Annotated in this window: 56 protein-coding genes and 1 tRNA gene (2 of these 57 cut by a window edge); 20 read left to right on the forward strand and 37 right to left on the reverse strand. The window is 65.9% G+C overall.

Annotated elements, in window-relative coordinates; all coding sequences use genetic code 11:
• The 4 genes in view from BVC93_RS08375 to BVC93_RS08390 are tightly spaced (at most 14 nt apart) and all read right to left on the reverse strand, a layout consistent with a single transcriptional unit that may run on beyond the window.
• Positions 1 to 66, reverse strand: partial view of a glutathione peroxidase gene (locus BVC93_RS08375; protein WP_083736767.1) — the start only. It extends 423 nt beyond the left edge of the window; the window shows 66 of its 489 coding nt (coding positions 1-66); its start codon is at positions 64 to 66; the stop codon falls past the left edge of the window.
• Between the two features lie 14 nt (positions 67 to 80).
• A complete protein-coding gene (locus BVC93_RS08380; RefSeq protein ID WP_083740895.1) occupies positions 81 to 632 on the reverse strand; it encodes a TetR/AcrR family transcriptional regulator in 552 nt (183 codons plus the stop codon).
• Entirely contained in the window at positions 604 to 2,733 is a 2,130-nt protein-coding gene (locus tag BVC93_RS08385; protein WP_083736768.1) for a S9 family peptidase, read from the reverse strand. Before BVC93_RS08385 ends, BVC93_RS08380 begins: the two co-directional genes overlap by 29 nt.
• Positions 2,730 to 3,623: a phosphoribosylaminoimidazolesuccinocarboxamide synthase gene (locus BVC93_RS08390; protein WP_083736769.1), complete on the reverse strand. Its 894-nt coding sequence runs from the start codon at positions 3,621 to 3,623 to the stop codon at positions 2,730 to 2,732. The genes BVC93_RS08385 and BVC93_RS08390 overlap by 4 nt, the downstream gene beginning before the upstream one ends.
• Before the next feature lie 52 nt (positions 3,624 to 3,675).
• Here BVC93_RS08390 and BVC93_RS08395 point away from each other — a divergent pair, with 52 nt between their 5' ends.
• A complete protein-coding gene (locus BVC93_RS08395) occupies positions 3,676 to 4,299 on the forward strand; it encodes a hypothetical protein (RefSeq protein WP_083736770.1) in 624 nt (207 codons plus the stop codon).
• 91 nt (positions 4,300 to 4,390) lie between these two features.
• Positions 4,391 to 5,248, forward strand: coding sequence for a type IV toxin-antitoxin system AbiEi family antitoxin domain-containing protein (locus tag BVC93_RS08400; RefSeq protein ID WP_083736771.1), 858 nt, complete (start codon positions 4,391 to 4,393; stop codon positions 5,246 to 5,248).
• 10 nt (positions 5,249 to 5,258) lie between these two features.
• Here the strand turns inward: BVC93_RS08400 and BVC93_RS08405 are convergent, their stop codons facing one another.
• Together BVC93_RS08405 and purB are read right to left on the reverse strand one after the other, a co-directional pair.
• Complete coding sequence (locus BVC93_RS08405; protein ID WP_083736772.1) at positions 5,259 to 6,467, reverse strand: cytochrome P450; 1,209 nt, start codon at positions 6,465 to 6,467, stop codon at positions 5,259 to 5,261.
• Between the two features lie 5 nt (positions 6,468 to 6,472).
• Positions 6,473 to 7,891, reverse strand: coding sequence for an adenylosuccinate lyase (gene purB, locus BVC93_RS08410; protein ID WP_083740896.1), 1,419 nt, complete (start codon positions 7,889 to 7,891; stop codon positions 6,473 to 6,475).
• 40 nt (positions 7,892 to 7,931) lie between these two features.
• On the opposite strand from purB, the gene relZ reads away from it, so the two are divergent.
• The gene (relZ, locus tag BVC93_RS08415; RefSeq protein ID WP_157516823.1) at positions 7,932 to 9,629 is read left to right on the forward strand and encodes a bifunctional ribonuclease/(p)ppGpp synthase; all 1,698 of its coding nucleotides are present in this window, start codon (positions 7,932 to 7,934) and stop codon (positions 9,627 to 9,629) included.
• Here relZ and BVC93_RS08420 read toward each other — a convergent pair.
• The 3 genes from BVC93_RS08420 to BVC93_RS08430 all read right to left on the reverse strand — a co-directional run bounded on the left by BVC93_RS08420 (position 9,626) and on the right by BVC93_RS08430 (position 12,741).
• Complete coding sequence (locus BVC93_RS08420) at positions 9,626 to 11,047, reverse strand: APC family permease (RefSeq protein WP_083736774.1); 1,422 nt, start codon at positions 11,045 to 11,047, stop codon at positions 9,626 to 9,628. The genes relZ and BVC93_RS08420 overlap by 4 nt on opposite strands.
• Before the next feature lie 65 nt (positions 11,048 to 11,112).
• The gene (locus BVC93_RS08425; RefSeq protein ID WP_083736775.1) at positions 11,113 to 12,090 is read right to left on the reverse strand and encodes an SDR family NAD(P)-dependent oxidoreductase; all 978 of its coding nucleotides are present in this window, start codon (positions 12,088 to 12,090) and stop codon (positions 11,113 to 11,115) included.
• Between the two features lie 30 nt (positions 12,091 to 12,120).
• Complete coding sequence (locus BVC93_RS08430; protein WP_157517192.1) at positions 12,121 to 12,741, reverse strand: TetR/AcrR family transcriptional regulator; 621 nt, start codon at positions 12,739 to 12,741, stop codon at positions 12,121 to 12,123.
• 90 nt (positions 12,742 to 12,831) lie between these two features.
• Here BVC93_RS08430 and BVC93_RS08435 point away from each other — a divergent pair, with 90 nt between their 5' ends.
• From BVC93_RS08435 to BVC93_RS08445, 3 genes are all read left to right on the forward strand, one after another.
• Positions 12,832 to 13,644, forward strand: a complete 813-nt coding sequence (locus tag BVC93_RS08435) for an alpha/beta hydrolase (protein ID WP_192860228.1) — start codon at positions 12,832 to 12,834, stop codon at positions 13,642 to 13,644.
• Between the two features lie 143 nt (positions 13,645 to 13,787).
• Positions 13,788 to 14,555: an SDR family NAD(P)-dependent oxidoreductase gene (locus BVC93_RS08440; protein ID WP_083740898.1), complete on the forward strand. Its 768-nt coding sequence runs from the start codon at positions 13,788 to 13,790 to the stop codon at positions 14,553 to 14,555.
• Positions 14,556 to 14,564: 9 nt separating this feature from the next.
• On the forward strand, positions 14,565 to 14,855 hold the full coding sequence (locus tag BVC93_RS08445) for a Dabb family protein (protein ID WP_083736777.1): 291 nt from the start codon (positions 14,565 to 14,567) through the stop codon (positions 14,853 to 14,855).
• 1 nt (position 14,856) lies between these two features.
• On the opposite strand, the gene BVC93_RS08450 is transcribed toward BVC93_RS08445, so the two are convergent.
• The 22 genes from BVC93_RS08450 to BVC93_RS08555 all read right to left on the reverse strand — a co-directional run bounded on the left by BVC93_RS08450 (position 14,857) and on the right by BVC93_RS08555 (position 38,180).
• Positions 14,857 to 15,930 carry a TIGR03857 family LLM class F420-dependent oxidoreductase gene (locus tag BVC93_RS08450; RefSeq protein WP_157517193.1) on the reverse strand — a complete coding sequence of 358 codons (1,074 nt, stop codon included), beginning with the start codon at positions 15,928 to 15,930 and terminating at the stop codon, positions 14,857 to 14,859.
• 105 nt (positions 15,931 to 16,035) lie between these two features.
• The gene (locus BVC93_RS08455) at positions 16,036 to 17,196 is read right to left on the reverse strand and encodes a dihydrodipicolinate synthase family protein (protein WP_083736778.1); all 1,161 of its coding nucleotides are present in this window, start codon (positions 17,194 to 17,196) and stop codon (positions 16,036 to 16,038) included.
• On the reverse strand, positions 17,196 to 17,918 hold the full coding sequence (locus BVC93_RS08460; RefSeq protein WP_083736779.1) for an SDR family NAD(P)-dependent oxidoreductase: 723 nt from the start codon (positions 17,916 to 17,918) through the stop codon (positions 17,196 to 17,198). Before BVC93_RS08460 ends, BVC93_RS08455 begins: the two co-directional genes overlap by 1 nt.
• Entirely contained in the window at positions 17,915 to 18,649 is a 735-nt protein-coding gene (locus tag BVC93_RS08465) for an enoyl-CoA hydratase/isomerase family protein (protein WP_236950297.1), read from the reverse strand. Before BVC93_RS08465 ends, BVC93_RS08460 begins: the two co-directional genes overlap by 4 nt.
• A complete protein-coding gene (locus BVC93_RS08470; protein WP_083736781.1) occupies positions 18,646 to 20,088 on the reverse strand; it encodes an aldehyde dehydrogenase family protein in 1,443 nt (480 codons plus the stop codon). The genes BVC93_RS08465 and BVC93_RS08470 overlap by 4 nt, the downstream gene beginning before the upstream one ends.
• A 15-nt stretch (positions 20,089 to 20,103) precedes the next feature.
• Entirely contained in the window at positions 20,104 to 21,276 is a 1,173-nt protein-coding gene (locus BVC93_RS08475; RefSeq protein WP_236950298.1) for an acyl-CoA dehydrogenase family protein, read from the reverse strand.
• The gene (locus BVC93_RS08480) at positions 21,273 to 22,406 is read right to left on the reverse strand and encodes a Zn-dependent alcohol dehydrogenase (protein WP_083736782.1); all 1,134 of its coding nucleotides are present in this window, start codon (positions 22,404 to 22,406) and stop codon (positions 21,273 to 21,275) included. The genes BVC93_RS08475 and BVC93_RS08480 overlap by 4 nt, the downstream gene beginning before the upstream one ends.
• A 1-nt stretch (position 22,407) precedes the next feature.
• On the reverse strand, positions 22,408 to 23,988 hold the full coding sequence (locus BVC93_RS08485; RefSeq protein ID WP_083736783.1) for an acyl CoA:acetate/3-ketoacid CoA transferase: 1,581 nt from the start codon (positions 23,986 to 23,988) through the stop codon (positions 22,408 to 22,410).
• On the reverse strand, positions 23,985 to 24,695 hold the full coding sequence (locus BVC93_RS08490; RefSeq protein ID WP_083736784.1) for an SDR family NAD(P)-dependent oxidoreductase: 711 nt from the start codon (positions 24,693 to 24,695) through the stop codon (positions 23,985 to 23,987). The genes BVC93_RS08485 and BVC93_RS08490 overlap by 4 nt, the downstream gene beginning before the upstream one ends.
• Positions 24,688 to 26,208, reverse strand: a complete 1,521-nt coding sequence (locus BVC93_RS08495) for a sugar ABC transporter ATP-binding protein (RefSeq protein ID WP_083736785.1) — start codon at positions 26,206 to 26,208, stop codon at positions 24,688 to 24,690. Before BVC93_RS08495 ends, BVC93_RS08490 begins: the two co-directional genes overlap by 8 nt.
• Positions 26,205 to 27,224, reverse strand: coding sequence for an ABC transporter permease (locus BVC93_RS08500; protein WP_083736786.1), 1,020 nt, complete (start codon positions 27,222 to 27,224; stop codon positions 26,205 to 26,207). The genes BVC93_RS08495 and BVC93_RS08500 overlap by 4 nt, the downstream gene beginning before the upstream one ends.
• Before the next feature lie 27 nt (positions 27,225 to 27,251).
• Positions 27,252 to 28,370 (reverse strand): substrate-binding domain-containing protein, encoded by a 1,119-nt coding sequence (locus BVC93_RS08505; protein ID WP_083736787.1) that lies wholly within the window; start codon positions 28,368 to 28,370, stop codon positions 27,252 to 27,254.
• On the reverse strand, positions 28,367 to 28,801 hold the full coding sequence (locus tag BVC93_RS08510; RefSeq protein ID WP_157516824.1) for a MaoC/PaaZ C-terminal domain-containing protein: 435 nt from the start codon (positions 28,799 to 28,801) through the stop codon (positions 28,367 to 28,369). Before BVC93_RS08510 ends, BVC93_RS08505 begins: the two co-directional genes overlap by 4 nt.
• Positions 28,798 to 29,607: an IclR family transcriptional regulator gene (locus tag BVC93_RS08515; RefSeq protein ID WP_083736788.1), complete on the reverse strand. Its 810-nt coding sequence runs from the start codon at positions 29,605 to 29,607 to the stop codon at positions 28,798 to 28,800. The genes BVC93_RS08510 and BVC93_RS08515 overlap by 4 nt, the downstream gene beginning before the upstream one ends.
• Before the next feature lie 273 nt (positions 29,608 to 29,880).
• On the reverse strand, positions 29,881 to 31,074 hold the full coding sequence (locus tag BVC93_RS08520; RefSeq protein ID WP_083740902.1) for an acyl-CoA dehydrogenase family protein: 1,194 nt from the start codon (positions 31,072 to 31,074) through the stop codon (positions 29,881 to 29,883).
• A 79-nt stretch (positions 31,075 to 31,153) separates the two neighbouring features.
• Positions 31,154 to 31,888, reverse strand: a complete 735-nt coding sequence (fabG, locus tag BVC93_RS08525; RefSeq protein ID WP_083740903.1) for a 3-oxoacyl-ACP reductase FabG — start codon at positions 31,886 to 31,888, stop codon at positions 31,154 to 31,156.
• Entirely contained in the window at positions 31,888 to 33,072 is a 1,185-nt protein-coding gene (locus BVC93_RS08530) for an acyl-CoA dehydrogenase family protein (protein ID WP_083736789.1), read from the reverse strand. Before BVC93_RS08530 ends, fabG begins: the two co-directional genes overlap by 1 nt.
• 202 nt (positions 33,073 to 33,274) lie before the next feature.
• Positions 33,275 to 34,543, reverse strand: coding sequence for a phosphoribosylamine--glycine ligase (gene purD / locus BVC93_RS08535; RefSeq protein ID WP_083736790.1), 1,269 nt, complete (start codon positions 34,541 to 34,543; stop codon positions 33,275 to 33,277).
• Between the two features lie 32 nt (positions 34,544 to 34,575).
• Positions 34,576 to 35,019, reverse strand: a complete 444-nt coding sequence (locus tag BVC93_RS08540) for a carboxymuconolactone decarboxylase family protein (protein ID WP_083740904.1) — start codon at positions 35,017 to 35,019, stop codon at positions 34,576 to 34,578.
• A gap of 2 nt (positions 35,020 to 35,021) precedes the next feature.
• Entirely contained in the window at positions 35,022 to 35,861 is an 840-nt protein-coding gene (locus BVC93_RS08545) for an NAD(P)-dependent oxidoreductase (RefSeq protein WP_083736791.1), read from the reverse strand.
• Between the two features lie 73 nt (positions 35,862 to 35,934).
• Positions 35,935 to 36,699, reverse strand: coding sequence for an SDR family oxidoreductase (locus BVC93_RS08550; protein WP_083736792.1), 765 nt, complete (start codon positions 36,697 to 36,699; stop codon positions 35,935 to 35,937).
• 11 nt (positions 36,700 to 36,710) lie between these two features.
• Positions 36,711 to 38,180 (reverse strand): aldehyde dehydrogenase, encoded by a 1,470-nt coding sequence (locus BVC93_RS08555; RefSeq protein ID WP_083740905.1) that lies wholly within the window; start codon positions 38,178 to 38,180, stop codon positions 36,711 to 36,713.
• 198 nt (positions 38,181 to 38,378) lie between these two features.
• Here BVC93_RS08555 and BVC93_RS08560 point away from each other — a divergent pair, with 198 nt between their 5' ends.
• The 7 genes from BVC93_RS08560 to BVC93_RS08590 all read left to right on the forward strand — a co-directional run bounded on the left by BVC93_RS08560 (position 38,379) and on the right by BVC93_RS08590 (position 44,500).
• Entirely contained in the window at positions 38,379 to 38,990 is a 612-nt protein-coding gene (locus tag BVC93_RS08560; protein WP_083736793.1) for a TetR/AcrR family transcriptional regulator, read from the forward strand.
• On the forward strand, positions 38,987 to 40,201 hold the full coding sequence (locus tag BVC93_RS08565; protein ID WP_083736794.1) for a cytochrome P450: 1,215 nt from the start codon (positions 38,987 to 38,989) through the stop codon (positions 40,199 to 40,201). The genes BVC93_RS08560 and BVC93_RS08565 overlap by 4 nt, the downstream gene beginning before the upstream one ends.
• Complete coding sequence (locus tag BVC93_RS08570; RefSeq protein WP_083736795.1) at positions 40,201 to 41,028, forward strand: SDR family oxidoreductase; 828 nt, start codon at positions 40,201 to 40,203, stop codon at positions 41,026 to 41,028. The genes BVC93_RS08565 and BVC93_RS08570 overlap by 1 nt, the downstream gene beginning before the upstream one ends.
• Before the next feature lie 114 nt (positions 41,029 to 41,142).
• Positions 41,143 to 42,501 (forward strand): cytochrome P450, encoded by a 1,359-nt coding sequence (locus BVC93_RS08575; protein ID WP_083736796.1) that lies wholly within the window; start codon positions 41,143 to 41,145, stop codon positions 42,499 to 42,501.
• A 4-nt stretch (positions 42,502 to 42,505) separates the two neighbouring features.
• Complete coding sequence (locus tag BVC93_RS08580; protein ID WP_083736797.1) at positions 42,506 to 42,712, forward strand: ferredoxin; 207 nt, start codon at positions 42,506 to 42,508, stop codon at positions 42,710 to 42,712.
• A gap of 2 nt (positions 42,713 to 42,714) precedes the next feature.
• On the forward strand, positions 42,715 to 43,266 hold the full coding sequence (locus tag BVC93_RS08585) for a hypothetical protein (RefSeq protein WP_083736798.1): 552 nt from the start codon (positions 42,715 to 42,717) through the stop codon (positions 43,264 to 43,266).
• A 106-nt stretch (positions 43,267 to 43,372) separates the two neighbouring features.
• Entirely contained in the window at positions 43,373 to 44,500 is a 1,128-nt protein-coding gene (locus tag BVC93_RS08590; RefSeq protein WP_083736799.1) for an NDMA-dependent alcohol dehydrogenase, read from the forward strand.
• Here the strand turns inward: BVC93_RS08590 and gabT are convergent, their stop codons facing one another.
• Positions 44,501 to 45,829 carry a 4-aminobutyrate--2-oxoglutarate transaminase gene (gabT, locus tag BVC93_RS08595; protein WP_442929031.1) on the reverse strand — a complete coding sequence of 443 codons (1,329 nt, stop codon included), beginning with the start codon at positions 45,827 to 45,829 and terminating at the stop codon, positions 44,501 to 44,503.
• Positions 45,830 to 45,912: 83 nt separating this feature from the next.
• Here gabT and BVC93_RS08600 point away from each other — a divergent pair, with 83 nt between their 5' ends.
• A complete protein-coding gene (locus BVC93_RS08600; protein WP_083736800.1) occupies positions 45,913 to 46,797 on the forward strand; it encodes a LysR family transcriptional regulator in 885 nt (294 codons plus the stop codon).
• A 156-nt stretch (positions 46,798 to 46,953) separates the two neighbouring features.
• Positions 46,954 to 47,355: an HIT family protein gene (locus BVC93_RS08605; RefSeq protein ID WP_083736801.1), complete on the forward strand. Its 402-nt coding sequence runs from the start codon at positions 46,954 to 46,956 to the stop codon at positions 47,353 to 47,355.
• Position 47,356: 1 nt separating this feature from the next.
• On the opposite strand, the gene BVC93_RS08610 is transcribed toward BVC93_RS08605, so the two are convergent.
• Both BVC93_RS08610 and BVC93_RS08615 read right to left on the reverse strand, forming a co-directional pair.
• Entirely contained in the window at positions 47,357 to 48,814 is a 1,458-nt protein-coding gene (locus BVC93_RS08610; RefSeq protein WP_083736802.1) for a sensor histidine kinase, read from the reverse strand.
• Between the two features lie 17 nt (positions 48,815 to 48,831).
• Positions 48,832 to 49,557 carry a response regulator gene (locus BVC93_RS08615; protein WP_192860230.1) on the reverse strand — a complete coding sequence of 242 codons (726 nt, stop codon included), beginning with the start codon at positions 49,555 to 49,557 and terminating at the stop codon, positions 48,832 to 48,834.
• 115 nt (positions 49,558 to 49,672) lie between these two features.
• On the opposite strand from BVC93_RS08615, the gene BVC93_RS08620 reads away from it, so the two are divergent.
• A complete protein-coding gene (locus BVC93_RS08620; protein WP_083736804.1) occupies positions 49,673 to 50,407 on the forward strand; it encodes a hypothetical protein in 735 nt (244 codons plus the stop codon).
• A 116-nt stretch (positions 50,408 to 50,523) separates the two neighbouring features.
• A tRNA-Thr gene (locus BVC93_RS08625) sits at positions 50,524 to 50,598 on the forward strand.
• A gap of 270 nt (positions 50,599 to 50,868) precedes the next feature.
• On the opposite strand, the gene BVC93_RS08630 is transcribed toward BVC93_RS08625, so the two are convergent.
• Positions 50,869 to 51,633, reverse strand: a complete 765-nt coding sequence (locus BVC93_RS08630) for a class I SAM-dependent methyltransferase (RefSeq protein ID WP_192860231.1) — start codon at positions 51,631 to 51,633, stop codon at positions 50,869 to 50,871.
• Between the two features lie 78 nt (positions 51,634 to 51,711).
• Here BVC93_RS08630 and BVC93_RS08635 point away from each other — a divergent pair, with 78 nt between their 5' ends.
• From BVC93_RS08635 to BVC93_RS08645, 3 genes are read left to right on the forward strand one after another with little or no spacing between them, the layout of a single operon-like run.
• Positions 51,712 to 52,746 carry an ABC transporter substrate-binding protein gene (locus BVC93_RS08635; protein WP_083740907.1) on the forward strand — a complete coding sequence of 345 codons (1,035 nt, stop codon included), beginning with the start codon at positions 51,712 to 51,714 and terminating at the stop codon, positions 52,744 to 52,746.
• A gap of 22 nt (positions 52,747 to 52,768) precedes the next feature.
• On the forward strand, positions 52,769 to 53,860 hold the full coding sequence (locus tag BVC93_RS08640) for a FecCD family ABC transporter permease (RefSeq protein ID WP_335583124.1): 1,092 nt from the start codon (positions 52,769 to 52,771) through the stop codon (positions 53,858 to 53,860).
• A gap of 7 nt (positions 53,861 to 53,867) precedes the next feature.
• Positions 53,868 to 54,641 carry an ABC transporter ATP-binding protein gene (locus BVC93_RS08645; RefSeq protein ID WP_083736806.1) on the forward strand — a complete coding sequence of 258 codons (774 nt, stop codon included), beginning with the start codon at positions 53,868 to 53,870 and terminating at the stop codon, positions 54,639 to 54,641.
• Between the two features lie 153 nt (positions 54,642 to 54,794).
• On the opposite strand, the gene BVC93_RS08650 is transcribed toward BVC93_RS08645, so the two are convergent.
• Entirely contained in the window at positions 54,795 to 56,087 is a 1,293-nt protein-coding gene (locus tag BVC93_RS08650) for an MFS transporter (RefSeq protein ID WP_083736807.1), read from the reverse strand.
• A 59-nt stretch (positions 56,088 to 56,146) separates the two neighbouring features.
• Positions 56,147 to 56,192: the end of an ArsR/SmtB family transcription factor gene (locus tag BVC93_RS08655; protein ID WP_083736808.1), read on the reverse strand. It continues 311 nt past the right edge of the window; the window shows 46 of its 357 coding nt (coding positions 312-357); its start codon lies beyond the right edge, outside the window — the gene reads right to left on this strand; it ends in the stop codon at positions 56,147 to 56,149.

Raw genomic sequence — 56,192 nt, forward strand, 5'->3', positions numbered from 1 at the left:
GGCGTACTCGGCCAGCGAGGTGGGCTCGCCGCCCAGAGTGGTCAACGGGATGTCGGTGAGGCTCATGCTCTGACGCTAGCTCAACCCCGGAACAACATCTCGGTCAGTCTGCGTGCGGTCGCCACCGGGTCGTCGGCGGGCACCGCTTGGTTGAGCCACAGCATGGCGTAGCCGTGCACCATCGACCACGCGGCCAGCGCCGCACCTTCGGGATCGGCGGCGGCATGCGGGTCGGTCAGGGTGGCCACGCCCCGGCCGAGTTCATTGCGGGCGGCGATCTGCGCCGCCACCAGTTCCGGATCCTGGTCGTTCACCAGCGATTTGGCGAACATCACCGCAAACGGGCCCGGGTTCTCGACGGCGAACTGGACATAGGCCAACGCCGCTGCGGAGAAATCGGGCCGGCTGTCGGCCAAAGCCGTTGCCAGCTTCTGGAAGCCCTGTGTTGCCAGGGCGGTGAAAAGCCCTCGCCGGTCGGTGAAGTGGTGGGCGGGGGCGGCATGCGACACCCCGGCCTCGCGGGCCAACTCCCGCAACGACAGCTGCTCGGCGCCGCGTTCTGCGATCAGGCGCGCGGCCTCGGCGAGGATGACCGCGCGCAGGTCACCGTGGTGATACGTCGCCCGGCTCACTGCCATCCACCCCTGCTGTGGTCAGCAACCAAGCGTACTGGAATGCCACTTCCTTCCACCGCTCATACCGTCCGCTGATACCACCATGACCTGCGCTCATCTGTGTCTTCAGTAGCACCGGGTTGGCATCGGTCTTGGTATGCCGCAGTGCGGCAACCCATTTCGCCGGTTCCACGTAGTACACCCTGGTGTCATTGAGTGACGTCATCGCCAGGATGGCCGGGTATTCCTTGGCCCCGACGTTTTCGTACGGCGTGTAGGACTTCATGTACGCGTAGACCTCGGGGTCTTCGATGGGGTTACCCCACTCGTCCCACTCGGTGACCGTCAGGGGCAGCGACGGATCCAGAATCGTGGTCAGTGCGTCGACGAACGGCACCTGCGCCAGGATCCCGGCGAAGGCCTGCGGGGCCAGATTGGCCACCGCACCCATGAGCAGACCTCCCGCACTGCCCCCGAGTGCCACCAGATTCTGCGGCCGGGTGACGCCGGTGTTCGCCAGATGTTCTGCCGCGGCGATGAAGTCGGTGAAGGTGTTGCGCTTTTCCAGCAGCTTGCCGTGCTCGTACCACAGCCGGCCCATCTCACCGCCGCCACGGACATGGGCGATGGCGAACACCATGCCCCGGTCCAGCAGGGACAGCCTCGCGATGGAGAATCGGGGGTCCTCACACGACTCGTACGCGCCGTAGCCGTAGATCAGGGCAGGGGCCGGCAATGCGACGCCCACTCGGCTGATCACCGAGATCGGCACCCGGGCCCCGTCGGGGGCCACCGCCCAGTCCCGACGTTCGGTGTAGTCCTGCGGCCGGTAGTCCCCGAGCACGGGCTGCTCGCGCAGCAGGGTGCGTTCTCCGGTGATCAGGTCATGGTCGTACACCCGTACGGGGATCACGAACGAGGTGGCCGCGATGCGCAGCCGCGGCGCATCCCAGTTCGGGTTGCCGCCCAGCCCCGACGACATCAGTTCGGATTCGAACTCGAGCTCTTCGGGCTTGCCGTAGTTCCCGTTGATGATGGGCCACAACTGGATTCGCGGCAGCGCTTCGCGGCGGTAGCTCACCACCAAGTGCCCGGCGAAGGCGTCCACGCCCTCGAGGCGGACGTCGTCGCGGTGCGGGATCAGGGTCCGCATACTGGTGGGGTCGGCCACCGGCGCCTCGGCGAGGGTGAAGTTGACCGCGCCGTCGTTGTGCAGGATGAGAAAGCGATCCTCACCACCGACCACCGCGTGATCGATCGAGTACTCGACGCCAACCCGGCGCGGCAGGATGCTGGTGAACTCGGCGGTCGGGTCGGCGGCGTCGGCGTAGAACACCTCGGAGGTGATGGCCGAGCCCACGGCGATCAGCAGGTATTTGTTGCTGCGGGTGCGGCCCATGCCCACCCAGAACTTCTCGTCCGGTTCGTGGAACACCTTCTGCGCGGGCAGGCCGCTGCCCAGCCGGTGCCGCCAGACGGTGTCGGGGCGCCAGGCGTCGTCCACCGTGGTGTAGTACAGGGTCTCGCTGTCGGCAGACCAGGTGACACCGGCGGCGATCCCCACGATTTCGTCGGCGTACATCTCACCGGTGCGTAAGTCCTTGAACCGCAGCGTGTATCGCTCGTCACCGCGGACATCCACCGAGTACGCCAGGATGTTGCCGTCCAGGCTCACACTTGCAGCACCCAGGGAGAAGAACTCGTGCCCCTCGGCTTCGACATTCTCGTCGAGCAGCACCAACTCGCCGGGCACCTCGGTGTTCTCGTCGAGTTCAGGCGGGGTCCAGTCGTCGGGGTGACGGACTGGGCAGCGGCAGTGCACGCCGTACTGCTTGCCCGCAAAGCTGCGACCGTAGTACCAGTAGTCGCCGCGCCGAGTCGGCACCGACAGGTCGGTTTCCTTGGTCCTGGCTTTGATCTCGTCGAAGATCTTCTGCCGCAACGGTTCTTGGTCTGCGGTGATGCTGTCTGCGTAGGAGTTCTCCGCTTCGAGGTGACCGATCACCTCGGGGTCTTCCTTGGCGCGCATCCACTCGTAAGGGTCCAGGAACACGTCGCCGTGGAACTCGCGGCGCTTGTCGATACGCTTTGCTTTGGGGGGCTGCGGGTGACCGTTCACGAATTGGGTCCGATCCAGTCGGCGAAGCTCAGGCCTGAAATGCGTTCGTAGGCTTCGATATAACGGCTGCGGGTAGCTTCGACGATATCGTCCGGCAAGGGCGGTGGCGCGGCCGCTCCCAAGCGGTCCCAGCCGGAATCCGGTCCGGTGAGCCAGTTGCGGACGAACTGCTTGTCGAAGCTGGGTTGCACCACGCCCTGCTGGTAGGTGTCGGCGGGCCAGTACCGCGAGGAGTCGGGGGTGAACACCTCGTCGGCCAGGCACATGTCGCCGTTCGTGTCGACACCGAACTCGAACTTGGTGTCGGCGATGATGATCCCCTTGGCCAGGGCATGATCGGCGGCTTGGGTGTAGATCTGCAAGGTCTTGTCCCGCAGCTGGTTGGCCCGCACCTCGCCCACCTTGTCGATCACTTGGTCGAAGGTGATGTTCTCGTCGTGGTCACCCAGTTCGGCCTTGCTGGCCGGGGTGAAGATCGGTTCGGCGAACCGGCTGGCCTCACCGAGCCCCGGCGGCAGCGCGATCCCGCACACCGAACCCGTCGCCTGGTAGTCCAGCAGGCCAGAGCCGGTCAGGTAGCCGCGTGCCACACATTCGATCGGCATCATCTCCAGCTGCCGCACCACAAGTGCGCGGCCCAGCACCTCCTGCGGGATCCGGGGATCGTCTTGTCTGCCCGCAAGGTGATTGGGCGTGTCGATCAGGTCGAAGAAGAACACGCTCATCGCCGTGAGGATCCGGCCTTTGTCGGGGATCTCGCTGGCCAGGATGTAGTCGAACGCCGAGATGCGGTCCGAGGCGACGAACAGCAGGTGCTCGTCGTCGATGCGGTACAGCTCGCGGACCTTGCCGCTGGCAATGTGCTGGTAGTCGGACAGAGCAGGACGCATCGGGCCAGCCTAACGGCCGCGCGTCGGGCGGCGACGTGCTGGGATCAACCTCATGACCTCACGCACCCGGTTTCTGCCGTACGCCACGACACCGCGCCGGCTACTGCTTCAACTGGTCAGCGACGCGGTGATCCTGACCTGGACGGTGATCTGGGTGACGGTGGGTGTCGCCGTGCATTCCGCGATCGCCACCATCGCCGCGGTCGGCAGACAGGTGCAGAGCGGGGCCAACGGCATCGCCGACAATCTCGAGTCCGCGGGCAACAGCGTCAGTGGTGTGCCGTGGATCGGCGATGACCTGCGAGGTCCGCTGATGTCCGCGGGTGAGGCGGCCCTGGATCTGGCCGGTGCAGGAGGGGAACTGGATCAGACCGCGAGTTGGTTGGCCTGGGTGCTGGCGCTGGCGGTGGCGTCGCCGCCCATCCTGGCCCTGGCGATGCCGTGGCTGGTGCTGCGTATCCGGTTCTTCCGGCGCAAGTGGACGGCGCTGACGCTGGCGTCGACGCCGGCCGGTGAGCAGTTGTTGGCGATGCGTGCGCTGGCCAACCGTCCGTTGCGGAAGCTGACGTCGGTGAGCATGGATCCGGTGGGTGCGTGGCGCCGCGAGGACGCCGTCACCATCCGTGGCCTGGCCGCCCTCGAGCTCCGCGCCGCCGGCATCCGCATCAAAGAGTGATTTCGGCGTGATTCATGTCGCTACGCGACCGAATTCACGCCGAAACCGCTGACACGGGAACCGTTCGTCTCGATTCGTCGACCAACCAAGCATGATCGACGAACATCTACGCTGCCATGACGGCGTGATAACCCTCGCCCAAGCCATGGCTTGCGGCCTCAGCCCCAGCGCGGTGGCGCGGCGCGTCCGCTCCGGACACTGGAAGCGGTGCGGCCCGTCCGTGTTCTTCGCCGACGACCGGCCGTTCACCACTGCGGCGCGCATTCGGTCTCAGGTCTGGTCATACGGCCCTCGTGCCGTCGCTTTCGGGCTCACTGCGGCGTGGTGGCACGAGCTGACCGTGAGGCCGCCAGAACTCGTCGAGGTGACGGTTCCGCGGGGCAGCAATGGTAGGCGTCGGTCGGGCACCCGGCTGCGGCGACGCGACCTGAAACCCACCGACGTCGTCGAGCGCAACGGACTGCTGGTCACCTCGTTGGACCTGACCGCTCTCGAAGCGGCCGTCAGCCGCGGAGGGGGTCCGGTTGTGATGGACACTGCGCTGCAGCGCCACACCGAACTGCCGCAGTTGTGGGTCGCGCACCTGCGCAACAAGGGTCGCCACGGCTCGCCCCGCGCTCGGATCTACCTGCAGGCAGCCGGCGACAACACCCGGTCGAAGGCCGAGCGCCTCTTCGTCCGTCTGCTCACACAGCACCACATCGCCGGGTGGGTGGCCAATCACCCCGCCGGCGGTTACGTCATCGACTTCGCATTCATCACAAGCAAGGTCGCCGTCGAGATCGACGGGCTGGCTCATCACAGCGACGCCGTGACATTCGGCAAGGACCGCAAGCGGCAGAACGAGTTGATCCTGATGGGCTGGCGAGTGCTCCGCTTCACCTGGTGGGACCTGACCGAACGCCCTGACACCGTCCTCTCCCAGCTCAAAGCCGCGATTTCGGCGTGATTTCAGTCGGTCAGCGACCGGATTCACGCCCAAATCGCAGAAAAAGGTGACGGAGGCCTGTGTGACGGTTGCTGCGGGTCCACTCGACGGAGTCCACCGCCACCGAGGAAAAGCGCGCCAACAGCTCCTCGAACAACACCCGCAGCTCCAGCCGCGCCAGGTTGGCGCCCAAGCAGTAGTGCACACCGTGGCCAAAGCCCAGGTGCGGGTTGGGCTTTCGTGTCACGTCGAACACGTCGGGTTCGACGAAGACCGACGGGTCCCGGTTGGCCGACCCCTCCCACACCACCACCTTGTCCCCCGGCGACAGCTCGCAACCACCCAGGACCGTCGGCGCGGTGACGGTGCGCCGCTTCGACGGAGACGGCGACGTCCAGCGCACCATCTCCTCGATCGCGGTGGGCAACAGCGCCGGGTCGGCACGCAGCAAGGCCCACTGCGACGGGTACGTCGCCAACGCCAACAGCCCGCCGGCGACGGCATTGCGGGTGGTCTCGGCGCCGGCAGAGAACAGCAGACTGAAGAACAGGTAGAGCTCGAGATCGGAGAGCACCCCGGAGGCGGCCACCACCGACAGCATGTCATCGGCGGGCTCGGCGCGCTTCAGCGCGATCAGCTCCATCCCGTAGGTGTACATCCGCGACGCCGCATCCTCCGACGACAGCTGGCCGATGGCAGCCGACCGGGAACCGCCGAAATCGAACTGCGGCTCGATGGCCTGGAACAACCAATGTCGTTCGGTATCAGGAATTCCCAGCAGAATGCAGATCATCTGCATGGGCAGTTCCGCGGCCACCGACACCAGGAGGTCGACAGGAGAATCGACAGGGACGGCGTCCAGCAGCGCGGCGGCACGCACACGCAGATCGTCCTCGACGCGGCGGATCATTCGCGGGGTCAACCCCGAGCTGACCAGGCGGCGGATCTGAGCGTGCCGGGGATCGTCCATCATGTTGAGCACCTGCCCGGAGATCGACAGATCCTGCAACAGGGTGCCACCATAGGCGCGCGAGCCGCCGGTCACCGAGGAGAACAGCACCGGATCACGCAGTACGGCATGGGTTTCCGCGTGGGTGGCCACCGACCAGAATCCCTCGCCGTCGGGGGTGTGCTCGGTGGGCTCGTGCCAGAACACCGGCGCCTCGCGGCGATGGGCCGCGAAGATCTCATGCGGGAACCCCGACGCGAAGTTGTCCAGGTCAGTCAGGTCCGCCCGCATGGTGTCTACAAGATCGCGCCGGGCGTGTACTCGGCAGCGTCGGGGTACTGCGCAACCAATTCCGACACAGCCGAAACCACTTGGTCCACTTGGTCTCCCGCGGCGCCGATAAACGCCCCCTTGTCGGCCAGCGCCGCATCCAACGCAGCACGGTCCAGCGGCAGCCGAGGATCGGCCGCCAACCGATCCAAAAGATCAGGCTCGGAACCCTTTTCCCGCATCGCCAGGGCAACGGCCACGGCGTGTTCCTTGATCACCTCGTGCGCGGTTTCGCGGCCCACCCCGGCACGCACCGCGGCTATCAGAATCCGGGTGGTCGCCAGGAACGGCAGGTAGCGGTCCAGTTCCCGCTGGATCACCGCGGGGTAGGCACCGAACTCGTCGAGCACCGTCAGGAACGTCTCGGTCTGCCCGTCCAGCGCATAGAACGCATCCGGCAGCGCGACGCGACGCACCACCGAGCAGAAGACGTCGCCCTCGTTCCATTGCGCCCCAGCTAATTCCGCTGCCATCGAAGCGTAACCACGCAGGATCACCTGCAAGCCGTTGACGCGTTCACACGAGCGGGTGTTCATCTTGTGCGGCATGGCCGACGACCCGACCTGTCCGGGTGCGAATCCCTCGGTGACCAGTTCGTGCCCGGCCATCAGCCGCACGGTGTGCGCGAACGACGACGGGCCAGCGCCGAGTTGCACCAGCGCCGAGACCACATCGTGGTCCAGTGAGCGCGGGTACACCTGCCCGACACTGCGAAACACCGACGAGAATCCGAGGAACGAAGCCACTCGAGACTCCAGCAAGGCAAGGCGAGAGGCGTCACCGTCGAACAGGTCCAGCATGTCCTGCGCGGTGCCCATCGGGCCCTTGATGCCACGCAGCGGATACCGGTCGATCAGCTCCCGCACCCGGGTCAACGCCACCAAGACTTCCTCGGCGGCCGAGGCGAACCGCTTCCCCAACGTGGTGGCCTGCGCGGCGACATTGTGCGACCGCCCGGCCATCACCAGGTCGCGATACTCGACGGCACGGGCCGCCAAGCGAGAAGCCACCGCCACCCCGTGGGCGAACACCAACTCCAGCGACTGCCGGATCTGCAGCTGCTCGACGTTCTCGGTGAGGTCGCGGCTGGTCATGCCCTTGTGCACGTGCTCGTGGCCGGCCAGGGCGTTGAATTCCTCGATACGTGCCTTCACGTCGTGGCGGGTGACCCGCTCACGGGCGGCGATCGATGCCAGATCGACGTCCTCGATCACCCGCTCGTAGTCCTCGACCACCCCGGAAGGAACCGGCACCCCGAGCTCGATCTGGGCGCGCAGCACAGCCAACCAGAGTCGCCGTTCGGCGACGATCTTGGCCTCCGGCGACCAGATGGCCGTCATCTGCGCGCTTGCATACCTCGAGGCCAGGACGTTCGGAATACTCACGAACACACAGCTTACGGCTCTCATGCAGCACACTGAGCGCATGTACTTCGTGGGCCTCGACCTCGCATGGGGGCAACGCAAGCCCAGCGGTGTGGCCGTCCTCGACGACGCCGGCAAACTGGTGCACGTCGGCGCAGCCACCGACGACGCCAGCATCCGGGCGGCACTGCAGCCGTACGTCCAGGACGAGTGTCTGGTCGCCTTCGATGCGCCTCTGGTGGTGGAGAACGACACCGGCCAGCGGCCGTGCGAGAAGGCGCTCAACGCCGACTTCGGCCGTTTCCAGGCGGGCGCGCACCCCGCGAACAAAGGCAAACCCGAGTTCGCCGGCACTCCGCGCGCCAGGAAACTGGCCGACGACCTTGACCTCGACATCGATCCGGCGTCCACCGCAAGCAGGCGCGCCATCGAGGTGTATCCGCACCCGGCGACAGTGGCGCTGTTCCGGCTGGGCCGCACGTTGAAGTACAAGGCCAAGCCTGGCCGCACCGTCGCCCAGCTGCGCTCGGAACTGCTGCGGTTGATGGATCACATCGAGGGGCTGCCGCTCATCACCACCGACTGCCCGGCCTGGCACGACCTGCGTGACTCGGTGGAGCAGGCCACCCGCAAAAGCGAGCTTCGCAAGGCCGAGGATCCCGTCGACGCCGTGGTGTGCGCCTACGTCGCCCGATTGGTCCATGAGTCGCCGTCCGAGGTCACCGTCTACGGCGACCTCGAGACCGGTTTCATCGTCACCCCGACGCTGCCCGCCGACCTGGAGCCTGCCGCCCCGGAAGCCACCCCCGGGGCGGTGCATGACGCCATCACCGAGTATGCCCGGCGTAGACCCGCTCTCAAGGTCAGCACCGCGCACTACCTCGACCTGGTGACCGCGCTGCTGGACGACGCCGGCATCAACTATCTCAGTGTCACGGCGCGCACCAAGACCATCGCGTCCTTTGCCGCCAAAGCCGACCGCACCGTCGACGGCCGGCGGCTCTACACCGATCCACTCGCCGAGATCACCGATCAGATCGGACTGCGGGTCATCACCTACGTCCGCGACGACGTCGCGACGGTCGCGACGCTGCTGGCCGACGGGATGCGGCTGCTCGACGACCGCGACATGGGGGTGGAAACCGCCAGCGCGGGCCGGTGGGGATACGCCAGCAGGCACTTGCTGGTGGCCGTCGAAGGTGAGCAGCAGCCGGCCTCGATCCAGGTCCGCACGGTGCTGCAGCACGCGTGGGCGGAATTCGAACACGACATCCGCTACAAGGGCTCGGTCCCCGAGGACGACGCGCCCGATCTGGATCGCCGCTTCACCCTGGCCGCCGGGCTGCTCGAGCTCGCCGACCGCGAGTTCTCCGCCATCCGGGAGCGGCTGCGCTCCACCACCCCGGCACCGGCGGAGGAGCCGACGCAGGATCCGCGCATCGCCACGCCGGTCCTGGCCACCTATCTGGGTAACCGGTTCCGCGACGCCGGCTGGTCGCGCACCGACCACTACGCCTGGATCTCCGGTCTGCTGCTCGAACTCGGTATCGACTCGCTCGACCGGCTGGACGAGGTGCTCGACGGCATCGACACCGAGGCGGTGAACGCCGCGATGGACTACCGCTTCCCGCCGGGGGCGGTACGCCGCCTGGACGACGCCCTGCTCCGCGCGTTCGGGCGGCGCTACATCGAACTGCAGGGCAATGCTCACCGGGTGGAGCAACTGGAGGCCCGGGCCACCAAATTCGGTGACTTCTAGTCCGGCGCGTCAGCCAGATGACTCGGATCGGTGATCTGGCCCTTCAACCCCATCTGTTTGTTGATCAGCGTGGTGATGAAGAACAACACGATGCCGATCACGATGAGGATGCCCGCCACCAGGTACTGCTGCGGGTCGCGCCCGGACAGCGGCGTCACCAGGTACAGCGACACGATGAAACCGACGATGGGCAGCACGGTCGGCGTCTTGAAGTGCTCACCGTTGTTCTGGACGTCTTTGCGCAGCACCAACACCGCGACGTTGACCACCGCGAACACCATCAACAGCAGCAGTGACGTGGTGCCACCCAGAATCGAGATGGCATTGGCACTGGCGAATCCGGAAACGTAGAAGATCAGCCCGAACGCGATGGCCGTGGTGAACATGATGGCCACCCACGGGGTATGGCGCTTGGGATGCACCGCACCCAGCACAGGCGGCAGCACGTGCTGGCGCGCCATGCCGTAGATCAGCCGGCTGGCCATCAGCATGTTGATCAACGCGGTGTTGGACACGGCGAACATGGTGATGAACGGGAAGATCTCGTCGATGGGCAGCCCCGGCGCGGCGGCGCGCACCACGTCGACCAGCGGGGTGTCGCTCTCGGTCAGGTCGCCGATCGGGACCAGCGCCACCGCGATGATGGACACCAGGATGTAGACGATGCCGGCAATCGACAGACCGGTCAGCAGCACCTTGGGGAAAATCCGTACCGGGTCCTTGGTTTCCTCGGCCATGTTCACCGAGTCCTCGAAACCCACCATCGCGAAGAACGCCAGCGAGGTGGCCGCTGTCACCGCCACGAAAGCGCTTCGCTCGTCTTCACTTTCGAACATGACGACGCGGGAGAAGTCGATGTTGTCGCCACCCTGGGTGAAAGCCCACAGGCCGACCAGGATGACGGTCAGCAGACCGGTGATCTCGACGATGGTCAATCCGACGTTGAGTTTGACGCTCTCACTGACGCCGCGCAGGTTGATGGCGGCCAGTGCCGCCATGAAGACCAGGGCAATGGCTCCGACGCCGACCTTGCCCCAGTCCAGGCCGAATCCTTCGACCGCGTTCGACGCGAACGCCCGTGACGCGGTGGACGCCGATGTGATGCCCGAGCACATCACGATGAAGGTGATCAGGAACGTCACGAAGTGGATGCCGAAGGCCTTGTGCGCGTACAGCGCAGCGCCGGCGGCCTGCGGGTATTTGGTGACGAGCTCCAGATAGGAGAACGCGGTGATGGTGGCGATCAGGAAGGCCACCAGGAACGGCAGCCAGGCCGCTCCGCCCACCTCTCCGGCGACCTGTCCCGTCAGCGCGTAGACACCGGTGCCCAGGATGTCGCCGACCACGAACAGCAGCAGCAGTCCCGGGCCCATCACCCGTTTGAGCTTCGGCTGTTCCTCGACGTCCGACTGCGCCATATCTCCTCCTAGCGGGGGGTGGGATGCGCCTTTCATCATCGGTCAGCGCAGAGGGGTGAAACTGCTCAATCGGGCAAACCGGTCCAATCGGTGGACGTTTCGGTCAGTGTGGCGACCTGTTCGAGGAAATGGGCTACCTTTGCCGGGTTCTCGGCACGTTGCCAGCCGAAGGTGGTGGGACGCTGGGCCCGGTCATGCCAGAAGTGTCCTGCCGCCGACTCCGGCCGGGTGGCCACCAGCCAGACCGCGGTGTCGGCGCCGTCGGCGGCATCACGCAACAGCGGCTTGGTCAGCTTGTCGAACAGGGGCAGGTACTCCGTGACACCCGGGGTGCTCGCCCAGCCGGGGTGCATGCTCTCCACCCGGACGTCGGTGCCCGCCAGCCGCCGCGCCCAGGCGTCGGCCAGTACCACCTGCATGCGTTTGGTTCTGGCATATGCCTTGGCGCCGGTGTAGCCGGCGCGGAACTCCAGGTCGTCATCGACCAGCGGTGCGGTGTACATCCCGCCCGAGGACATCCACACCACCGACGCGCCGGCGGCGGCACGCAGCAGCGGCAGCAGTTCCTCGGTCATCAGGTGCGGGCCCAGGACATGGGAGGCCAGTTGGACCTCGTGGCCCTGCTTGCTCTCCACGCGCTCGGGTGGCATCGAGCCCGCGTTGTGCACCAGGCCGCGCAGCGCGGGGATGCGGGCAGCCAGATCGGCGGTCCAGGCCCGGACGGCATCCAGGTCGGAGACGTCGCAGATCTCCTCGATCACCTGCGCGCCCGGAACGGCGCCGCGGATCTTGCCCGCCGACGCCGTCACCTTGGCTTCGCTGCGACCGACCAGGTGCACGATGGCATCCAGTTCGGCAAACGACCGGGCCATGGCCTCACCGATGCCCGAGGTGGCTCCGGTGACCACCACCCGCTGGCCGGCGAGGTCTTGGCGGGTGGGGTCAGCCGGCCACCAGTGGCGACGCAGCTGTGAGCCCACCTTGGTGTAACCCAGGACCACTGACCGGTCCAGCGCCGTGTCCACCACAGCGGTGAAATTCATGACGGGTTAGGTAACCACCCGCGTCGATCGTCAAACCCGGGCGGCCCGCTTGTCGTATGGCGCGAACACGTCGATGACGTCGATCAAGGTGGCTCGTGCGGTCTCGCGCGGCGTTCCGGCGTTGTCCACCAGGGCGGAGACCACGGCGCCGTCGACGGCACAGACCAGCGCCGACAGCGTTTCGCCTCGCACGCACCGGCCTGATCGTTCGAGCACTTCGCTCACGGCCTCGGTGCGTTGCTGCAGGATTCTGCGCTGAACTGCACGCAAGGCCGGCTGGCGGGCGCACGCGATGTACCGCTCGTAGCGCGAGATCAGCTGATCATCGGCCACGTTGTCGTCGACCAACAGGTCCACCAGGACATCGACGGTGGCTTCGGGGCCCCGCCTGCGCCGGGACAGCCCCTCGATGTGGCCGCGCATCTTGGCGGCCTCCACGAGGCCGATGTGTTCGACCGCGGCGACCACCAGGTCATCCAGCGACGCGAAGTAGTAGGTGGTGGACGCCAACGGCAGACCTGCGCGACTGGCAACCGCGCGGTGTCGCACCGCTTCGAAGCCTCCCTCACACAGCAGCTCAGCGGCGGCGCGCACGAGTGCGTACCGCCGACGTTCTCCTTTCGGAGTCACTGCTGCCGTCACGGTTAGCATGCTGCCAGCCACCCCGGTCACGCTGGGCGTTTTCGCTCAAACCAGCCTCTGGACCCAGCTTGTTCACCCGGCGATGGCAAGATTGCCGCCATGCCAGAGCTCAGCCGGCGCGCCGTCTTGCGTCTTGGAGCCGGGGTGGCGGCGGCTTCGGCGGCCAGTGCCCTGGCACCCGCCATCGCCATGGCGACGCCCGCGCCCACGATGGTCACCGGATCGTTTGTGTCCGCGGCCCGCGGCGGGGTCGCCACCAACTGGGCGATCGCGCGGCCACCGGGGCAGACGGAGCAACTGCGGCCGTTGATCGCGTTGCACGGCAAAGGCAGCGACGCGGCCACGGTGATGGCCGGCGGTGTGGAGCAGGGGCTGGCCCAGGCGGTGGCCGCGGGCTTGCCTCCGTTCGCGGTGGTGGCCGTCGACGGTGGTGGAAGTTATTGGCACAAGCGCACATCCGGTGAGGATTCGGGCGCCATGGTGCTTGACGAACTCATTCCCATGCTGGGCTCGCAGGGACTGGACACCTCGAGGGTGGGGTTCATCGGCTGGTCGATGGGCGGGTACGGGGCGCTGCTGCTGGGTGCCCGGCTCGGAGCACCGCGCACTGCGGCCATCTGTGCTGTCAGCCCGGCGCTGTGGCTGTCGTCGGGAGCGACGGCCCCTGGCGCGTTCGACGGGGCCGACGACTACGCGGCCAACTCGGTCTGGGGGCTACCGGAACTGGCCTCCATCCCCGTTCGCATCGACTGCGGCACCAGCGATCCGTTCTACTCAGCGACGCAGGAATACATTGCGCAGTTGCCCACCCCGCCTGCGGGCGGGTTCTCCCCCGGCGGTCACGACGGGTCGTTCTGGAGTTCGCAGCTGCCGGCCGAACTGACTTGGATCGCACCACTTCTGACCGCCTGAGCCCTATCGTGCCAATTATCGGCGCGAAACAGAAACTCCGTTGAATGTAACGTTTCAATCCTGTCCGGACACCCGCGTGACCCGCTATGGTCGGTCCATACCGCAGGCCAGACGGGAAGGCACGAACCGTGCACTGGGATCAGATGACGACATCATCGAACCCGATATCCGACAGGTTGGCCGGAAAAGTCATCGTCGTCGCAGGCGCCGGCGGCATCGGTGATGCGCTGGCGCGCCGCTACGCAGCCGAGGGCGCACAGGTGGTCCTCGGCGACCTCGACGCCGACCGGGCCGCGGCGGTGGCCGCCGAGATCGGCGCCGTCAGCGCCCACCTCGACGGAGCCGACGACGATTCCGTGGCCGCGCTGGTGGGGTTGGCGATGTCGAAGTACGGTCGGCTCAACGGATTTCACGCCAACTACGCGAACTTCGCCGACGGACTGTCCCCCGCCGGGGTTGATCTGCCGTTGCCGGATTTCGACGCGGTGATGAACACCAACGCCCGCGGGTATTTCCTGTGCTCGCGGCACGCGGTCCCCGCCCTGGTGGACTCGGGTGGCGGATCGATGGTTTACACCTCCTCCGCACAGGCCAGCACCGGCAGCCCGGTGCGTGTGGCCTACGGCATGAGCAAGGCCGCCGTGCACGCACTGATGCGCACCGTGGCCGCACGGTACGGGTCGAAGAAGGTCCGTGCCAACGCCATCACCCCCGGCCTGATCCTGCACGAGAATCTCCCGGAACTACCAGAGGCCGTCGCCGCCTCGGCGAAGGCAATGGCCGCCATCAAACACCGTTTCGGTCAGCCTGAGGACATCGCCGCCATGGGCGCGTTCCTGATGTCGGAGGACTCCAGCTTCGTCACCGGTCAGGTGCTCGCGGTCGACGGTGGGGTCACGATGCGACCGTAGGATGACCGGATGCCGTTCACACACATCGTGATGTTCAAGTGGAAAGACGAATCCTTCGCCGGCCAGCCGGTGGCCGACGCACTGCAGGCGGTGGTCGCCACGGTCGACGGTGTGCAGAGCTACGTCTGCGGGCCCGACATCAACTTCTCACCCGGTAGTGTCGACTTCGCCGTGGTCGGCACCTTCGATGACCGCGACAGCTTCGTCGCCTACCGCGATCATCCCGAACACCAACGCATCATCAACGAGATGATCGTCCCCAACCTCGACACCAGGACCGTGGCGCAGCTCGAGAGCTGACTCACCTCGCCCGGTACTCCGCCACAATCGGCGCCAACTCGTCCGGGGTGCCACCGTGCATGATCACCGCGTCGGCGCCGTAGTCGAATTCCTTGCGCACCCGGTCCACACACTGACGCGCCGACCCGGTGGCCGACGGCTCCAACCATTCCTCAGGGATCAGGGCGGCGATGTGCTCGATCTGCCCGGCACTGGCCTTGTGGTCGATACCGCCGGCAATGGACTGCACCACGGCGTCATCGCGGAAGCGTTGCAGCACAGCGGGATCCCAATTATTGGTACTGACAAGCAGATCGCCATAACCCTGCAGGTAGGTGGCCAGCCTAGCCACGGTCTTCTTCAGCCGCAGTTCCTCGGGTAGATGGTCGCCGACGGTGGCCAAGCAGGACCACACCCGGACCGCGTCGGGGTCGCGGCCGGCCTGCTCGGCGGCCTCCTTCACCGTCTTGACGCTGCGTGCCAAGGTTTCCGGCGTGAAGTAGGTGTGCAGGATGACGTCGTCGAAGGCACGGCCGCCCAGCGCCAGGGTCTGCGGCCCAAAGGCTACGACGGCCAAGCGGATGTCCTCGCGGAAGTCGGCATCGAGGAACAGCACCGGGTACTCGCCGATGGGTCCGTCGTGGTTGAAGATCAGCTCACCGCGCCACAGCCGCCGCATCACGGCGGCGAAGTCCTCCATCTGGGCTGTGGTCACCGCGGGCACCCCGAAGGCGTTGTACATTGCCGCGATGCCACGGCCGATGCCGAGGGTGAACCGACCGCTGGACAGCCGGTGCATGGTGGTGGCCCAGGACGCGGTGATCAGCGGGTGGCGGGTGTTGTGATTGGTTGCGGCCGTGGCGATCTGCATGCGGCTGGTCACCGCGCAGGCCGCGCCCACCAACGACGAGGCCTCTTTGACGTTCCAGCGCTCAGAGATGAAGGCGCTGCCGAACCCCAGCTGCTCACCCCGTCGCGCCTCGTCCATGAGAGACGCGGGCCCTTCGCCCCCTGCACCGGCAAGTAGGTAGTACCCCAGCTCATCGAGCACCCGATCGGTCACATCCAGACTCCTTGCTTGCAGCCGCAGTTGCAGAGACCTCGCAGTTCCGCGGTGTGACCACCACTTGACGGCGATGAGTTCCGTTACCTCACGTGCCCGGTCCCCGCCGACAGCGATCACGCCGCGCAGTGAGCATCACTACCCGATCCCCTGCACAGCAAAATAGGCAGATGCCCGCCGAGCGGCCAGATCGGGGTCGGCGAACAGGCCGATCGACCCAGCGACGCGCACCAGTTCAGCCAGGTGGAGCAGGCTGCGACCGGTCTCGAAACCACGCAGCATCCGGAAGTGGTCCTGCCCGCCGTCCAGGTAGGTCAGCCACGCGACACCTACCTTGTAGTACTGGGTGGGCGCGCTGAACACCAGCCGACTCAGTGGCAACGTCGGCTCCAGGATGTCGCGGAACCCGTCGACATCACCGACATCCAGCCGCGCGAAAGCCGCCGACGCGAACCGCGGCACGGCGGCGAACGCACCCAGTAGGGCATCGCTGTGCCGCGTTCCGTCACCGGCGACCAGGTCGACGTAGTTGAAGTCGTCGCCGGTGAACACCCGCGCCGGTGCCGGGATCATCTCGCGCAGCAGCGTTTCCAGCGCCGCGTCCAGGAGTGACACCTTGATGCCGGACACCTTGTCGACATGGGCGCCGATGATGTCGACCACGCCGGCCATGGCGGCTTTGGGTTCGTCGTGTCCCCAGTAGCCGGCCAGCGCCGGGTCGAACATGGACCCGAGCCAGTGCAGGATCACCGGGCGGGTGGCGTGCTCCAGTACCTCGCCGTACACCCTGGCGTAGTCGTCGGGGCTGCGAGCCACCCGTGCGAGGTGCCGGCTGGCCATCATGACGACGGAGCCGCCCGCACCTTCGATATCGCTGATCTGTTCCAGGTAGGCATCACGGATCTCATCCAGACCCGGGCTATCGCTGGATATCTGGTCGGTGGCTACACCGACCACCACCTGCCCGCCGCGATCGCGGGCATCTGCCAGCGTACGCAGCGCCAGCTCCCGGGCACCCGCCCAGTCCAGCCCCATTCCGCGCTGTGCGGTGTCCATGGACTCTGCCACGCCCAATCCCAGCGACCAGAGCCTGCGGCGCAGTTCAACCGTGGCGTCCCAGTCGATCTGGTCCACCCCCGCCACCGCGTCGCAGGCCCGCAACGGGTCGGCCACCACATGCGCGGCGGCATACACGATCCGACTGCTCGGCGGTGTCGAGGCAACGACCAGGGCAGCAGGCGCGGCCAGCTGTACCGCAGACAGTGTGCCGTCGGCATCCGGCAGGATCAGTGGTGCCATCAGCGGGCATCCAATCCGCCGTCGGCGAGCACCGTCTGGCCGGTGATGAAACTGGCGCCGTCGCTCACCAGGAAGCACAGCAGTGCGGCGATCTCCTGCGGCTGGGCAGCGCGACCCAGCAGGTTGGTGGCCACCTCCTTGCGCACCTCGTCCGACCACGACTCGGACATGTCGGTCAACACGAACCCGGGGGCCACGGAGTTGACGGTGATGGACGGAGCCAGGGCCTTGGCGAAGGACACGGTGACGTTCTCCAACGCGGCCTTGGCCGCGGAGTACCCCGTGACCTCCGGGCTGGCCAGGTTGTCCCGGCCCCGGATCGACGACACAGTGACAATGCGGCCGCCACCGTTGGCCTGCATGGACGGAGCCAACGCCCTGATGAAGTTCACCGGGCCCAGCACGTTGGAGCGGTACTCCGCGATCCAGTCCTCGGTGGAACCAGTCAGCGCATCGGTAGCCAGGACGCTGCCCAGCGTGCAGATCAGGGCGTCGATGGGCCCCACCTCGGCCAGCGCGGTGTCGACCATCTGCTGCACCGCGGCGGCGTCCTGCCCGTCGCAGTGATAGGCGGGAGCGTCAAGCTCTGCCGACAGTTGCTTCAAGGCAACGGAATCACTGCGACCATGCAGGATCACCCGCGAGCCACGGGCCACTTCCTGGCGCGCTGCGGCTGCGCCGATACCGCGGGAGGACCCGGCGATGAGCACTGTTCTTGTCATGATGTCGTCCTCCCGGAACGGGTCTGACCGGTGGCCATGAGGTAGGCGCCGGCAAGGGAATCGATGAGGTTGGTTGAGTCGGCGGGCCCGGAGGCGGCCAGCACTCGCTTGAGAATCGACTGGGCGCCGGGCGTGGTGAGCAGCAGGCTCTGCACCAACGCGTCAGCCGCCCGCTCCGCATCGGCGTCCACGATGTCAACGATGCCGAGCCGGAACGCCTCGGCGGCCTCAATCGGTTGGCCCGTCAGGGCCAGTCGCCTGGCCGCGGAGGTACCGGCGATCTCGCTGATGCGGGCCAACCCGGCCCACCCCGGGGTGGTTCCCAGCGTCGCTTCCGGAAGGCCCAGCTTCGCATCGTCGGCGGCCACCCGGAAATCACAGTGCATCGCCAGTTCCAGGCCCCCGCCGTAGGCGCCGCCGGCCAGCACCGCAATGGTGGTTTGCGGTAGCTCGGACAGCGCGCGAAAAACCTGCTGCCCCAGTCGCGTCCAGCGCCGAAGAACCAGTTCAGCTGTCACGCCGGAAAATTCGGTGGTATCCGCGCCGGCGCAGAACACCGGACCTGCGCCGGCGAGCAGCACCACCCGGGCCTCTGAGACGGCGACCTCGTCCAGGCGGCCGCGCAGCTCGGTGATCAAATGTGTGCTCAGCGCATTGCGTTTGCGCGGACGGTCCAGCTCCACTCGCGCCACGAGGCCCGAAAACTCCAGCCGCACAACCCCGTCGGTCACAACAGGTTCCGCTGCAGGCTCGTCCATCGACGCTCGGTCAGTAGATCGATATTGGCCCGGCCGCCCAGATCGTCGCCCAGGCCCGAGGCTGCAGTGCCTCCGAACGGCACCTGCGACTCATGCATGGCGGTGCCGTCGTTGACGTGCACCATACCGGAGCGCACCTGGTCGGCCACGCTCCACGCCTTGTCGAGATCGCGGCTGAACACCGACGTGGACAGTCCGAAGCGGGTGCCGTTGACGATCTTGAGAGCTTCGTCCACGGAGTCCACCACCGTCACCGGAGCGATGGGCGCGAACACCTCCTCGTCGTGCAAGACCATGCCGGGCCGCACCTGGTCCACCACGGTTGGGCGCAGGAACACCCCGTCGGCGGTGCCACCCTCGACCACCCTGGCCCCGAGGTCGACGCTGCTGGTCACCATGGCCAGTGCCTTGTCCACTTGGTGCTGCGACACCATGGGACCCAGGTCCACCTCAGCGGTGTACGGATCGCCGACGGTCAGCCGGGCTGCCTCGGCCGACAGCGCCGCAACGTAATCCGCGGCGACATCGGCGAGCACGACATGCCGGCCGGTGGCAATGCACACCTGCCCCTGATGCCCGAATGACGACCCGGCACCGCACCGCGCGGCCAGTTCCACGTCGGCATCTGCGAGCACGATGCTGGCATTGTTGCCGCCGAGTTCGAGCGCCACCCGCTTGAGCAGTGGCGCGGCGGCCACGTTGATACGACGGCCGGTGTCCTCGGACCCGGTGAAGTGGATCATGTCGACCTGAGGATGGTTCACCAAGCCGGCTCCGGCCGGTCCGCCGGTGAGCACCTGGACCACTCCTGCGGGCAGCCCGGCTTCGGCGAGTACCTCGGCCAACATCAGTCCGCCGGTGAACGGGGTCTCCGGGGCGGGCTTGAGCACTACCGTATTGCCCAGCGCGATCGCCGGCGCCAGCACCCGCATGGCGATGTGCACCGGGGCGTTCCACGCCGTGATGAGCCCGACCACGCCGACGGGACGGCGCTCGACGATGTTGACCCGGCCGCGCTGACCGGACGGAATGATCTCACCCAGCGGAGTCGTGGCCAGTTCTGCGGCCTGGAAGAACTCGATGACACTGGCGCCGATCTCCCCTTCTGCCTTGGGGCCGACGGCGCCGCCCTCGCGGATCAGGACGTCTTTGAAGCGGCCCGCTTCGCGCTCCAGGATCGCCCCGCCGCGGCGAAGGACCGCCGCCCTTTCGGTGGCCGGGGTGGCGTACCACTCCCGTTGGGCAGCAACAGCTCCCGATACCGCACGGTTGACGTCGGCGTCGGTGGCGATGACGGACTCGCCGATCACTGCGCCGCTGGCCTTGTCGGTGACGGGCAGGACGTCGCCATCGGAACCGACGAACTCGCCATCGATGAACAGGGTCCGCCGGAGGGCGTCGTTGAGTGTCATGGGTTCTCCTAGGGGTCAGGACCAGTCGGCGCGCACGGCGGCCCGGCCGAGCATCAGGGCATGGATCTCGCTGGTGCCGTCGATGATCTGGGTGATCTTCGCGTCGCGCATCAATCGTTGCACCGGGTAATGCAGATGCACTCCGTAACCCCCGAGCAGTTGCACGGCCTCGACGGTGTGACGCATGGCGGCGTCGGTGGCGAACATCTTGGCTGCCGAGATCAGGTGGGAGTCGCCACCGCCGCCGGAGGCATAGCTGGTGACGCCGTCGCGCAGTAGCCCACGGGCGGCCAGGTAGTCAGCGTGCAACCTGCCCAGCTTCTCCTGCACGATCTGCAGATCGGCCAGCGACTTGCCGAAGGCCTGCCGGTCTCGCACGTATGTTCCGCATTCCCGCAGTGCTGCCCGCATGAAGCCCACTGCGTAACAGCCGGCGTCGAGGCGCGCCAGATTGAGCCCTTCGAGCATGCCGCGGAAGCCGTCGGTCTGTAGCCGCCAGTCCGACGGCACCCGACAGTTGTCGAAATGAACGTTGGCCATGGGCATTCCGCGAAACCCGGACATCGGCTCGTCTTTGCCGACGGTGACCCCGGGGGTGTCCAGCGGCACCACGAACGCGGCGGTGGGGGCCTCTCGGTCCGCTGAGCCCAGTTTGGTCAGCACGATGCAGAAATGTGCGGCCGGGCTCTGGGTGATCCACGCCTTTTCCCCCGTGATGCTGATCGTTCCGTCGCTGTGTTCGACAGCCACGGTGCGTCCGGCCCGGATGTCGGTGCCGGAGTGTGGTTCGCTGAGTGCGAAGCTGCCGCGCAGGGAACCGTCGATCAGACCGGGCAGCCAGCGGTCTCGGATATCGGCCGGGGCATAGGCGGCCAGTAGGTAACCGTGCAGCCGGGCGATCGAGATGCCCAAGGCCACCGCGCCGGAGTACGACGCCACCAGTTCGGTGGTCTCGTGTGCCAGGGCGAACATCATCGGGTCGATGCTGCCGTCGTCACCGAAGATCAGGCCCTGCAATCCGAGATCGGCGGCATCGGCCAGCAGTTCCGGGAAGAACTTACCGGACAGATCGATGTCTTGGGCGCGCGGACCCACCCGCGTGGCGCAGAAGTCCTGCACCACGCCGAGGAACTGCTCAGCGTCGGCGTCCAGGGAGTAAGGCCCCCCTCGTGAGATCAAAGAGGTCACGACGGGACTCCGTTGTCGGCCCACTCGTAGCGGATCACACCGCGCAGATTCTTGCCGGCCAGCAGGTCGTCATAAGCGTCGTTGATCTGTTCGATGCGGTACTCCTTGGTGACCAGGCCGTCGAGATTGATCTGTCCGGAATCCCACAGCTTCAACATCTTCGGGATGTCGTTGCGGGGGTTGCAGCCGCCGTTGAGAGAGCCGGTGAGCGTCTTCTGCCACAAGACGAAGTCCGACGGATTGATCGGGATGCTCGGCTGGTCGTGCCGCGTCAGGCCGACGACGGCGACGGTGCCGCTCTTACGGACCGACCGCACGGCTTGTCCGATGGTCTCGGCGGTTGCGATGGCCTCGAAGGCCTTGTCGACGCCGACTCCCCAGGTGAGTTCGGTAGCGAACTCCACCGGATCGGTGACGTTCGGGTTGACGGTGTGGGTGGCGCCGAACAGTTTGGCCTGCTCCAGTTTCCAGTCGTTGGTGTCGCAGGCGATGATGCGCTTGGCGCCGGCGATCTTGGCGCCCTGCACGATGTTCATCCCGATGCCGCCAACGCCGAAGACCATCACGTCGTCGCCGAACTCGACACCTCCGCGGTAGATCGCGGTGCCGACACCGGTGGTGACGCCGCAGGCCACCAGGCAGGCCCGCTCGAGGCGATAGTGTTTGTCCACCTTCACCACGGACTGGCCGGGCACCACGGTCCACTCACTGAACGTGGACACCAGGCAGAACTGTCCTAGTTCAACTCCGGCGTCGTCACGAAACCGGAAGGTCCCGTCGATCTGCGGCCCCTGCACCGTATAGGCGCCCAGATCGCACAGGTTGGTCTGGCCGTCGGTGCACCAGCGGCAGGTACCGCAGGACGGCAGGTAGGACATCACGACGTGATCGCCGGGTACGACGTGGGTGACGTTGGCACCCACCTGTTCCACCACACCCGCGCCCTCGTGGCCGAAGATCATGGGCAGCGCGGCGATCTGGTCACCCGTGACGTGGTGCATGTCGGAATGACAGACCCCGGAGGCCACCAGGTGCACCAACACCTCATTTGCGCCGGGCTCGTCGAGTTCGACTTCTTTGACGTCGAAGCGAGTGTTCAATCCATAGGTGACTGCGGCTCGGGTACGCATGTCAATTCTCCTCTTGGGTCAGGGTTTCGGGGGTTCGACGGCGGGACATGAAGAGCGACGCCGACATGGTCGTGATGTCGTCGGCGAGCTTGGGCCGGAAGTCCATCAGAGCGATCACCTGCTCGGCGGTCCAGCCGGGCGCCACCTCTGTCAGGACGGGGCCGTCGTCGCCGAGGGCGAACACCGCGCGTTCGGTGACGTAGATGACCTCCTGGCCACGTTCCCGGGCGAGATGGGCGTTGAACGTGACCTGGCGTACCTTGTCGATGAACTTGCGATGCCTGCCTTCCGCGGTCACCTTCGGGTGTCCCTCGGTGAGGTCGATGCGCAGTCCGCCCGCGGTGAGCGTCCCGCAGAACACCACCTTCTTGGCCGCCTGCGAGATGTTGATGAATCCGCCCGCACCGAAGATACGACCGTCGACCAGAGATGAGTTCACGTTGCCCTCTTTGTCGACCTCGGCGAAGCCCAGACATGCCACATCCAGGCCGCCGCCGTCATAGAAGTCGAACTGCGAGGCGTGTTCGATGACGGCTTCTGGGTTCCAAGAGACCCCGAAGATGACTCCCCGTTCGGGGACGCCGCCCACCATGCCCTGTTCGACGGTCAGAGTGATCTCTTTGAGCCGATCCTCTTCCAGTGCGGCAGTGGCCACCCCGTCGGCCATCCCGACCCCGAGGTTCACCACCGAGGCCGGCTTGATCTCGTCGAGTGCCCTGCGCGCCACCACTTTCCGTTCCGACAGCGGCATCGCAGGCGATCGCCCGAACGGCACGTACACCTCGCCGGAGAAGGCGGGGTTGTATTCGTTGATCGCGGTCTGCCACTGGTCTTCCTGCACCACCACGATATCGACCAGATGACCTGGCACCACCACACTCTTGGGATTCAGCGTGTGTACGGCAGCGACGCGCTTCACCTGGGCGATCACCAGTCCGCCACTGTTGCGTGCCGCAGTGGCCGCAGCCAACACGCCCAGCTTGGCTGTCTCATGTTCCAGCGTCAGGTTGCCGTGCTCGTCGGCAGTGGTCCCGCGGATGAACGCGACGTCGAAGGAGGGGCTGGGATAGAACAGGTACTCCTCGCCTTTGATATCCATAACCTCGACGAGCTCGGTGGTGGTGGCGCTGTTGAGCCGGCCGCCGCCCTGGCGGGGGTCACAGAACGTGCCCAGCCCCACCTTCGTCACCAGGCCTGGTCGCTTGGCGGCACTTTCGCGCAGCAGCTGCGCCAGCACACCCTGTGGCAAGTTGTAGGCCTCGATGTCCCCGTCATGGGCCATCTTCGACAGCGTGGGAGTCATGGCCCAGTGCCCGGCGATGGCACTGCGCAACAACCCCGGCAATGCCAGCACGTCCATACCGGAACCGTTGCGGTCGCCCACGCCGCTGCAGAAGTACGCGGCCAACTCGATCGGCCCGCCGGTGCGGCGGTACCGGTCAGCCAGGGCGTTGAGCAGACCCGATGGCTCGATGACGCCACCACCGGAAGCCTCGACGAGCAGCCGTGCCCGGTCCGGAATCCGTTCCACGGCATCCTGTGCCGACAGGAACTCGGGTGCAGTCAGTTGACTGATCCTCATGGCATCGCTCCTCCCCCATTGACATTGATGGTCTGGCCGGTGACAAAGCTGGCTTCCCCGCCCACCAGCCAGGCCACCGCGGTGGCCACTTCGTCCGGTGTGCCGAACCGGCCCATCACCAACGCCCTGGTCTTCTGATCCACCCATTCCGGGGTGGCGTGCACCGCGGTCATCGGCGTCTCGATCGGGCCGGGCGCCACACAGTTCACCCGAACCGCCGGCCCCAGCTCCCTGGCCAGAGCGCGGGTCAGCCCGCCCACCCCCGCTTTGGAGGCGGTGTAGGCGGCACAGTTGATGCCACCGACGTATCCGATCTGGCTGCCGATGGTGACGACGGCGCCACCGGTCTTCGCCAACTCCTCGGCGGCCGCTTTGACACAGAGGAAGGTGCCGGTGAGGTTGACGGCGATGGTCTGGTTCCAGGTGGCCAGATCCAACTCGGGAAGGAACGTCTGTTCCATCACCCCGGCCAGGGTGACCAGCGCGTCGATCCGGCCGAACTCCTGCACCGCCGCTGACATCAGCTGAGCGACATCAGTTTCGGAGGTGACATCGGCAGGCACCGTCAACGCCTCGGCAACATCAGGTGCCGCACTGCCCGGGTGATACCCCAGCACCAGCGAGAAGCCGTCCTTGGCCAGCCGCTGGGCCACGGCGCGACCCAGGCCACCGTCAGCGCCGGTGAGCACCGCGACTCTGTCAGTCATCGGCCACCGCCCCTTGGAACGCCAGCTTCATGACGGCTTCTTCGGAAGCCTCGGCACGGCTGAGTTCGCCGACGGTGCGGCGGGCCCGCATCACCACGATACGGTCGGAGGCGCCGAGGAGTTCCGGCAGCACCGACGACACCATGATGATGGCCATGCCCTCGTCGGCCAGGCTCCGGATCAGCCGGTGCACTTCAGCTTTGGCGCCCACGTCGATCCCGCGGGTGGGCTCGTCGAGCAGCAGCACCTGCGGTCTGGTGGCCAGCACCTTGGCAAGTGCCACCTTCTGCTGGTTGCCGCCGGACAGCGCCCCCACGGGCATGGCGGGGCTGGCGGCTTTGATGCGCAGTTCCTTGAAGAACCGGTCGACGATCTTGGCGCCCTTGCGCCGGCGCAGCCATGGCCCGGTGCTCATGGCGGCCAGGCTGGCCAGTTCGATGTTGGTGCTGATGGGCAGGCCCAGGTGCAGGCCCTGGTTCTTGCGATCCTCGGGCACCAGTGCGATACCGGTGTCCAAGGCCGCGCCGGGATGACTCGGGCGGTGCGGTTTGCCATGAAACGACATGGTGCCGGCCGTAATTCGGGTGGCCCCGTAGATCGCGGCCAGCACCTCGGTGCGGCCACTGCCCACCAGGCCCCCGATACCGAGGATCTCGCCGGGGCTGACCTTGAGTGACGCCGACACCACCCCGGGCGCGCTGATACGGTCCACGGACAACACCGGCGCTTGGCGATCGGCCGTCTCCTCGTGCCCGTGGTACACGGATTCGAGATTGCGTCCGATCATGTGCCTGATCAGCGAGTCCTCGGTGAACTCGGCAGCCGGGGCGGTGATGATGTGTCTACCGTCCCGCAGCACGCTCACAGTGTCGGCGTACTCCAGCACTTCCGGCAGGTCGTGGCTGATCAGCACCACCGTGGCGCCGTCGTCCCGCAGCTCCCGCAGCAGACCCAGCAGCCGCACCGAATCATCGTGCGGCAGTGACGATGTGGGCTCGTCGAAGAACACCACCTTCACGTCCTGGGCCAGGATGCGGGCGATCTCGATGAGCTGTTGCTCAGCTATCGACAACTCGCCGGCCTGGCGGCGCGGGTCGATATCCAACCCCACCCGCTTGAGGTGTTCACGGGTCTGCTGGGCCAGGGCGCGCCGATCGATCACACCCCAGCGCGACGGCTCGGCATTGACCAGGACGTTCTCCGCGACGGAGATGGATCCGATCACCGACAGCTCCTGGTGCACGATGCCGATGCCAAGCGCGGAGGCCTGGGTGGGGTTCTTCGGGTTGATCGGCTGCCCGTCGAGGGTGATGGTGCCGGAGTCAGCCGTCTCGAACCCTGAAAGAATCTTCGACAACGTGGACTTGCCGGCGCCGTTCTCGCCGACCAGCGCGTGGATCTTGCCCGGCTCCAACGTCACCGAGACGTCTTCGAGCGCAGCGATCCCCGAGTAGTGCTTGGAGATCCCGTTTGCCCGCACCAGACCTGTGCGGGCGGGGGCGGCCACACTCATTCGCCCGGCTCCCCTCGGGTGACGCGGTCGAGCACCACCGCGGCCACCACCACGGCACCGGTGACGATCTGCTGCCAGTAGAACGGCACGTTCATCAGTGTCAGCCCGTTACCCAGCACGGCGATCACCAACGCGCCCAGGAATGTGCCGGCCAGCCTGCCGCGCCCGCCGAACAGGCTGGTACCGCCCACCACCACGGCGGCGATGACGTCCAGCTCGAATCCCACCGCACCGGCGGGCTGGCCCGAGGACAGTTTGGCGGTCAGGATCACCGACGCGATCCCCGCGCACAGACCGGCAAAGGTGAAGGCGAACAACAACACCCGGTTCACCCGGATGCCGGACAGACGCGCCGCTTCGCGGTTGCCGCCCACCGCGTAGATACGGCGCCCGATCTTGAGCCGGTGCAGGATCACGTAACCCACGGCGAATGTCACTGCCATGATGATCACGGGGATGGGCACCGGCCCCACCTTGCCGACACCGATCTGGTTGAAAGTGCTGTTGCCGATGGAGATCGGGTAGCTGTCGGTGACCAGCAGGGCGATACCGCGCAGGGCCGTGAGTGTCGCCAGCGTCGCGATGAACGCAGGCACCCGGCACAACGTGATCAGCACCCCGTTGAGGAACCCGCACGCGGTGCCGACCACCAGGCTGAGCAACACCGCCACCACCGCCGACGCTCCCGTCGAGAGGATCGCGTGCTGCAGGTACAGCGCCGCGATACTGCCGGTGAGAGCCACCACGGAGCCGACCGATAGATCGATGCCCGCCACCAGGATCACCACGGTGGCGCCTACTGCGGCGATCGCCGTGATCGACACCTGCTGAAGTACGTTGGTGAGGTTGGCACCGCTGGTGAAGTTGGGCGCGCTGACCGCGAACACCGCGGCCAGTAAGACCAGCGCAACAACCGGACCCAACTGAGCGAGCTTGCGGAGGTTGGGTGCGCCCATCCCTTTACCCTTGGGCTCCAAGGCATCCGGTGGACGAGGTGGTGCCGAGGTTGTGGTCATCAGAGCTCCGTCGTTTAAAGAGATCGGTCAGAAGGCCGGCTGAGCGCCGGAGGCGATGGTTTCCTTGGTCACCAGGTCCTCGTCGAGAACGCGGTACTCCGGCACCGGCTTGCCGCGCAGATAGTCGACGATCTCCTCGACGACAATCCCGGCGGTGGGCTTGTGGATCACGGTGGCCAATGCGTCACCGGCCTGGATGGCGGCAAACATGTCGGTCTGACCGTCCAGACCCACCACGTCGACACCCTCGCGTCCGCTGGAGTTCAGTGCGGCGATACCACCAAGGGCGGCTTCGTCATTGGCGCCGAACAGCAGGTCGATGTCGGTGTTGGCGGCCAGCATGTTCTGTGCGGCCTTCTCGGAGTCGCCGCGGCGGTACTGGCCCGGCTGATTGGCCACGATGTTGAAGTTGCAAGAGCGCAGCAGTGGCAACATGAACGAGTTCACCCGGGCATCGCTGGATTGATCACCCGGGATGCCGGAGATGATCGCGACGTTGATGTCTTCCTGCCCCTTGTAGTGCTCCACCACCCACTCACCGAGCTGCTGGCCCTCGTTGGAGTAGGGCGCAAGCACCTGGGACACCGGGTCGACGCCCAGCATGCCCTTCTGGGAGAAGAAGTACGGAATCTGCGCTGCCTCCGCCTGTTTGAGCACTGCGTCGAGTCCCTGGGTGGTTGCGGGCATCATCATCAGCGCATCGGTGCCCACGGCGATGGCGGTCTGGATGTCGTTGAACTGCTGATTCACATCGTCGTTGGCGCTGACGACGTTGATCTCGGCGCCGAGCTTGGCGGCGGTTTCCTCCGCGAGCTGCTTCTGCTTGACCAGGAACGGATGACTCAAGCCCTCCACCGAGAAGGTGATCTTGATGGGGTCGCCTTCGGGGATCGGGTTGGGGTTGGTGCGCTCACCCTTGCCCGATTCCGCCGCGGCGATACCGTACAGGTTCTTGCCGAGATCGGCTTGCAGCTGGGCGATTTGGTCGCGGTTCTCGGCGCAGCCGCCGTCGTCGATCTCGACGTTCGAGGCCGGCGCCGCCGTGTCGGACGGGTCGGCGTTGTTGTTCACACTCGAACTACATGCCGTCATTGCCAGCGCGGTCGTGAGGCAGACGGCGGCAGGCAGGATGGTGCGGATCTTCATTTCTCTCCTTTGGGAAACGCGACGACTGCGGACCCGCTGATCAACTGCTTCCGAGTGGTGTCGTCGACGACTGTGATGGCGAACATGGCCCGGTGGGCCACCGGATCGAGCTGCGCGCACACGGCGTGCGCGGTGATGGCGGCACCTTCGAAGGCCGGTGCCAGGAGGTCGAATTGGTAACTCGTGGACACGCCGCCGGGGGCGACGAGCTTGGTCAGGGCGGTCTGGACGTAGCCGGCGACGAGCATGCCGTGGGCGACCGGGTGGCCGAAACGCGTGTTGGCCGCGTACTCGGCGTCTTCGTGGATGGGGTTGTGGTCCCCGGACAGCTGGGCGTAGGCGGTGATGATGTCGGCAGAGACGACAGCGGAGTGCTCGGCGCTGATACCGATCTCCATATCGTGGAAGGCTTTGATGGTCTCCGGTGTCACTGGGCAGACCGCTCTGCAGCTGCCCGGGGGTCTTCGTCTACCGGCTTGAAGCGGCGCAGCAGCTCGGCGCTGATAGCTTCGGCGGTCTCGCAGACCAGGTCGGCGAACTTGCCCCGCAGGTCCTCTTCGGAGAATCGGAAGATCGGCCCGCCGACACACACCGAGGCCACCACATTGCCCGAGGAATCGAGTACCGGCGCCGCGATGGAGCGCACGCCGAGCTCACGTTCCTCGAGGTTGAGCGCGTAGCCGTCGCGCCGGATGTGGGACATGGCTTCGTGCAGTTCGGCCGCGGAGGTGATGGTGGACGGGGTGTAGCGGGGCAGCTCCAGCTGGTCGATGATCCGCTCGCCGACACCGGGCGGCAGGAACGCCAGGATGACCTTGCCCTGGCTGGTGGCATGCAGGGGAATCTGCTGTCCGACCTCGCCATACATCTGCACGGAGTGCGAGGACGTCATGACCACCAGGTAGGTCAGCTGCAGCCCTTCGCGGACCGCCAGGAAGACGGTTTCGGTGGAGCGGTCTCGCAACTGCGCGAGCAGCGGCCGGCCGATCTCCTCGAGGGTGGCGTGGTCCACGCGGTCGCCCACCAGCACCCGCATCTGCGGGCCGGGGACATACTTGCCCTCTTCGTTCTGGACGGCGAACCCCCGGTCGCACAGCACGCGCAGCAGCCGGTGAGCCGTCGGGGCTGTCAGGTTTGTTGCTTTTGCAACTTCGCCCGCGGTCGAGCCCGGGTTGAGCGAGACTTCCGTGAGGATGTCGAGGACCCGGTACGCGCTCTGCGCTCCCGCGATCTCCATAATGTGGTCTCCATATCCATATTGTGGATGTGAGCTAGACCATAGGCGTATGCCCGTGCGGCGTCAAGCACTCCACAATGTGGAGAAGCGGCAGCGGCGGGTGCGCAGGTCTAAGCCGAGGATTGGCCGGAGTCACCGCACACATGTGCACTGCATGCGAAAGACGTTCGCGGCCAATGCGACTGTCTGCGAACGATCCTCACCCGGTCGGGAGCGAGCCTTACGGCTGCGCTGTTGACCGGCGATGACGGCGGGGTTTGCCGACGAGGCTTCTCAGATCCGATAGTCGTCGAGCAGGCGCTTGCTGATGATGTTCTTCTGGATCTCGCTGGTGCCTTCGCCGATCAACAGGAACGGGGCGTCGCGCATCAGCCGCTCGATCTCGTACTCCTTGGAGTAGCCGTAACCACCGTGGATGCGGAAACTCTGTTGGGTTACCTCCGAGCAGAACTCGCTGGCCAGATACTTGGCCATACCTGCCGCCACGTCGTTGCGCTCACCGGAATCCTTGAGCCTGGCTGCGTTGACCATCATCAGATGCGCCGCTTCGACTTTGGTGGCCATCTCGGCCAGCTGGAAGGCGATGGCCTGGTGCTCGGCGATCGGCTTGCCGAACGTCTGGCGCTGCTGGGCATACCGCACCGCCAGCTCGAAAGCGCGGATGCCGACGCCACAGGCTCTGGCCGAGACGTTGACGCGACCCACCTCCACGCCGTCCATCATCTGGAGAAAACCCTGCCCCGGCTTCTCACCCAGCACATCGGAGGCGGCAGCGGTGTAGCCGTCGAAGATCAGCTCGGTGGTGTCGATGCCTTTGTAGCCGAGCTTGTCGAGCTTGCCGGGAATCACCAGGCCGGACAGGACCTCACCGAAACCGGAGGGCTTTTCGACCAGGAACGCCGTGAGGTTGCGGTGCGGTTTGTCCGCTCCTTCGTCAGTGCGCACCAACGCCGCCACCAAGGTCGAACTGCCGCCGTTGGTCAGCCACATCTTCTGGCCGGTGATGGTGTAGGTACCGTCATCGTTCTTTGTACCGCGGGTCCGGATCGCCGCCACGTCCGAGCCCAGTTCGGGTTCGGACATCGAGAAAGCACCCCGGGTCTCACCGGTGGCCATTCGCGGCAGATAGTGCTGCTTCTGCGCCTCGGTGCCGTGCTGGCGGATCATGTAGGCGACGATGAAGTGGGTGTTGATCACGCCGGACACGCTCATCCAGCCGCGCGCCAGTTCCTCCACACACAGCGCGTAGGTCAACAACGACTCCCCAAGGCCCCCATACTCTTCGGGGATCATCAACCCGAAGAGGCCCATTTCCTTCATCGCGTCGACGATGGCCTGGGGATAGGTGTCGGTGTGCTCCAACTCGGTGGCGTTGGGTATCACCTCTTTGTCGACGAACTGCCGCACCGTGGTGATGATCTCGGTCTGGAACTCCGAAAGCCCCAGTGTCTGAGCGAGCTTGGTCATGGCCTCGTACGAACCGACATCCGAGACCACGAGTGCGAGGACGACGTTGCGACGATACGTCGGCTTCGGCGCGACGCGTTCACAGGTGCCGCCCGCCCGTCACTTCGAGCACCGTGCCGGTCATGTACGACGACAGGTCCGATGCCAGGAACAACGCCACGTTGGCCACTTCGGCGGGCTCACCCGCCCGTCCCATCGGCACCTCGGCAACCTTGCTGTCCCAGATCCGTTGCGGCATGGCCTCCGTCATGGCGGAGCGGATCAGACCCGGTTGTATCGCATTGACCCGCACACCCAGGTGGGCGAGCTCCTTGGAGGCCGCCTTGGTCATGCCGACGATGCCGGCCTTGGCCGCCGAGTAATTGGTCTGCCCCACCATGCCGACCTTGCCCGAGATCGAGGACATGTTGACGATGGCCCCTGACCTGGCTTCCCGCATGACGGCCGCCGCATGCCGGATTCCGTTCCAGGTTCCCTTGAGGTGCACCGAAATCACTTGATCGAACTGGTCTTCGGTCATCTTGCGCATGGTGGCGTCGCGGGTGATACCCGCATTGTTGATCATGATGTCGAGGCTGCCGAACGTCGTCACCGCGGCGTCCACCAGTGCGGCGACCTCGTCGGAGGACGTGACGTCGCAACGCACCGCTACGGCGTCACCCTCGAGCCGGTCGGCCGCGGCCTTGGTGGAGTCCAGGTCGATATCGCCGAGGACCACCCGCGCGCCCTCAGCGACGAAACGCTGGGCGATCGCATACCCGAGTCCCTGTGCGCCGCCGGTGATCACCGCGGTGCGGCCGGTCAACAGTGCCATCACTTCCCTTTCTGGGCAGCCTTGACCAGGCCGCCGCCGATGATCAGGCGCTGAATCTCGCTGGTGCCCTCGTAGAGACGCAACAACCGCACCTCACGGTAGATCCGTTCGACGGGCACACCACGCATGTAGCCAGTGCCCCCGTGGATCTGGACTCCGAGATCGGCCACCTGCCCGGCCATCTCGGTGCAGAACAGCTTGGCCGCCGACGGTGCGATACGGCGATCCTCTCCGGTGACCCATTTGCGCGCCGACTCCCGCACCAGCGCCTGCCCCGCCATCACGCCGGTCTGCTGATCGGCGATCATGGCCTGGACCAACTGGAAACTCCCGATCGCCGCGCCGCCCTGAGTGGCGGTGGCGGCGTAGGCCACCGACTCGTCGAGCACCCGCTGCGCCGAGCCGACGGCCAGGGCGGCGATGTGCACACGCCCTCGAGCCAGCGACGTCATCGCGGCCCGGTAGCCGTGGTCTTCACTGCCACCGACCAGTGCCGCCTCCGGCACACGCACGTCGTTGAAGGCGACATCGGACGTCCACGCCCCCTCCTGGCCCATCTTGGCGTCCTTGGCCCCGACCTCGACGCCGGGCGTGTCGGCGGGGACCAGGAACACCGCGATCCCCGCGCCGTCGGTGTCGGCGGGTCTGGTGCGGGCGAAGACGACGAAGAGATCGGCGGTGGGGGCATTGGTGATGAAACGTTTCTCACCGGTGATCACCCACCGCGCGTTCTCCCCGTGGCCGTGGCGCACCGCCTTGGTGCGCAGCCCTGAGGGGTTGGAACCGGCACCGGGCTCGGTCAGTGCGAAGGAGGCCACCACGTCACCACTGGCGATGCCTTCCAGCCAGGTGGATTTCTGTTCCTCGGTGCCGAAGCCGACCAGCACCTGGCCGGCGATGCCGTTGTTGGTGCCGAACATCGACCGCAGGGCCAGCGAGGTGTAGCCGAGTTCCATGGCCAACTCGACGTCCTGCATGAGGTCGAGGCCGAGTCCGCCCCACTGTTGGGGAATGGCGTAGCCGAACAGCCCCATCTTCCTGGCCTGCTCACGCAGGTCGTCGGGCACCCGGTCGTCGGCGAGGATCTCCGGCTCCCGCGGCACCACCGCGGTCCGGACGAAGTGTCGGGTCTGCGCCAGAATCTCTCGAAAGTCGTCGTCGGCGACTTCGGATGAATCAGCCATCGTCGGCACGCTCCTCGGTTTCGAGCCGGTCAACGGCCCACATTGCACATCATCACCGAAACGTCACGCTCGGCATGTCCATGCTCCGCCGCCCACATGGCACGGGCTCTACATTCGACAGATGTCGACAGGCCTACCGGCAGCCTAGCCGCCGCCAGGATCGGCGGACCCGGGCGCCACGGTGTTCTGATTTGCGGGCGACTCAGAGGTGAATACGGTCCTCGGCGGCAGCCAGGCCGATATCGGTGCGGAAATGGCTGCCGGGCAACCGAACCGAGCCGATGACGTCATAGGCCTCGGCCCGTGCCGCGGCCAGGTCGGACCCGGTACCCACCACCGACAGCACCCGCCCTCCTGCGGAGACGACGGCGCCGTCGGCGCGCCGCTCGGTGCCCGCGTGCAGTACCCCGGGCGTCTCGGACCCGGTGATGACATCGCCGATGCGCGGACGCCCCGGGTAGTTCTCGGCGGCGATCACCACGGTGACCGCCGAGCCGTCCTGCCACTGCAACGGATCGAACTCTCCCAGAGTCCCGGTGGCTGCGGCGTTGAGCAGCTGTCCCAGCGGGGACTCCAGCAGCGCCAACACCGCCTGGGTTTCCGGATCACCGAAGCGGCAGTTGAATTCGACCACCGCGGGGCCCTTGGAGGTGATGGCCAGCCCGGCGTACAGCAGACCCGAAAATGCGCTGCCCCGCCGAACCATTTCAGCAGCAACCGGTTCGACGATCTCGGTGACGATCTGCGACAACACGGCATCAGGCAGCCACGGCAACGGCGTGTAGGCCCCCATGCCGCCGGTATTGGGACCGGAGTCGCCGTCGCCCACTCGCTTGAAATCCTGGGCGGGCAACAACGGCACCACTGTCTCGCCGTCCACCACACAGAACAGCGAGACCTCGGGGCCGTCCAGGAAGGATTCGAGCAGCACCGGATGACCGCCGTCGAGCAGTCCGGCAGCATGCGCGCGGGCGACGTCACGATCAGACGTCACCACCACACCCTTGCCCGCGGCCAGGCCGTCGTCCTTGACCACCCAGGCCTGCTGACCGGCAGACGGCCCGAACCGGTCCAGGGCGGCATCGAGGTGACCGGGGTTGTCGACGATCTCGCTGAACGCGGTGCGCACACCCGCCGCCGACATGACGTCCTTGGCGAACGCCTTGGAACCTTCGATGCGGGCCGCGTCCTTGGACGGGCCGAAGCAGGCGATGCCTGCCGCGCGGACGGCGTCGGCGACCCCGAGCACCAGCGGCACCTCGGGACCGATGACCACGAGGTCGGCACCGAACTCGCGGGCCAACTTCACCACGGCGTCACCGGAGGTGACGTCCACGTCGTGTTGCTCGGCAATGATGCCGGTGCCGGCGTTACCCGGCGCCACCGCCAGGGCGTCGACCTGTGGATCCCTGCTCAACGCGAGGAGCAGGGCATGTTCACGGGCACCAGATCCGATAACGAGGACACGCACGGGGCCATAGCCTATCGTTTCGCGTCTCGATGTCAGTCCTCGCCCAGACTCTTTCCAGAGTGCATCCTCACCGCGGCATCGACGTTCGCCAACTTGTCCTCCCCTCCGCCCTTCTCCGCGGCCTTCTTACGACTCCGCACCACCTTGCTGACCGCACCGTCGAGCTTGGAGCCCAACGGAAACCCGAGGTAGTGGGTGAGGAAAACCGCGATCTCCTTGAGCTCCTCGGCCGTGATCTCGCCGTTGTGCAGTGCCGCGTTCACCTGGATCTCCGCGAGGTCCGAGTTGCCTACCGCGGTAACTGCGGCGAGTGTCAACAGGCGCTTGTCACGCATCGAGAGTCCGGGTCGGGTCCAGATGGCGCCGAAGAGGTGCTCGACAGTGAGGTCGAAGTACGGGTCACCCTGGATGTCGGGCATCTCCCAGCCATACACCTCGTTCATCTTCTCGAGGCCCTTGCGGCGAATCTCGTCCATGGTCATTCCTCCGTGTGCGGGACGCCGAGCCCGGCGGCCAGATTCTGCAGGGCGATTTCGGCCAGCGGCAGGTCCACGCCTGTCGCCTTGCCCAGGCCCAGCGCAAGCTTCAGGTCCTTCTCCCCCAGTCCCCTGGTGTGCACGAACATGTCGTACAGGAAGTGGTCGGGCTGCAGTGGTGTGGTGTCATCGCGGGCCATGATCGCGCCGGGCCCGCCGCTGAGCGCATCGCTGTGGCGTACCACCCGGCCGAGCTTCTGCAGGTCGATCCCTGAGGCCTCGGCCAGTTTCTGCGCTTCGCAGGCTGCCGCAAAGCCGACGAAGGTCAGCATGTTGCGGGCCAGTTTCATCCGAGTACCGGCCCCGGGTTCACCGGCACGCACCACCATCGACGCCCACTGTTTGAAGACCGGCTTCACCATGTCGTAGGCCTCGTCATCGGCGCCGACCATCACCGCCAGTTCACCCTTGTCGGCCGCGCTCGCCCCGCCGCTGACCGGGGCGTCGACGATGTGGATGCCCCTGGGCTGCAATTGCTTCGCCAGCTCTTCAGCGGTGTCGGGCTCGATGGTGGAGTGGATGGCGATGACGGTGCCCGCACCCGCGTGCTCGGCCAGGGTGGCGACCACGTTGCGCACCTGCGCGTCGGTGAGCACCGTGACACTGATGACGTCGGCCTTGGCGATATCGGCGATACCGGATGCCGCCGTCGCCCCCAGCTCCACCAACGGGGCCATCGCTTCGGCGCGGACGTCGAACACCACCAAGCCGCCCGGCCAGCGGGCGAGCCGCTTGGCCATCGGCGCGCCCTGGTTACCCAGGCCGATGTAACCGAGCATCATCTGCGCAGCTCCTTTTCGTCGCTCGTCCCTCGCCCCGCATCGGTCGCGGACGCGGACGCGGACCTGAGGTCATTCATGACCGGATGATCTGTCCACCGTCGACATTGAAGATCTGGCCCGTGATCCACTTCGCCTGGTCGGACAGCAAGAACAGCAGCATACCCACCAGGTCCTCGGGTTCACCCATGCGCGACAACGGGATTCCCTTGACGATGTCGGCCACCATCTCCTGCGGAGTGGTGGTCCGGTTGGCCTCGGTGTCGATGGGCCCAGGGGCGATGGCGTTGACGCGGATGTTCTGCCCGCCGAGTTCGGTGGCCAGCTGCTGTGTGAGCCCGTTGATGCCGACCTTGGCAAGACCGTAGAAGTTCGAGTACAGCCAGGCCGCCGTGGACGACTGGTTGACGATGGCGCCGCCACCTCGCTTGGCCATCTTGCGGTACACCGCGCGGGTACACACCAGCGCGCCGTCGAGGTTCACACTCATGAATTTCTTGTAGTAGTCCCAATCGACGGTGATGAGGAAGTCGAGCTTCATTCCACCGAAGATCGCGGCATTGTTGACCAGGTAGTCGATCCCACCGAACTCGGCAAGCGTCTGTGCTGACATCTCTTTGGCCGATTCGGGGTCGGAGACGTCCACCCGGACGGCGAGCGCATTGCCCCCCTCGCCCACGATTCCGTCAGCGACTTTCTGCGCGCCCTCGGTGTTGATGTCGGCGACCACCACCGCCGCGCCCTCGCGGGCCAGTGCCTCAGCGTAGGCCTGGCCGATGCCGCCACCCGCGCCGGTGACGATGGCCACCTTGTCCTTGAACTGATCTCCGTACAGGCCCATAGTCGAACTCCTCAGTTGATAGCTGTGGCAATGAGTTTGGTCTCGAGGTACTCCTCGAATCCGGCCACGCCCATCTCACGGCCGACACCGGACTGCTTGTAGCCGCCGAACGGCGCGTCCGCGGAGTACCAGACGCCGCCGTTGACGTTGACCGTCCCGGTGCGCAGGCGGGCGGCAACGGATTGTGCCCGCTCGTCGGAACCGCTGTAGACAGTGCCGGACAGGCCGTAGGGTGAGTCGTTGGCGATGCGGACCGCGTCGTCGTCACCGTCGTGGGCGATGACCACCAGCACCGGACCGAAGATCTCCTCGCGCGCCACGCGGGCGTCGTTGGTCAGGCCCGAGATCACGGTGGGTTCGATGAAGAATCCCGTGTCACGGTCAGCGGGACGTCCACCACCGCAGGCGAACTGGCCGCCCTCTTCCACGGCAAGGTCGAGATAGCTCTGGATGCGGTCGCGCTGGCGGGCACTGATCACCGGCCCACACACGGTGCGCTTGTTGGTCGGGTCACCCGCCTTGATGCCACCCATGGTGGCAGCTGCGGCAGCCACCGCTTCGTCGTAGCGAGCGCGCGGCACCACCAGGCGGGTGGTGATGGCGCACCCCTGCCCGGCGTGCATGGCCGCGGTGAACGCCGAGATCGAGGCAGCCATACCAAGATCCGCATCATCGAGCACCAGAAATGCCGACTTACCCCCGAGTTCCAGGAACACCTTCTTGATGGTGGCGGCGCCGTCGGCCATCACCGCTCTACCGGTGGCCGTAGACCCGGTGAAGGAGACCATGTCCACGCGTGGGTCCCGGGAAAGCAACGCTCCCACAGCGTGGTCACTGGAGGTGACGATGTTGAGAACGCCGGGCGGGATGTCGGTGTGTTCGGCGGCAATCTGCCCCACGGCTGCGGCGCACCACGGGGTGTCCGGCGCCGGCTTGAGCACCACGGTGTTGCCCGCCGCCAATGCAGGACCGAGTTTGGCGAAGTTGATCTGATGCGGGAAGTTCCACGGAGTGATGGCGCCGACTACGCCCACTGCCTCCCTGGCCACCGTTCTACGGGTCGGGATACCTTGCGGTGCAGCATCTTCCAGGTTGTATCGCCACCGGAATTCCTCGGCGGTGTCCGCAGAGAACACGAGATCGTCGACGGGGCCCTCGAGCTGGGCGCCCGCGGTGAGCATCAGCGGTGCACCGACTTCGGCGATGGTGAGCTCGCGCAGTTCCTCGATGTGCTCGCGAAGCGCATCACGGAGTTGGCGGATGCACCGCGCGCGGAATTCGGTGTTGGTGGACCAGTCGGTGTCGTCGAACGCGCGCCGCGCCGCCTCGATGGCTCGGCCCATGTCCGCGGTGTCGGCGTCGGCGGCCACGCCCAGCACCTCTTCGGTGGCCGGATTGAGAGTGGGGAACGTCCCCGCGCTTCCCGCCACCAACTTGCCGTCGATCAACAGGTCGCTGGTGCCACCGGCCAGTAATCCCATGGTCACTCCCTCGTGAACTCCGCATCCAGCAACCTGGACAGGTGTCTGATCGATTGTGATCCGAACATAGCCGTGCACAACCATGGAAGGCAAGGGCGCACCTCTCCCGCGACGTCGAATGTTCAACTCGATGGCCTTGTACTGGCATTTTGCGTACACACCTTGCCTAATCGCCGCCGGCTCGGATAACTTGGACATGTGTCCAGCGACGCCGTGGTGGCAGTCACATCCGAGCTCGGCGAGGTTCCCAGGAACCGTCGCCAGGAGGAGACATTTCGCAAGGTGCTGGCAGCCGGGGTGGAGATGCTGCGTGAATCGTCGTACGCGGATCTCACCGTGCGCGCGGTCGCCAAGCGGGCTCAGGTGGCACCGGCCACCGCCTACACCTACTTCTCCTCGAAGAACCATCTGATCGCCGAGGTGTATCTGGACCTGATCAAGCAGGTCCCGTTCTTCACCGACGTCAACGTGGACGTGGTAACCCGGGTGGACAGCGTGCTGCGCGCCTTGGCGCTGGTGGTGGCCGACGAACCCGAGGTGGCCGCCGCCTGCACCGCCGCGCTGATGTCCGGCAACGACGCGGGAGTCAAGGCGGTCCGCGACCGTATCGGTGCCCAGATCCACCGTAGGGTCATCTCCGCCATGGGCCCCGATGCCGATCCGCGGGCGGTATCGGCGTTGGAGATGGCGTTCTTCGGTGCCCTGGTCCAAGCAGGCAGCGGCGCCTTCACCTACCACCAGATTGCCAACCGGCTGACCTACATGGTCGGCCTTGTACTGGGCAGCCCCCCGGTTTTGGGAGAAGCATGACTGTTTCAGCCGACAAAGTCGTTCTGGATCCCTACAACTACGACTTCCATGAGGATCCGTATCCGTACTACCGACGGCTACGTGACGAGGCGCCGTTGTACCGCAACGAGGAACTCGGATTCTGGGCGGTGTCACGACACCGCGACGTGCTGGCCGGCTTCCGCAACAGCACCACGCTGTCCAACAAGTTCGGCGTCTCGCTGGATCCCGCATCCCGCGGGCCCCACGCTGCCAAGACCATGTCGTTTCTGGCCATGGATGACCCGTCACATCTGCGGCTACGCACTCTGGTCTCAAAAGGATTCACCCCGAGACGCATTCGTGAACTGGAACCCCGTGTCACCGAGATCGCGGTGCAGCATCTCGACACCATGCTCGACAAGGCCGCGGGCGGAGCATGCGTCGACTACGTCGACGAATTCGCGGGCAAGCTGCCCATGGACGTCATCTCCGAGCTCATGGGCGTGCCAGAACCCGACCGTGACAAGGTGCGGGCGTGGGCCGACGGCGTGATGCACCGCGAGGAAGGCGTCACCGACGTTCCCCCCGAGGCCATCGAAGCCTCGATCAACTTGATCGTCTACTACCAGGAGATGGTCGCGCAGCGCCGTACCAACCTCACCGACGACCTGACGTCGGCGTTGCTGGAAGCCGAAATCGACGGCGACCGACTCACCGACGACGAAGTACTGGGCTTCATGTTCCTCATGGTGATCGCCGGCAACGAGACCACCACCAAACTGCTTGCCAATGCGGCATTCTGGGGCCATCACAATCCCGATCAGCTGCGGACTGTGCATCAGGACCACGCCCGTATCCCACTGTGGGTCGAGGAGACCCTGCGCTATGACACCTCCAGCCAGATCTTGGCCCGCACCGTTCAGGGCGACCTCGAACTGTATGACACCACCATTCCGGACGGCGACGTGCTGCTGTTGCTGCCCGGCTCCGCCCATCGCGATGAGCGGGTTTTCGACAATCCGGACCAGTTTGTGATCGGACGGGAGATCGGCTCCAAACTGATGAGTTTCGGCAGCGGTGCCCACTTCTGCCTGGGTGCACACCTGGCCAGGATGGAGGCACGGGTGGCGCTCACCGAACTGTTCAAGCGCATCAACGGATTCGAGGTGGACGAGGACAACGCCGTGCGCGTCCACTCCAGCAATGTCCGCGGATTCGCCCACCTGCCCATGAAACTGGAGATCGGCTGATGCCCCGCTTTGCACCGCTGCCCGAACGCAGGCCCGCCATTGTCGCCGGAGCATCGTCCGGTATCGGTGAGGCCACCGCCATCGAGCTCGCCCGTCGCGGCTTTCCTGTCGCATTGGGCGCGCGGCGGGTCGAGAAGATCGAGGACCTGGTGGGCAAGATCAACGCCGACGGCGGTGAGGCAGTCGGCTTCCATCTCGACGTCACCGATCCCAACTCGGTGGAATCCTTTGTTGCGCAATCTATCGATTCTCTCGGCGAGATCGAGGTCCTGGTTGCCGGCGCGGGCGACACCTACTTCGGCAAGCTCGCCGAGATCACCGGTGATGAATTCGAGTCACAACTGCAGATCCACCTGATGGGCGCTTTCCAGATGTCCAAGGCGGTACTTCCGGGAATGCTGGAACGCCAGCGCGGCGACCTGATCTTCGTGGGTTCCGATGTCTCACTGCGCCAGCGGCCCCACATGGGTGCCTACGGGGCCGCCAAAGCGGCACTGGTGGCCATGGTGGCCAACTACCAGATGGAACTCGAAGGTACTGGTGTCCGCGCGTCGATCGTGCACCCCGGGCCCACCAAGACATCGATGGGCTGGAGTCTGCCCGCCGACAAGATCGGTCCGGCCCTGGAGGACTGGGCCAAATGGGGCCAGGCCCGTCACGATTACTTTCTGCGCGCATCGGATCTGGCGCGTGCCATCACCTTCGTCGCCGAGACGCCCCGCGGCGGATTCATCGCCAACATGGAGTTGCAGCCCGAAGCTCCTTTGGCGGCCACCACCGACCGCCAGAAACTTGCTCTCGGCGAGGAAGGAATGCCGAGCACATGACCACGCGAGTCGACCGATGCGGCGCGAGGGACGAGCGCGGAGGAGGAGCGAGCACATGACCACGCGAGTCGACCGATGCGGCGCGAGGAACGAGCGCGGAGGAGGAGCGAGCACATGACTACTGCGGTTGTTCCCCGGGTCTCCGGGGGTGAAGGGGAAGAGCACGGCCATCTCGAGGAGTTCCGCACCGACCCGATCGGGTTGATGCAACGCATCCGGCAGGAGTGCGGTGACGTCGGCTGGTTCCAGCTCGCCGACAAGCAGGTGGTGATGCTGTCCGGCTCGGAGGCCAACGAGTTCTTCTTCCGCTCCAGCGACAGCGAGCTCAATCAGGCGCTCGCCTACCCGTTCATGACGCCGATTTTCGGTGAAGGGGTGGTGTTCGACGCCGACCCCGAGCGCCGAGCGGAGATGCTGCACAACACCGCACTGCGCGGTGAGCAGATGAAGGGCCACGCGGCGACCATCGAGAACGAGGTCCGGCGAATGATCGAGGCCTGGGGCGACACCGGTGAGATCGACCTACTGGAGTTCTTTGCCGAGCTCACGATCTACACCTCCACCGCATGTCTGATCGGCGCCAAGTTCCGCAACCAACTCGACTCGCGGTTCGCCAAGTACTACCACCTGCTGGAGCGAGGCACCGATCCGCTGTGTTACGTCGATCCCTATCTGCCGATCGAGAGTTTCCGCGTCCGTGACCAGGCCCGCGCCAGCCTGGTGGAGCTGGTGCAGGAAGTGATGAACGGCCGCATCGCCAACCCACCAACGGACAAAAGTGATCGCGATCTGCTCGACGTGCTGGTCTCCATCAAGGACTCCGACGGCAACCCGCGCTTCTCCGCCAACGAGGTCACCGGCATGTTCATCTCGCTGATGTTCGCCGGCCACCACACCAGCTCGGGCACGTCGAGCTGGACGTTGATCGAACTGCTGCGCCACCCCGACTACTACGCCCAGGTACAGGCCGAACTCGACGAGCTGTACTCCGACGGCCAGGAGGTGAGTTTCCATGCGCTGCGCCAAATCCCAAAGATCGACAACGCGCTCAAGGAGACCCTGCGGCTGCATCCGCCACTGATCATCCTGATGCGGGTGGCCCAGGACGAGTTCGAGGTCGCGGGTCACCCCATCCACAAGGGTCAGATGGTGGCCGCCTCCCCGGCCATCTCCAACCGGATCCCCGAGGATTTCCCCGAACCTGACGCGTTCGATCCCGACCGCTACAACAAGCCGCGCCAGGAAGACCTGCTCAACCGGTGGACCTGGATTCCGTTCGGCGCGGGCAAACACCGCTGCGTCGGCGCGGCGTTCGCCCAGATGCAGATCAAGGCCATCTTCTCGGTGCTGTTGCGCGAGTACGAGTTCGAGATGTCTCAACCCCCCGAAAGCTACCGCAACGACCACTCCAAGATGGTGGTGCAACTGGCCAGGCCGGCAAGAGTGAAGTACCGCAAGCGCATCAGGGATTGATGGAATGGGTTGCTACCGCGTTGAACTCGACGACGACCTGTGCCAGGGTCACGCCATGTGTGAGCTGGAGGCACCTGACGTGTTCAAGGTGCCCAAGCGCGGCGTCGTGGAGATTCTCGACCCCGAGCCTCCCGACGAGCTCCGCGAGGATGTCGAGCGGGCGATCGAAATGTGTCCTACCCAGGCAATTTCACTGACAGGAAAGGACTGACAATGACTGACTACGGGGCGCGGCGCGCCCGATTCGAAGATTGGGTCGAACGCTGGCTGAAAGCCAACCGGGATGCCGAGGCGGCAGGCGACTGGAAGCCGCTCGCCGACTTCTACACCGAGGACGCCACCTACGGGTGGAACATCGGCCCCAAGGAAGACGTCATGTGCATCGGCCGCGACGAAATCCGAGACGTGGCACTCGGTTTGGAGATGCAGGGCCTGGAGAACTGGGTCTACGAATACCAGAAGACGCTGATCGACGAGAAGCAGGGCGAGATCGTCGGGTTCTGGAAGCAGCTCGCCAACAAGAGCGACGGTTCCACCGACGAGATCTACGGTATCGGCGGCAGCTGGTTCCGGCTCAACGATCAGATGCTGATCGAGTGGCAGCGTGATTTCTTCGACTTCGGCCACGTGCAGAAGGCGTTCATGAAACTGATCGAGTCCGGCGACCTCACCCCCACCATGCAGAAGCGGATCGAGCGCAGCCTCTCAGGCGAGAGGTTGCCCGGCTACTACGCGTTGGGCACCGCACCCGTACCGATCTGGTGACCCACACCGCTGGCGCTTGACACCCGTCGAGTTCAGGTGAGACCTTCGTCACTACAGTCTGTGAAGCCGTGCCGAGATCACTCTCGGAGAAAGCAGGATTGCGAACATGAAGACCAAAGGCGCACTCATCTGGGAGTTCAACCAGCCGTGGTCGATCGAGGAGATCGAGATCGGTGACCCCGTCAAAGACGAGGTCAAGATCCAGATGGAAGCGTCGGGCATGTGCCATTCGGACCACCACCTGGTGACCGGCGGAATTCCGATGGCCGGCTTCCCCGTTCTCGGCGGGCACGAGGGCGCGGGCGTGGTCACCGAGGTGGGGCCCGGCGTCGAAGGCATCGAACCCGGCGATCACGTGGTGCTGTCGTTCATCCCGTCGTGCGGTTCATGTCCGTCCTGCCAGGCGGGGCTTCGCAACCTCTGTGACCTTGGCGCGGGCCTGCTCGGCGGCACCGCGGTGTCCGACGGTACCCACCGCATCCACGCCAGGGGCGAGAACGTCTTCCCCATGACACTGCTGGGCACCTTCAGCCCCTACATGGTGGTGCACAAGAGCTCGGTGGTGAAGATCGACAAGTCGATCCCGTTCGAGGTCGCCTGCCTGGTGGGCTGTGGTGTCACCACCGGCTACGGCTCGGCGGTGCGCAGTGGTGACATCCGCCCGGGCGAGGACGTCGCGATCGTCGGCGTCGGCGGTGTCGGGATGGGCGCCCTACAGGGCGCTCTCAACGCGGGCGCCCGGTACATCTTCGCCATCGACCCGGTGGAGTGGAAGCGCGACCAGGCACTGAAATTCGGTGCGACACACGTCTACCCGGACATTTTCTCCGCGATGGCGGGCATCGCGGAGGTGACCTGGGGCCTGATGGCCAAGAAGGTGATCGTCACCGTGGGTGAACTCGATGGCAAGGACGTCGACAACTACTTGAACCTGACCTCCAAGGGCGGCACCTGCGTGATGACCGCCATCGGCAGCCTGCTCGACACCGAGGTCAACCTCAACCTGGCGATGCTGACCCTGATGCAGAAGAACCTGCAGGGCACCATCTTCGGTGGCGGTAACCCACACCACGACATCCCGCAGTTGCTGTCGATGTACAAGGCCGGGCGCCTCAACCTCGACGACATGGTGACGCGCCAGTACAAGCTGGAGCAGATCAACGACGGCTACAAGGACATGCTGGAAGGACGCAACATCCGCGGCGTCATCCGGTACACCGACGCCGACCGCTGATCACGCGATAGCGGCGAAGGCGTCGGCCAGGACCGACAACGCTTCCTGCAACAACTCGTCACTGATGGTCAGCGGCGGCAGGAAGCGCAGGACGTTCCCGAACGTCCCGCACGTCAGGACGATCACTCCGGCCTCGTGCGCGGCCGCGGACACCGCACGCGCGAGAGCGGACGCCGGCCGTGTGGTGCCGGCCTCGACCAGCTCCACCGCGATCATGGCGCCGCGGCCCCGGATGTCCCCGATGCGGCCGTCGTCGGCCTGCTGCAGCGCCCGCAGCCGTGATGTCATCAGCTGCTCGATCTCCTTGGCACGCGCGAGAAGACCGTCTTCCTCGATGGTCTCGATGGCGGCCAGAGCAGCGGCACAGGCAAGGGGATTGCCGCCGTAGGTTCCGCCGAGACCCCCGACGTGGGCCGCGTTCATGATGGCGGCCCGGCCGGTGACCGCGGACAGCGGCAGACCGCCCGCGATGCCCTTGGCCGTCACGATGAGGTCGGGCACCACACCTTCGTGGTTGCACGCGAAAAGGTCTCCGGTGCGCGCGAATCCGGTCTGGACTTCATCAGCGACGAACACCACGCCGACACGACGGCACCATTCGGCCAGGGTCGGTAGGAAGCCAGGGGCGGGTTCGATGAAGCCGCCCTCGCCCTGGATCGGCTCGATCACCACCGCGGCCAGATTGTCGGCGCCGACCTGCTTGTCGATGAGGTCGATGGCGACGCGGGCGGCTTCTGTGCCATCGGTGCCGTCGCGGAACGGGTAGGACATCGGCGCCCGGTACACCTCACCGGCGAACGGGCCGAAACCGTGCTTGTAGGGCATGTTCTTGGCCGTCATCGCCATCGTCAGGTTGGTGCGACCGTGGTAGGCGTGGTCGAAGACCACCACAGCCTGGCGCCCGGTGTGGGCGCGGGCGATCTTGACCGCGTTCTCCACCGCCTCGGCGCCCGAGTTGAACAGCGCCGTACGCTTCTCGTGATCGCCCGGGGTGAGTCGGTTGAGCGCTTCGGCGACCGCGACGTAGGGCTCGTAGGGCGTCACCATGAAGCAGGTGTGTGTGAACTGCTCAACCTGGCGCTGTACCGCCTCGACCACCCGATGGGCACTGTTGCCCACAGTGGTGACCGCAATCCCGGAGCCGAGGTCGATCAGCCGGTTGCCGTCGACGTCCTCGACGATGCCGCCGGCGGCGCGAACGGCGAAGACGGGCATCGTGGTTCCGACGCCGGAGGCCACCGACTGTGCCTTGCGATCCATCAGTTCCTTGGACCGCGGTCCCGGCAACGAGGTCGCGAGATGGCGGGTCTGGGCCAGCGGCGAGATCATGGGAGTCAGCCTCTCTCAGCGCATCCATGCTGTCGAATACTTGTTTGTACAGATCTCCATGCCTACAAGGCATAGTTTCAGATATGGAGCTCCGACACGTCCACTATTTCGTCACGGTCTGCGAGGAAGGCTCGGTGAGCCGAGCCGCGACCGTCCTGCACACCACGCAGCCGAACCTCTCGCGCCAACTCCGGCTGTTGGAATCGGAGCTGGGTGTCGACCTGTTCGACCGACGCAGCGGGCGTCTCACTCCGAACAGCACCGGCCACGCCCTGCTGCCCGCGGCTCAGGAACTACTCGCCAAGAGCAGAGCGCTGGCGGTGGCGGCCGCCGTTCATTCGCGGGGACGGCTGGAGAAGATGACCATCGCCGCACCGTCGGTCACCCTCAACGATGTCGTCGCCCCCTTCGTCGCGACGCTCGCCGGTGACGATCCCACCACCGATGTCTGGTCCTCCGACGACGTCGACGCGCAGGCACTGTTCGCGCGCGGAGCAGATCTGGTGATCACGACGGCGGAGCCACCGAGCGCGTACGCCCGCGAAGCGATAGCCCGGCTGCCCGTCTGGTTGCAGGTACCCGAACACCACCGCTGGGCCGCACGAACGGTGATCGGCGTCGAGGAGGCGGTGACGGAAACCGTGTTGCTCCCCCCGACTAGTACGTCAGCACGCAGGTCGTGGGAGGCGGCGCTGGCACACCTCGGGCTGGCGACGGCGGGCGCCGTCGAGGCGGCCAGCGGAACGGTTGCCCAAGCACTTTCCGCCGCGGGTAGAGGTGTTGCCATCGCCACCGACGATCCCCGGTTCGGACTCGTCCCGCTGGAACTCACCTACGCCAACCCGGCCCGCCGACTGGACATCGGCCTGACGGCCACCTGGGATCCCCGGCATCCCGCATTCGACACCTTGCGGGCCCTTGCGGTCCGCTTGCGCGACTTCACCCGGAGTCGCTATCCGCGCGGGTGACCGGCTCGAACCCCACGGCCGGCCCTCTCTCCCCCTCGTCCCGCCCCCTGGCTTCGCCGGGGGTACCCCCAGGGCTCGTCGACCGGCTCAAACCCCACGGCCGGCCCTCTCTCCCCCTCGTCCCTCGGGCTCGTCGACCGGCCTAGGCTGGGCCACATGGCATCTGTCTTCACCAAGATCATCAACCGTGAGCTGCCCGGACGCTTCGTCTACGAGGACGACGAGTTCGTCGCGTTCCTCACGATCGCCCCAGTGACCCAGGGCCACACGCTGGTGGTGCCACGAGCCGAGATCGATCAGTGGCAGGACGTCGATCCCGCGGTATGGGGTCGGATCACCGCCTTGACCCAGCGGATCGGCCAGGCGGTGATGAAGGCGTTCGACGCACCCCGGACGGGACTGCTGATCGCGGGGTTGGAGGTGCCGCATCTGCACCTGCACGTATTCCCGGCCTACACCCTCGACGACGTCAACATCTCCAACGCCGACCCGAACCCGTCACCGGAATCTCTGGACGAGGCGCAGGCGAAGATCATTGCGGCACTGGCCGAGCTGTAGGTCAGCTGACGGTGGCGTGGGCGTCCTCGGCGACGTCGACGTCCACGTCGTGGAACCGGGGTAACCGCACCTCGAACCGGCAACCCTTGCCCGGGGCCGTGGTCACCTTCACGGTGCCACCGTGCGCGTACACCAACGAGTCGACGATCGACAGGCCCAAACCTGTTCCGCCGCTTGCCCTGTCCCGGGAAGAATCGGTGCGATAGAACCGCTCGAACACTCGCTGGGCATCATCTTCGCTGATGCCGGGCCCTTCGTCGGCAACCTCGAGGATGGCGCTGTCGCCTTCGGTGCCCACCCGCACGGTGATGCCAGCGGTCTCCGGAGTGTGCTGGATGGCATTGGCCACCAGGTTGCCCAGCACCTGGCGCAGCCGGGGCTCGTCGCCGATGACCTCGGGCGTGCCCGGTCCGTCGAACACCTCCATGCTGACGCGTCGACGCGGCGCCACCGACTGCGCGTCGTGCACCGCGTCGGTGGCCAGTGCCAGCAGATCGACACGATGCTGATCCAGCGGACGCTGGGCGTCCAGGCGCGCCAGCAGCAGCAGATCTTCGACCAGCAGGCCCATTCGGCTGGACTCGCTCTCGATCCGCGACATCAACATCTCGACGTCGCGGGCGGCACCCTGCCGGTACAACTCGGCGAACCCGCGGATGGTGGTCAAAGGTGTGCGCAACTCATGGCTGGCGTCGGTGATGAAGCGCCGCATCCGTTCTTCGGAGCGGCGGGCATCCTCGGCTGAATCCTCCGACGCGGCAACAGCGCGTTGGATCTGCGCCAGCATGCCGTTGAGGGCCAGCGACAGCCGGCCCACCTCGGTACGCGGATCCCGCTGCGGCACACGGCGATCCAACTCACCGCTGGCGATGGCCGCCGCAGTCTCCTCGACTTCGGCCAGCGGCCGCAGGCTGCGGCGCACCACTGCGAAACTGACCACCCCCAGCACCGAGAGCACGGCGGCCCCGATGCCGAGTTGGGTGTAGACCAGCGAACGTACCGTCGACTGCACATCGGACAGATCGATGGCCACCGTGGTCAGCTCACCGTGAGAGCCGCGAACCGACACCGCCCGCCACTGCACGTGCGAACCGTCCATGGAACCGACCGTGGTGGGAATGGGTCCGACGTCGTTGTGATTGGGCAGCGCAGGTTCGGCATCGCGGTCGTTGACCGCCATCCACACCCGGCCGTCACTACTGACGCCCCGGACGTAGAAGCTCGACGGCGGACGCTGCGGATTGGGCCCCTCGTAGGGTGGCGCCGACATCGGGCGCGGCTCCTGGGCCCAGCTCTGGGAGGCGTCGACCAGAGTCTGGTCGATCCGGCTCATCAGGCTGTGGCTCATGATGGTGGTGACGGCGATGCCCGAAGCGAGCAGCCCGAAGGCCACCAGGACCAGGGTCGCCGCTACCAGCGCCACCCGAAGGGGCACACCTCGGCGTAGGTACTCGGCCATGGAACCAGTGTCCGCGACTACCGCGGCTCCCTGAGCACATATCCGACACCGCGCAGGGTGTGCAGCAGCCTCTTGTCGCCGGTGTCGATCTTGCGACGCAGGTAGGAGACGTAGGACTCGACGACATTGACGTCTCCGCCGAAGTCGTAACGCCACACGTGATCGAGGATCTTGGGCTTGGACAGCACCGTGCCCGCGTTGATGACGAAGTAACGCAGCAAGGTGAACTCCGTGGGCGACAGCGAGACCGGCTCGCCGGCCTTCCACACCTCATGGGTGTCCTCGTCGAGTTCGATGTCGGCGAACACCAGGCGGGAGTTCTTGGGCTCCTCGGTGGTCTTGCCGGTGCGCCTCAGGATCACGCGCAACCGGGCCACCACCTCTTCGAGGCTGAACGGCTTGGTGACGTAGTCATCGGCGCCCAGGGTCAGCCCGGCGATCTTGTCCTGCAGGCTGTCGCGGGCGGTGAGGAACAGCGCGGGCGCGTCGATGCCGTCGGCCCGCAGCCTGCGCAGCACCCCGAAGCCGTCCATGCCGGGCATCATCACGTCGAGGATCACGGCATCGGGCTTGACCTCACGGGCGCGATCCAGCGCCGCCGGGCCGCTGACCGCTGTGTATACCTCGAATCCCTGGAACTTCAAGCTCACAGACAGCAGTTCGACGATGTTGGTCTCGTCGTCGACGACCAGCACCCTGGCCTCGGGTTTGGTGACAGTTGATGCTGGCGCTCCCATAAGCATCTAATCTCCTACCAATTCCTTGTACGCCACCAGGGAGCTAGCTGTGCACTTCCTGTGAGTCGGCGTATTGACAGTACCGCCGGTAACGACTGTTGGCCGTCCTAGACTGGCCGACATGGATCTTCTGGCACTGGCAACGGCGCCGGTTCGCATCGGACTCGCCGCGGCCGAAGCCGGCCTCGGAATTGCAGGCGGTGCAGTTGACGTGGCCAAACGGGCCCTGGGTGAGGACGGCACCAGTGCCGCGGTGCCCAACATCTTCGGCATCAACGACACCGTGGCCCGTGCCAACCGCATCGCAGGCCTGATCGATGACGACGCTCCACTGGGCCGCGCGCTGGCCACCGACGGTCCCGTCGACCGGCTACTGCGCCCCGGCGGACTGGTGGACCGGCTGACCGCGCCGGGCGGGGTGCTGGACCGCGTGACAGCGGAGGACGGGCTGCTGGACAAGCTCACCGCCGAAGGTGGCGGTCTGGAGCGTGCACTGGCACCGGGCGGCCTGGTGGATCAACTGCTCGACGAGGACGGCCTCATCGAAAGACTGCTGGCCGAGGATGGGTTGGCCGACCGGCTGCTGGCCGAGGGCGGGCTGATCGAGAAGCTGACCGCCCGCAACGGGCCTCTGGAGCAGCTGGCCGACGTGGCCGACACCCTCAACCGGCTGGCGCCGGGACTGGAAGCCCTTGCTCCCACCATCGAGACGCTGCGCGAAGCCGTCATCACGCTCAGTTCAGTGGTGAATCCGCTGTCGAACATCGCTGACCGCATTCCACTGCCGCGCCGCTTCGACCGCAGGCCACCGTCACGCCCGGTGACGTCACAGCGGATCATCGATCAAGAGGACTGACCGGGCGACGACGCGGAGTGAGGCACGAGCCCCAAGAACACCACCGCACCTGGAGTGCCGTTCGGCGCATTTTCGTGCTCGAGGCGCAAGCGGATAAGCTGTGCCTCGTTCGATCCGCCTCCGTAGCTCAGTGGTAGAGCACCGCTCTTGTAAAGCGAAGGTCGTCAGTTCAATCCTGACCGGGGGCTCCAAGGGTGACGTGTTGGCCATGAACATCAACGGATCCGTGGCACTGGCGACGGGCGCCGATCGCGCGGAGCGGCAAAAGTCTATGCCGCCGCGCGTAACCCGGACAGCCCCGGCGGCCTGGTCACCGCCCCGTTGAAGAACATCCGCGCCTGGATGGCCACAATTCCTACGTCACTCGTTCGCCTTTGCACCCCATCTGATCACCAACACGCCAGCCGCCGTCCTCAATGGGTGTGACGCACAGTCATCTCGCCGAGCACAGATGACGACCTTTACCTGACCGCGTACACGACGTAGTCGTCGAAGTGCTGCCAGAGAGTTCCGGTTTCGGCAAAGCCGGCCACGCGCAACGCCTCTCGGTGGAAATCGGGAGTGAGGTCGAGATTGTCCGGAGCATCGGAGAATCGTCGATCCCGTTCGGCGACCAGATCGACGAAGGCCGGCTCGGAACGCACCTGATTCCACCACCGATCCCAATCCGGTACACCGGCGTCGAAACCACGGCGTTGCTGTGCGGTGTCATCAGCAATGCTGACGTCGCGGAAGAACGGGCCGGACACGTCGTGGGACAGATGGTCGGCGTTGAAGAACACCCCATCGGCGGCGATCAGCGCGCCCAGGAGCGCATAGAGGCTCACCACCTCGGCGCTGGAGAGCCAGTGCAGCGCAGTGCTGGAAACCACGGCGTCGGGGACGACACCGGCCAGCGACCGTGGCCACGCCGGATCACGGAGATCGGCGTCGACAATGACACTGCGGCTACCGAACTCCGCCAAATTATGAGCAGCCAGGCGCAACAAGGCCGGGTCATGATCGACGGTGACGACCTGGGCGTCGGGAAACCGTCGCAGAATCAACTTCGAGAAGGATCCGAGACCTCCCCCGATGTCGAGAACCGACCGCACCCCCGGGCGCGCATAAGCCAGGGCATCGAGGACGATCTCGAACCGGTCGGCACGGCGGTTGACGTAGGCATCCTGCTGCTCCTCCCAGGAGGAGATCAGATGATCCAGCTGCTCATTCGGTGTTTGGGTCACTACGGACACCTCTCTGTCAGGGGCCGGCGCTCGGGGGCTCCGGCGCGGATGCGTTATCCTCGCCGGGTGCAGATGATAATGAAAACCGTTTTCATCATTGCGATCGGGTTGACACTGACTTCCACCGGATGCGCGAACGTACGACCGGGCGACGACCCGCGCTCGACCGTCAGCGGCCGGATCGTCTCGGCCGCAGCAGAGTCCGCCACCACGTACCCGGTGAACATCGACAACTGCGGATCCGAGGTGGCCGTCGACCGTCCGCCGCAACGGGTGGTCACCCTCAACCAGTCGGCCGCTGAGATACTCATCCATCTCGGTCTGGCCGACAGGATCGTGGGAACCGGGTACGAACTCGACGCGGTTCCGACCGCCATCGCCGGCGAATACGAGGCCCTGCCAATGCTGTCGGGACACGGTCAGGAGATCAAACACGAGGCGCTGCTGGCCGCACAACCGGACTTCGTCTACTCCTCGTTCGCGAGCTTCTTCACACCGGAGCAGTCGGGAACCCGTGAGGAGCTGCACGCACTGGGCATTCCGACGTACCTCACCGAGTTCGACTGCAACTATCACGCGGCCGTGCCCGACGCTGACTTCGACTTGCTCTTCGCCGAATACCGCAATCTGGCAACCATTTTCGACGTGCCTTCCCGAGGCGAACAACTGGCCGACGAGCAGCAGGCGATACTGGATGGCGGACTCGAGACTGCTGCGGCGATCGACGGAACGCCCACGGTCATGTGGTTCTACTCCACCTACGGAGGTACCCCATGGGCCGCCGGCCCCGGTGGCCTACCGCAGTACATCTCCGAACTGGTGGGCGTCGAGAACATCTTCGACGACGCCTCGACCAAATGGCCGGAGGTCAGCTGGGATGAAGTGGCCGCCCGGAACCCCGACATCATGGTCCTGGCCGATCTGACGCGCGGCGAGCCCGGTGACACCGCCCAGGAGAAGATCGACATGCTGAGATCGGATCCGCTGACCAGCCAGTTGGATGCTGTCAAGAACAACCGATTCATCGTCCTTCCAGGCAGTTACATGGATCCCAGCTACGGCAGTGTCCACGCGGTGCCGGCGCTTGCCGAAGGCGTCCTGGCCCTCCAATGACCGCTGATTGCCAGCCTCGCCGATGACACCCGGCCGCGGTATCGCCGTTCACACTCGGGCAACGGAGGCAGAACCGACTTCGCCTTCGCGCCGACGCACGACACATCCCCTCGTCACTGTTTCGGTCTTCGGGGTTGCCATCGCGGCCCTGCTGGCCTCGATCGCCGGCGCCGCGCTGGTAGGCACGGCGAACATCGGTCCGGTCGATGTCGTGTCGACGATCCTGCGGCACATCGGACTGTCCGCGCTGGCTCCCACCGAACCTTTGCCCGCGTTGATGGACGCGTTGGTCTGGCAGTCACGGGTGCCCCGGGTCCTCCTCTCCGGCCTGGTCGGAGCGGCGCTGGCGGCATCGGGCGCAGTGCTTCAATCGGTGACCCGCAACCCGCTGGCCGATCCCTATCTGCTCGGGGTCTCGTCAGGGGCATCCACCGGCGCAGTCGCGGTGTTGCTGTTGGGGGTAGGCGGTGGGATATCGCTGTCCGCAGGTGCTTTCGTGGGGGCGCTGGTCTCGTTCAGTGTGCTGCTGCTGCTGATCAGAGGCGGCCGCGTCACGAGTCCTTCACGCGTCGTCCTCACCGGTGTGCTGGTTTCCCAGTTCTTCGCAGCGGTGACATCGGTGATCCTGATGATCAACGGCGACGCCAACTCCACCCGCGGTTTCACCTACTGGCTGCTCGGCTCGATGGCCGGCGCACGCTGGGAGCCTACGATCCTGGCGGCAATCGTGATTCTCGCCGGGGTGGTGTCGATCCAGTTCTTTGCACCGGCGCTCGATGCCTTCACCTTCGGCTGGAACTCTGCGGCAGCGCTGGGCATCAACGTCACGGCGGCGCGGGTCTGGCTGATGATCTTGACCGCGGTCGTCACCGCCGCCGCCGTCGCCGCATCCGGGGCGATCGGTTTTCTGGGACTCCTGGTGCCCCACGTGGTACGCATTCTCGTCGGCCCGATGCATCGCACCCTGTTACCCCTGTCCGCCCTGATCGGTGCAACGTTCCTGATCTGGATCGACACCGTCGCACGCACCGCCTTCTCCCCCACGAACTGCCCGCCGGGGTCATCACCGCCCTGCTGGGCGCACCGGCGTTTGCGCTCGTCCTTCGCCGGGTGAGCGCCTGATGGCCACAATCTCGGCGACCAGCGTCTCGCGGTCGGTCAAGGGCCACCGCCTGGTGGACAGCGTCGATCTCGATGCCCGATCAGGGCAGGTGGTCGGCTTACTGGGCCCCAACGGTTCGGGGAAGACCACCTTGCTGAGACTGCTTGCCGGGCTGGGAGTTCCAGAGACCGGAGTCATCCGGTACGACGATCAGGATCTGCACACCATGCGCCGTCGCGCAGTGGCCACGCGGCTTGCGGTGGTCGAACAGGACTCGATCGCCCACACCGACCTGACAGTGCGTCAGGTGGTCGAGATCGGCCGCATCCCGTTTCGCGGTCGCTTCGCCGCCCTGTCACCGGTCGACGACGAGATCATCGACGCCGCCCTGAAGCAGGTGAACATCACCCACCTGCAGCACCGCAGCTGGCACAGTCTGTCCGGCGGGGAACGCCAACGCACGCAGCTCGCACGCGCGCTGGCTCAGCAGCCACGAGAGATCCTGCTCGACGAACCCACCAATCACCTCGACATCCGGCACCAGCTCGAGCTCATGGATCTGCTGCGTGCTCTGGAGGCCACGTGCATCATCGCGCTGCATGACCTCAACCTCGCGGCCCGGTACTGCGATCATCTGGTGGTTCTCGACGGCGGCAGGGTCGCCGGCGCAGGCGCTCCCGAGAAAGTGCTCACCGCAGACCTGTTGGCGGATGTGTACGGAGTCGAGGCGGTCGTCGATCGTGAGCCGACCCACGGAGCAGTCCGCGTGAGCTTTGTCGGAGCATCTGTCTGAACGTCATTGCGGCAGCACTCGCCCCAAGGGGTCAGTTTTGTCAATCGATCAGTCTTGATGCCACGGCGGACCGCGGCTGAGGCCAATCGTCGGGCACTGCGAGAGTGCCTTCATTACGGTGTGATCGCCCAGCGAGACACCGGAATCCGCCCATCATCTCGTACTCGACACGATGGTAGACCTGCATGAAGTACAGCCAGGTCCGCTGTTGAGCTGGCGCGTGGATGCCGGCCACGTCCGCGCCGCCGCCACGGCAGCACAGCCGGCCGCCATCGCCAGCACTGCGGCAGCCACGGGTTGACCGGCCAGTACCCCGAGCCAGCCGGCCAGCGGATAGGTGAGGAAGAAACAGGCGTGGGACAACGAAAACTGCGCCGCGAACACCGCACGCCGTTCGTCGGCGTCCGTCTGGTAGCGCACCAGGCGCGCTGCCGGGGTGTTTATCAGCGACGCCCCCACCCCCAGGGCCACCCAGACGAGCGCGAACAGCACCCACCCCGGTGAAGTACCGGGACGTATCCACAACAGCACGGCGGCCACCGAGAGAGCCACGGCGATCAGCGTCGCGCCGGACACCATGATCCGACGGTCGGATGTCGACCGCAGCAGCCGCGGCACCGACAGCGCAACGACCATCGAGCCACCGCCGTAACAAGCCAACAGGATTGCCACCGCCGAACTGGAACTGGCCAGCACCTCGTGGACGTAGACGACGGTATTGACCACCACCAGGGCGGTGGCCGAGGCGACAGCGAGATTCAGCCCCAGCAGCGCGCGGAGCACGGGACGTCGCACCATCACACGCATACCGGCCGTCGCCCGCCCCCAGAATGAACCGGTCACATCAGCGTCCGCTGCAGGCAACCATGTTCGGAGCACCAGTGCAGCGGAGGCGACGAATCCGGCCACCGTGCCGAGGAACAGATAGTTGTACGACATGACCGACAGCAGCGCGGCGGCAAGCATGGGACTGACCAAGGTCTCGAGGTCGTAGGCGAGCCTGGACAGGGCCAGCCCGCGTGTGTACTCCTCTTCGTCCACCAACACGTTGGGAATCACCGACTGGAAGGCAGGCGTGAAGGTGGCCGAGGCGGCTTGCAGCACGAAGATCAGGACGTAGATCTGCCACACCTGGTCGACAAAAGGCAGCAGCACCGCGATGGCCGCCCGCAACACATCGGCACCGACCATCAACACCCGTCGGGGAACGCGATAGAACGCCGCCGAAACCACCGGTGCCACAACCACATACGCCACCATCTTGATGGCCAATGCCGTACCCAGCACGGCGCCGGCGGAGTCGCCGGCGAGGTCATAGGCGAGCAGACCGAGCCCAACCGTCAGCAGGCCGGTGCCCACCAGCGCCACCACCTGGGCCGAGAAGAGGCGGCGGAACTGAAGATTCTTCAGAACCCCGATTCCGCGCACCTTACTATCTGCGTGCATACGTAGATAGTAAGGCAGATGAGTGTGCAGGCAAGTGCTGGAAAAGGCAGGAGTCGGAATCAGGCGGTGATGTCGCGCGCGCCGAGGCGCAGGTGCTCGATGTGA

The organism is Mycobacterium sp. MS1601, from assembly GCF_001984215.1.
GTDB lineage: Bacteria > Actinomycetota > Actinomycetes > Mycobacteriales > Mycobacteriaceae > Mycobacterium.

What these genes read in the sequence shown, in the direction of transcription:
- BVC93_RS08390 (WP_083736769.1), bottom strand. Translation starts at nt 3,623, where the DNA reads ATGCGTCCTGCTCTGTCCGACTACCAGCACATTGCCAGCGGCAAGGTC.
- BVC93_RS08395 (WP_083736770.1), top strand. Translation starts at nt 3,676, where the DNA reads ATGACCTCACGCACCCGGTTTCTGCCGTACGCCACGACACCGCGCCGG.
- BVC93_RS08400 (WP_083736771.1), top strand. Translation starts at nt 4,391, where the DNA reads ATGATCGACGAACATCTACGCTGCCATGACGGCGTGATAACCCTCGCC.
- BVC93_RS08405 (WP_083736772.1), bottom strand. Translation starts at nt 6,467, where the DNA reads ATGCGGGCGGACCTGACTGACCTGGACAACTTCGCGTCGGGGTTCCCG.
- relZ (WP_157516823.1), top strand. Translation starts at nt 7,932, where the DNA reads ATGTACTTCGTGGGCCTCGACCTCGCATGGGGGCAACGCAAGCCCAGC.
- BVC93_RS08420 (WP_083736774.1), bottom strand. Translation starts at nt 11,047, where the DNA reads ATGGCGCAGTCGGACGTCGAGGAACAGCCGAAGCTCAAACGGGTGATG.
- BVC93_RS08425 (WP_083736775.1), bottom strand. Translation starts at nt 12,090, where the DNA reads ATGAATTTCACCGCTGTGGTGGACACGGCGCTGGACCGGTCAGTGGTC.
- BVC93_RS08430 (WP_157517192.1), bottom strand. Translation starts at nt 12,741, where the DNA reads ATGCTAACCGTGACGGCAGCAGTGACTCCGAAAGGAGAACGTCGGCGG.
- BVC93_RS08435 (WP_192860228.1), top strand. Translation starts at nt 12,832, where the DNA reads ATGCCAGAGCTCAGCCGGCGCGCCGTCTTGCGTCTTGGAGCCGGGGTG.
- BVC93_RS08440 (WP_083740898.1), top strand. Translation starts at nt 13,788, where the DNA reads ATGACGACATCATCGAACCCGATATCCGACAGGTTGGCCGGAAAAGTC.
- BVC93_RS08445 (WP_083736777.1), top strand. Translation starts at nt 14,565, where the DNA reads ATGCCGTTCACACACATCGTGATGTTCAAGTGGAAAGACGAATCCTTC.
- BVC93_RS08455 (WP_083736778.1), bottom strand. Translation starts at nt 17,196, where the DNA reads ATGGCACCACTGATCCTGCCGGATGCCGACGGCACACTGTCTGCGGTA.
- BVC93_RS08460 (WP_083736779.1), bottom strand. Translation starts at nt 17,918, where the DNA reads ATGACAAGAACAGTGCTCATCGCCGGGTCCTCCCGCGGTATCGGCGCA.
- BVC93_RS08470 (WP_083736781.1), bottom strand. Translation starts at nt 20,088, where the DNA reads ATGACACTCAACGACGCCCTCCGGCGGACCCTGTTCATCGATGGCGAG.
- BVC93_RS08480 (WP_083736782.1), bottom strand. Translation starts at nt 22,406, where the DNA reads ATGCGTACCCGAGCCGCAGTCACCTATGGATTGAACACTCGCTTCGAC.
- BVC93_RS08485 (WP_083736783.1), bottom strand. Translation starts at nt 23,988, where the DNA reads ATGAGGATCAGTCAACTGACTGCACCCGAGTTCCTGTCGGCACAGGAT.
- BVC93_RS08490 (WP_083736784.1), bottom strand. Translation starts at nt 24,695, where the DNA reads ATGACTGACAGAGTCGCGGTGCTCACCGGCGCTGACGGTGGCCTGGGT.
- BVC93_RS08495 (WP_083736785.1), bottom strand. Translation starts at nt 26,208, where the DNA reads ATGAGTGTGGCCGCCCCCGCCCGCACAGGTCTGGTGCGGGCAAACGGG.
- BVC93_RS08500 (WP_083736786.1), bottom strand. Translation starts at nt 27,224, where the DNA reads ATGACCACAACCTCGGCACCACCTCGTCCACCGGATGCCTTGGAGCCC.
- BVC93_RS08505 (WP_083736787.1), bottom strand. Translation starts at nt 28,370, where the DNA reads ATGAAGATCCGCACCATCCTGCCTGCCGCCGTCTGCCTCACGACCGCG.
- BVC93_RS08515 (WP_083736788.1), bottom strand. Translation starts at nt 29,607, where the DNA reads ATGGAGATCGCGGGAGCGCAGAGCGCGTACCGGGTCCTCGACATCCTC.
- BVC93_RS08520 (WP_083740902.1), bottom strand. Translation starts at nt 31,074, where the DNA reads ATGACCAAGCTCGCTCAGACACTGGGGCTTTCGGAGTTCCAGACCGAG.
- fabG (WP_083740903.1), bottom strand. Translation starts at nt 31,888, where the DNA reads ATGGCACTGTTGACCGGCCGCACCGCGGTGATCACCGGCGGCGCACAG.
- BVC93_RS08530 (WP_083736789.1), bottom strand. Translation starts at nt 33,072, where the DNA reads ATGGCTGATTCATCCGAAGTCGCCGACGACGACTTTCGAGAGATTCTG.
- BVC93_RS08540 (WP_083740904.1), bottom strand. Translation starts at nt 35,019, where the DNA reads ATGGACGAGATTCGCCGCAAGGGCCTCGAGAAGATGAACGAGGTGTAT.
- BVC93_RS08545 (WP_083736791.1), bottom strand. Translation starts at nt 35,861, where the DNA reads ATGATGCTCGGTTACATCGGCCTGGGTAACCAGGGCGCGCCGATGGCC.
- BVC93_RS08550 (WP_083736792.1), bottom strand. Translation starts at nt 36,699, where the DNA reads ATGGGCCTGTACGGAGATCAGTTCAAGGACAAGGTGGCCATCGTCACC.
- BVC93_RS08555 (WP_083740905.1), bottom strand. Translation starts at nt 38,180, where the DNA reads ATGGGATTACTGGCCGGTGGCACCAGCGACCTGTTGATCGACGGCAAG.
- BVC93_RS08565 (WP_083736794.1), top strand. Translation starts at nt 38,987, where the DNA reads ATGACTGTTTCAGCCGACAAAGTCGTTCTGGATCCCTACAACTACGAC.
- BVC93_RS08570 (WP_083736795.1), top strand. Translation starts at nt 40,201, where the DNA reads ATGCCCCGCTTTGCACCGCTGCCCGAACGCAGGCCCGCCATTGTCGCC.
- BVC93_RS08575 (WP_083736796.1), top strand. Translation starts at nt 41,143, where the DNA reads ATGACTACTGCGGTTGTTCCCCGGGTCTCCGGGGGTGAAGGGGAAGAG.
- BVC93_RS08580 (WP_083736797.1), top strand. Translation starts at nt 42,506, where the DNA reads ATGGGTTGCTACCGCGTTGAACTCGACGACGACCTGTGCCAGGGTCAC.
- BVC93_RS08585 (WP_083736798.1), top strand. Translation starts at nt 42,715, where the DNA reads ATGACTGACTACGGGGCGCGGCGCGCCCGATTCGAAGATTGGGTCGAA.
- BVC93_RS08590 (WP_083736799.1), top strand. Translation starts at nt 43,373, where the DNA reads ATGAAGACCAAAGGCGCACTCATCTGGGAGTTCAACCAGCCGTGGTCG.
- gabT (WP_442929031.1), bottom strand. Translation starts at nt 45,829, where the DNA reads ATGATCTCGCCGCTGGCCCAGACCCGCCATCTCGCGACCTCGTTGCCG.
- BVC93_RS08600 (WP_083736800.1), top strand. Translation starts at nt 45,913, where the DNA reads ATGGAGCTCCGACACGTCCACTATTTCGTCACGGTCTGCGAGGAAGGC.
- BVC93_RS08605 (WP_083736801.1), top strand. Translation starts at nt 46,954, where the DNA reads ATGGCATCTGTCTTCACCAAGATCATCAACCGTGAGCTGCCCGGACGC.
- BVC93_RS08610 (WP_083736802.1), bottom strand. Translation starts at nt 48,814, where the DNA reads ATGGCCGAGTACCTACGCCGAGGTGTGCCCCTTCGGGTGGCGCTGGTA.
- BVC93_RS08615 (WP_192860230.1), bottom strand. Translation starts at nt 49,557, where the DNA reads ATGCTTATGGGAGCGCCAGCATCAACTGTCACCAAACCCGAGGCCAGG.
- BVC93_RS08620 (WP_083736804.1), top strand. Translation starts at nt 49,673, where the DNA reads ATGGATCTTCTGGCACTGGCAACGGCGCCGGTTCGCATCGGACTCGCC.
- BVC93_RS08635 (WP_083740907.1), top strand. Translation starts at nt 51,712, where the DNA reads ATGAAAACCGTTTTCATCATTGCGATCGGGTTGACACTGACTTCCACC.
- BVC93_RS08640 (WP_335583124.1), top strand. Translation starts at nt 52,769, where the DNA reads ATGACACCCGGCCGCGGTATCGCCGTTCACACTCGGGCAACGGAGGCA.
- BVC93_RS08645 (WP_083736806.1), top strand. Translation starts at nt 53,868, where the DNA reads ATGGCCACAATCTCGGCGACCAGCGTCTCGCGGTCGGTCAAGGGCCAC.
- BVC93_RS08650 (WP_083736807.1), bottom strand. Translation starts at nt 56,087, where the DNA reads ATGCACGCAGATAGTAAGGTGCGCGGAATCGGGGTTCTGAAGAATCTT.